Source organism: Sinimarinibacterium arenosum (assembly GCF_005047655.1).
Lineage (GTDB): Bacteria > Pseudomonadota > Gammaproteobacteria > Nevskiales > Nevskiaceae > Solimonas.
Window position 1 is genome coordinate 170,466 of record NZ_SUKF01000003.1, and the last position, 56,418, is coordinate 226,883.

Here is a 56,418-nt window from a genome sequence, read left to right on the forward strand (position 1 = left end):
CATTACAGATGGGAAAACACCTACTCAGCGACTGAATGTGGGACGCCGCTCAACCGGCTGAATGCCTCCGTCGGTGGGGATGAACCGGGGTCGCGTCCGGTGCGGTGATATATCTGAAGGCGGTTGTCCGCTTCAGCTGCGGTCGGCCGTTCAAGGGCGCGCAAAGCGAGGGCGGCATAGCCGTCTGTTCCTTTGCGTGAAGAGGGATGCAGGCCGGAGGCGGAGTCCCTGACCTGTGGATGACGGAGTGCGGCAGCGATGAACGAGACGGAACTCGCGGATCTGGACCGGACCATTGAAGCGGTCTATGCGGCGGCATTTCACCGTGAATGGGACGATTTCAGGCTGCAGGCGCTCGATGTGATCTGCCGCTGGAGCGGCGCCCTGTCCGCCAGCTGGCTGATGCGCGCCAGCAGCGGATGCTGCGCTCAGTTTGCCTGCTGGCCGCATGAATCCGCTGCGCTACCGATGTCAACCGTTGCGGCCATCCCGCTGAGCCTCGATGCGCGCGAACTCGAACTCGACGCCGATGAACTTGGGCGTGCCAATGGCGTCGACGGCGGGGTTCGGATACTGGCCTTGCGTCTGGCACACCGCGGTTGCGCAATGAACAGTGTGCTGTGTCTGTCGTTCCCGGCAGCACATCGCCCGAGCCGCAGTATGCTGCGGCATGCCTTGGGGCATCTGGTGCAGGCTTCGTCACTGGCATTGGAGCGCCTGGTCCAGCGGGACGACTGGCTACAGACGATGGGACGTTCGTCTCGCGGTTCGGCTGCGCTGATCGACGAAGGTGGAACAGTCCATCTGGCCAGCGAGCGCTTCCGCGCGTTGCTGCGTGACAGTCTTGGTGTCGGTGATTCGGCGGAACTGCCGTTCAGCGTGCCGCAGCAGGTGGTGGCAGCCGGTGGCGGCTATTTCGATATTGGAGAGCTGCATTTCCGGCTGGTTCCGGAGGCCGGCATGTTTCTGTTGCATGCGCGTCGGCCGCATCCGCTGGATGTGCTGTCGCCGCGCGAACAGGAAATTGCGCGTGCGCTGGCCAACGGCAAGACCTTCAAGAGCGTTGCGCGGGAATGTGATATCGCAATCAGTACCGTCGCCAATCACGCGTCACGGATCTATCGCAAGCTTGGAATCTTCCGGCGTGAGGAATTGGTGGGGTTACTGCGCAGTTCGGTGATTCCGCAGGCCAACGCTGCCTGACGCCCCGCACGCTGCGCGTGCGGGCGGGTTCCATCGCTGGCGGGCATGGCCGACAATGGCGGCTCCGTGACGCTGTGTTGGAGCGGTTGCACGCCTGGACAGGCGTTGCGACGCTTGCCGCACTGCGTCGGCCACACGCCACGACCCGATAGAGCCACGCGAACTCCGCATGAATACCGTACCCACTGCGTCCTTGCCGCCCGTTCAGGATCTGGATTTCGGGATCACCTGCATCGATACCCTGCAGGAGCGCCCCGGACTGGCCTGCTGCTATCTGATCCAGCGTGAGCAGGACTTCGCGCTGATCGAATGCGGTACCGCACATGGGGTGCCGCGCCTGCTGGAACTGCTGCAGCAGCGTGGCATCGCACGCGAACGCGTGCGCTACGTGATTCCGACCCATGTCCATCTTGACCACGCTGGCGGCGCCGGCCTGCTGATGCAGGAACTCCCCGCGGCTCAGCTGGTTGCCCATCCGCGTGGCGCGCGTCATCTGATCGATCCGGCCAAGCTGATCGCCGGTGCGACCGCGGTCTACGGCGCCGATGCGGTGCGCCAGATGTATGGCGAAATCCTGCCGGTGGAGGAGTCACGTGTGATCGTGGCTGACGACGACCACGTGATCCCTCTGGGATCGGGGGAGTTGCGTTTCATCGATTCCCCCGGACATGCCCGCCATCATTTCTGTGTCTGGGATGCCGTGTCGCGCGGGTTCTTCACCGGGGATACTTTCGGGTTGTCCTATCGGGAGTTCGATGGGCCGCAAGGGCCGTTTCTGATGCCGACAACGACGCCGGTGCAGTTCGAGCCGGATGCCTGGATGAAGACCCTGGATCGGCTGTTGTCCTTCAGCCCGGAACGGATGTTTCTGACGCACTATGGCTGCGTCGAAAATGTGCCGCAGCTGGCAGAGGGTCTGCGTGCCGGGTTGCAGCGCTATCAGACGATGGCGCAGCAAAGCGCACAGGCATCAGACCGCCACGCGGTCCTGTTCGAGGCCTTGATGGGCGATGCCATCAAACAACTCGCCGCGATGCATGCCCCGGTCGACGTAGCGAAGGCGCGTGAGCTGCTGCACTTCGATATCGAGCTGAACGCACAGGGGCTCGAGTTCTGGCTCGATCACGCCGCCTGATGCGCCTAGCTTCGCAGTGCCGTCGACGGCACTGCGCTGCGTGACGTTTGTCCTTACTGCGGCTGCCAGATCAGCGTCACGTCCTGGTGGCCGTCGGCACGCACGCTGACATTGCGCGTCAGCTCGACCCCGCCATACGAACGCGCCGTGATGGCGTAGGTTCCGGTTGGCAGTCGCAGGAACAGCATCGGTCCGGCATTTGAGACACAGAGCACCTGGTTGCTCTCGGCGTCGCGCACGGTGACCGTGACCATTGCGGTGTACGCATCCTTGCCGTCGAGGTGCTCGGCAAATGTCAGAGTCAGCGGAAAGCCGGACTTGATGGCGCGCATGGCCTCGGACTGCGGAGCGCCGATGCCGCCGCTGACGAAGCTGATCGATCCGGCCTGCTGCTCCGGAGGCGGCGTCTTGCCGAGGGCGGTGTAATCGATGGCGATGCAATCGGCGGCAGAGGCAGGGGGCGCTGGTTCCTGAGCGCCCACAGCGCAGGCGAACGAAAGCAGGCCCAGGCTAAGGGCCGCCTTAATGGTGGATTGCATTCGTGTGTTCATGGTTCACACCTCACGTCCATGTCAGGGGTAACCTGACTCTACGACCTGTACCGGATTCGTCGTTTGATCCAGGTCAGTCGTGAACGGCGCACAAAAAAGCGGCCGCTTCGGGCGGCCGCAGATCTTGCTGCTTGGGTTCTTGGCGGCTTGCGCAGTGAGGTTCTGACGCAGACCAGATGCTGACTGTTTTGGGGCGGCCAGCTCAGCGCGGCAGGCCGTGCAGACCCCAGGGTGGATTGGCGTTGATGACGCGGCCCAGCTGACAGTCGGCGACAAACTCGGCAAAGGCCTGGTCAGGGTTGCTGGCTGAAATTGTGTAGACCCCGGGCGGCACATTGGTCCACAGGATGCCGCCGTCTTCGGAGGTGCTGGTCACCGAGGCGTCCGGGACCACATTTTCGTTGAAGTAGATGGCGTCAGGCAGCGCAGGGTCGCCGGAGGCCGTGGTGCCGGGCACCCCATGCGGGTTGTAGGTCCGGAACTGCTCAAACGGCATGCCCACCACTTCCGGCACGCTGGCCGTGGTGACAATGACGCAGCCGAGCAGATCCGGAGCGATGTGTCCCATCGTTGTCAGCAGCAGCGCCAGCTGCGCGTACGTCTGCAGGTCGGGCGTCTGAAAATTCACGTTCTCCAGATCGGCGTCGACGGTAAAGGTTTGCAGATAGATCGTGCGATAGCCGTCGGCAACGATATAGGGCGTCACCGTGCTGCCGGCCGGCACGTCAATCGCATAGGCTCCTGCATCGTCTGTCGTTGCGCTGAGGTCGGGGAACTCGACCAGATTGATCGTCGCGCCGACGATGCGGCACTGCGTCTGCTCGGGCTCGGCGGCGCACTGGTTGAAGGTGTAGGCCGTGCCGGTCAGCCGCGCGGTGCTGGGGTCGCCATCCGCGTCCGGGGTTCCCGTGCCGCCGCTGCCGCTATTGCATGCGGCGAGCAGCAGCGTGGCGAAAATGGACAGTGCCAATACATCTGGACGACGGGAGCGATGTTGCATGTGTGGTCTGTGGTTCGGACTTGTTGTGGGTGCGCCGAGGATCAGACGCCGTTCTGTGCGATTTCGCCTGGCGCCAGCAGCGGCAGAGCGACCGTCCCGGTCAGGTTCAGCGCCGGCACCAGCAGATCGCGTGACCAGGTCACCGGATACTGCGCATGGAAACCGTAGATCAGCAGCGCCAGTTCATCGCCCTCGGCCAGACGTTCGGCGATGCCGTTCATTTCGAGGGTATGCACACCAAAGCCACGTACCGGGGTGATCTGGTCGTCGATGACGTCCCAGCGCTCGGTGCCCGCTTTGCGATGGCCGATGGCGAAATACAGGATCGGATCGCAACCCAGCGACAGCGGTGCGGTCGCGCAGGTGGCCATCTCGGCGCCGCTGAGGCCTTGCATGTCGATGGCGAGGGTCGGTACGCCTGCAATCACTGCGCCGCCCGCCGGCACCGTCATCAACGTCTGGTTCGCCAGCAACTGTTCGCGAAATGCGTTGCCGAGGACCGAACCGATGATGCTGAGCGCGCCGGACAGCTGCGGCGTGCTGGCGTCGATCTCGAACGCCGTACCACCGCGTTTGACCTGATTGACGGCTACCGCATCGCCTTCGCCGAGGCTGAGGCAGACCCTGGAACCGGACTTCAGGACGGCGTCGACCGCACCGGCCTGATTCTGCAGTTTCTCCTGGAACCAGGCGTGGGTGACTTCGTCGAGGTCAAGGCTGCCGCAGCTGCGCGAGCCGCCTGCATCCTGGAAGTTGGGCACAGTCACTGCGGCAAAGAACGGGTCCAGGGCGTCTTCGGCGCCCGGAATCGAGGTCAGGCTCACCGGCAGAATGTGGCCGGTCTGATGGGTGAGCAGACGCACGTCGCCGCCGAGTGCCTTCAGACATTCATAGTTGCCGAGGCCGTCGTTGAAGTTGAACAGCGTGTCGCGGAAGCCCTGCGTGACCAGCACGTCGGCTGCCGGCGGCGGGACCGGTGCGACCAGGAAGGTATCCGGCGTCGCGACCAGGAAATTCTGCGGGCCGGGCTGCTGGCCGTCACAGAAGTAGGCGACGCTGTGGTACTTGAAGGCGTTGAAGCCGGCGTCAGGGAACTGATTGGTCAGTGCGCCCTGGATCAGCGTTTCCAGCACCAGTGCGTCCTGGCGTGGGCCCGGACGCTGCAGATAACCCTGCAGCGGGGTCGGGTCGAGGCCCGTTAGCGCATCCAGCACAACCGTCGGGCTTTCGCCGCCGGCGCTCAGCGCCACCGCGTAGCCGGACTTGATGACGTTGTGCGAATCCAGCGAGTAGGTCAGATCGTGCGGCGTGATGTCCGGTGCCAGCACGCGCAGGCGATGCTTGGGATCGGCCATGTACAGCAGCATCTGGTACATGCCGCCGTAGGAACCGCCATAGGAGCCGACGACCATTTCGTTATTGTCGCGACGGCGCAGACCTTCGAGATTCTCGGCCCAGTCCAGCACGGCGATCAGGTTCTGGCCTTCGTAGTCCGGGTCCATCACCCGAACCGTCCCGCCGGATTCACCGAAGCCGCGCTCGTCGATCGAGATGACGTAGTAGCCTTCATCGAGCAGGCGCTGTGCAAAGCCGCTGGCTTCGGTCATGCGCGTGCCGCCGTAGCCGTGGCTTTGCAGTACCAGAGGATAGGTCTTGCCGACTTCCAGCTGGGTCGGCTCGAACACTTCGAACACGACGCTGTCACCGGTCACCGGGGAGGTGATTTCCTGGCGGTAATGGGTGCCGGCTCGGGATTCGGCGACGGCGACCAATGGGGGTTTGCCGCTGCCGGAGGAAGAGCCGCCGGAGGGCGCGGTGCCTGAGGTGGAGCTGCCGCAGGCGCAAACGGTCATGGCTGCCGCAAGGCAGAGTGCTGGACGCAACATGAACTTCTCCTCCAGATATCGGCACTATGGGTGTGCCGTGATTGGCCAAGATTACGCTTTTGTGACCTTTGATGAGAATAGTAAAGCCGACCCTCCGACGACCGCTGATTCTTGCTGTATGCGCAGTTTCCGTCGTCGTTCTGAGCGGATGCAGCAACCTGAGCTATTACGCGCAGCTGGCAAGCGGCCAGCTGGCGCTGTTGCGTGCCCGCGAGCCGATCACGCGGGTACTGGGCGACGCCGACGCCGACCCCGCGCTCAAGCAGCGCCTGCAACGGGTCAGTGCGGCGCGGCAGTGGGCCGTGCAGCACCTGGATCTGCCGGACAACGGCAGCTACACCAGTTACGCCGATCTGCAGCGACCCTATGTGGTCTGGAACGTGTTCGCCACGCCGGAGTTTTCGCTCGAGCCCGTCGAACACTGCTTTCCAATCAGTGGATGTCTGGCCTATCAGGGCTATTACGCGCAGGCTGACGCCGAGGCACGTGCCGCCGAACTCGCTGCGCGGGGCGCCGACGTCTACGTCGGCGGCGTGCCAGCGTATTCGACGCTCGGCTGGTTCGACGATCCGGTCACCAGCACGATGATGCGATGGAACGACGCCGCGCTGATCGGGACGCTGTTCCACGAGCTGGCGCACCAGAAGCTGTACGTGCAGGACGACACCCGCTTCAACGAGTCCTTCGCCGAATTCGTCGAGGATCAGGGGCTGCGCGAATACCTGTCCGCGCATCCGGACACCGATGCACCCGCGGCGGACAGCCGCCATCGCTCACAGCAATTCGCCGAATTGATCGTGCACACCCGCGAGAAGCTCGAGGCGTTGTACGCCAGCGGCGTCGGTGAAAACGTCATGCGTGTGCGCAAGGCAGAGCTGTTTGCGCAGCTCCGCACGGACTATGCGCAGCTGCGCGATGATGAATGGGGTGGCGACACTCGCTACGACGCCTGGTTCGCCGACGGCGCGCTGAACAATGCCAAGCTGCTGCCTTTCGGTCTGTATGACGAGGATCTGCCGGCATTCGCGGCGCTGTTCGAGGAGGCGGGTCGTGATTGGCCGCGTTTCTTTGCGGCTGCGGAGTCCCTCTCACGTGCGCCGGAGCAGGAGCGGCAGCAGCAGTTGCAGGCGCTACGTGTGCGCACAGCGTTTAATCGGTGATCAGCGGTCGCGTTTCACCATGCTGCAGGACCCAGAAGCGTTCATGCGGAATGCCGGCCGCGTCCAATGCGCGACGCAGGCGATGCGGCGGTTCGTCCAGCGGTTCTTCGGTCAGGCGGAACGTGCCCCAGTGCATCGCCACCGACTGGCGGCTGCCGATGTCCTGATGGATTTTCACCGCCTCGTCGGGATTGACGTGCATCGCGTGCATGAACCAGCGTGGCTCGTAGGCGCCGATCGGCAGCAGCGCCAGATCAATCGGTGCGAAGCGCGCGCCGATATCGGCGAAATCCGCCGAGTAGCCGGTATCGCCGGCGAACAGCACCCGCCGCGGCACTGGGGTTGCTGCGGACTCGACGACGAAGCCACACCACAGGGTCTTGTTGCGATCGTTGGCGCTGCGGCCTGAAAAGTGTTGCGCGGGGACGGCATGCACGCGCAGGCCGCAGACGTCCGCCGACTGCCACCAGTCCAGCTCGATCACGCGCTCGATGCGCCGGCGGCGCAGCCAAGCCTTGAGGCCCAGAGGTACGACGAACTGAAGTTTCGGATGATGTCGTGCCAGCGCGATCACGCTGGCTTCGTCCAGGTGGTCGTAGTGATCGTGTGAGATCAGCGCTATATCCAGCGACGGCAGTTCGTCGACCTTCAGTGCCGGCGGGGTGTAGCGCAACGGGCCGGCAAACTGGGTCGGCGAAGCCCGACGACTGAAGTGCGGATCGGTGATCAGATTGAGACCGGCCAGCTGCAGCAGGAAGCTCGAATGACCGATCCAGGTCAGCTGATCCTGAGTTCGATTGGTGCGCAGCTGCTCAACCGCGGGGCGATGCAGCGGAAACTGCACCTTGCGGTAAGGCTTGAGCAGGAACGACGGCAGCCAGCGTAGTGCGTCGAAACCGCCATGGCCGTCGCTGGAGTGATTGTTGCGAAAGCCGCGTGCCGTGTGATGCCGCGGCGGAGCCGAGTCAGCCATGCGCATGATCGAAAGCATGAAATATCGCCCAAGCATACTCCGCAGCGGATGCGTGGCGGCGATGCCCATGTAACGTTCAGTATTGTCATCGGCTCGGCACGCGATTTGCTCAGAAATATTGTCCTGTAACTGGACGCGCACAGGGGGTGCACGGTGCCGCTGTTCTATTTCGATCCGGTGACTGGCAGCAATCGCCTGAAGCGCCGCTACACCTGGGGGTTGAGCGGATTTGCGCTCGGCGTCGGGGTCGGTGTGCTGCTGACAATGGTCGTCGTCTAGGCGGGTCCGGACTCAGCCGTCGAAGGTGTAGCCGACGCCATAGATCGAGCGGATCGGTTCGCACTCGGGGCAGATCGCCTGCAGCTTGCGTCGCAGGTTCTTGACGTGACTGTCGACCGTGCGGTCGGTGACCACACGGTGATCGGCGTAGAGCTGGTCCAGCAGCTGGGCTCGCGAGTAGACCCGTCCACGCGTGGTAGCGAGCGTTTTCAGCAGACGGAACTCGACCGGTGTCAGGTCCAGTGCTTCGCCGTTGTAACTGGCGCGATGCTGTGATTCATCGATGTGCAGGCCGCTGCTGGCGGCAACGTCGTCGCGTTGTGTACGGCGCAGGATTGCACGCACGCGCGCGACGACTTCGCGCGGGCTGTACGGCTTGCAGATGTAGTCGTCGGCGCCCAGCTCCAGCCCCAGCAGGCGGTCGATCTCCTCGACGCGTGCGGTCACCATGATGATCGGCACGTCGGTGAAGCCACGCAGTTCACGGCAGATATCCAGGCCGTCGCGCCCGGGCAGTGCCAGATCGAGCAGAATCAGCTGCGGCGGGTCGCGCCGCACCGTGGCGACCACGTCCAGACCGTCGCTGAGCCATTGCACCTCGAAGCCGGCGCCAATCAGGTAGTCGCGCAACACTGTGGCGAGCCGCGACTCGTCCTCGACGATCAGCACGCGTGCGGTGGTGGCAACGCCGGCCATGGTCATGTCGGTGCTTCCAGTGGCAGCCGCAGCGAAATCCACAGGCCGCCCAAGGGAGACGGTCGGGCGTCGATCGTGCCGCCATGGGCTTCGGTGATGTTGCGGCAGATTGCCAGCCCCAGGCCGGCGCCGCTACGGTCACGCGTGCGCGCATCGTTGACCCGATAGAAGCGTTCGAACAGCCGCGGCAGCAATGCTTCCGGCACGCCGGGCGTGGAGTCCTGAAAATCAATCTGGGCAATACCGTCCTGGCTGTGGCAGCTGATGCGCAGGCGGCCGCCTTCGGCGGTGTGGCGTGCCGAATTCTCCAGCAGATTGCTTAACAGCTGACGCAGTCGACCGTGATCTCCGCGTACGACTGGTGCCGGGGTCGGTATTGCGGCGTCGATCAGAATGCGCTTCTCCGCATAGCGTTCCTCGAAGCGACGCAACATCTCCTGTAAAAGTGCTCCGAGATCGACGGGACCCATGCGATAGGTCAGCGCGCCGGCATCGGATAAAGACAGTTCGTAGAGGTCGTCGACCAGTTTGTTCAGGGTCTCGACGCCGAGTTGCAGACCGTGGACCGCGTCGGCGTTGAGTGGGCGTACGCCGTCTTCGAGCGCTTCGAGTTCCGCGCGCAGCACAGCCAGCGGCGTGCGCAGCTCGTGCGAGATATCGGCCATGAATCCGCGTCGCATCCGTTCGTTGCGGTCCAGTGCGTGCGCGAGGCGATTGAAATCTTCGGCCAGACTGCCGATCTCGTCGCTGGAAGTGATTTCAACGCGGTTGGCATAGTCGCCGCCAGCGAGCTGATGTGTCGCCGCAGCCAGGCGCTTGATCGGCGACAGCATTGTATGCGCAAGAAGAATGGCGACACCGGCAGCCAGCAACACTGCCAGTCCGATGATGACCCAGGTTGCGGTCAGCTGCTGCTGCTGAAAGCGCAGGTCAGCTGCACCGGTCACATGCTGAATCGGAATCAGTGCAAGCCAGCCGACCGCTCGACCGTCGACCACAACGGCACGATGCAATGCGTCGTTGTCGACCTCTGTATTGCCAACGACCCATCGATGCTGCTCGTCGAGTAGCGCCAGACGCAGGCCGAAGCCGGTCAGGTCCGAGTTGGGAAAGACCAGCGGGCGCGTGCCAGAGGACGGATCGCTCGTGGATTCGGGTGCGGCCGGTCGCAGCAGATGGAACCAGGCGCGCGGATTGTCGCGAATGAACTCCCAGTTGCCGTGCTCGTGGTAGGCCGCTGCAAGCGCAGGCAGCAGACCCTCCATGCGCTCGACGCCCTGATCATTCAGGTACCCCAGGAATCCGCGCGAGAAATTGAAACGCGCCGCTGCACCCACCGCGATGGCGATCAGCACGCTGGTCGCGACGATGGTGACGAACAACTTGGCGGTAATGCCGAATCTCATGCAGTCAGCGGCGGGTGGACGAAGGCGGCAGGCTATTTGGCGGCGAATCGTCGGCGCTGACAAGGTGTCGCGACACGAATCCACAGTTTCTTCAAAATCGCTCCACATTCATGGCGCAGTCTGGATTGCACCTACACAGGATCCGGACGGGCGGTTCATGAAAGACAGCGTTTCCCAGATGAACACCGCGGGTCTACGTCGCCGCCGTCGCTGGCTATGGGACGTACTCGCGATCGTCGTGATTGCCATCGTGGCAGGCTGGGTCTGGAACGGTCTGCGGCCGGCACCTGAATCGCAGCAAAATACCGTCACCGTCGAGCGCGGGGATATAGAAAAGACCGTGACTGCGGTCGGTGCGCTGCAGCCCAAGGAATACGTCGACGTCGGGACTCAGGTGTCCGGGCAGCTGCAGAAAGTACATGTCGACATTGGTGACCGTGTGACCAAGGGCGATCTGATCGCCGAGATCGACCCGACGCGTTACGAGTCGACTGTGCGTAACGATCGCGCGAGCCTGCAGAGTCTGCGCGCGCAGCTGCTGCAGAAGCAGGCCGAGCGGGAACTGGCGCAGCAGCAGCTGGAACGCAATCAACGCATGTTGGCCGAGCGCGCGGTCAGTCAGGACACCGTTGACCAGTCGCGCGCGACGGCCAAGGTGGCCAAGGCGGCGGTGGCCGCGCTGCAGGCGCAGATCGCAGCAGCAGAAGCCACGCTGGAGGGCAATCTGGCCAATCTCGGCTACACCAAGATCTACGCGCCGATGGACGGGACCGTGGTGTCTCAGACCAGCCTGGAAGGGCAGACCGTCAACGCCACGCAGTCGGCGCCGGTGATCGTGCAAGTGGCGAATCTCGATGTGATGACAGTATGGGCGCAGGTCGCCGAAGCCGATGTCAACAAGATCAAGCCGGAGATGGCAGCGTATTTCACGACCCTGGGCAATTCCGGGCGGCGCTGGCGCGGCACGGTGCGGCAAGTACAGCCGACACCGGAGACCGAGAACAACGTCGTTCTGTACAACGTCTTGATCGACGTCGACAACGCAGAACAGCTGTTGCTGCCGTCGATGACAGTGCAGGTGTTTTTCGTGCTCGGGCAAGCCCATGACGTGCCGCTGGTGGCGCTCAGTGCGCTGACGGCCGATCCGTCCGCGGGTCCCGACATGTTTCGCGCGACGGTGCTGACCGAGCAGGGGGTGGTGCCGCGACAGGTCCAGGTCGGTGTGACCAACCGCGCCACGGCGCAGGTCGTGTCGGGGCTGGAGGTAGGCGATCGGGTCGTGGTCGACACGTCCGTGGCGACGTCCGCTGAGTCCGCTGCGGGTCAGCGCAACGGCACGCGCCGGCCGATGATGCCGCACCTGTGAGCGATCGAGCGATGACCGCTACTCCCAGTGCACACGATCAGCCGCTGATCAGTCTGCGCAATGTCAGCAAGGTCTATCCGAACGGAGAGACCGAGGTGCGCGCGCTGGATCATGTCAACCTCGAGATCCGTGCGGGCGAATTCGTGTCGATCATCGGGCAGTCCGGTTCGGGTAAGTCGACCCTGATGAACATCATCGGCTGTCTCGACCGGCCCAGTCATGGGCACTACTGCGTGCGCGGCGCCGATGTCGCGCAGCTTGCGCCCGACGACCTTGCGGCAATGCGCAGGGACACTTTCGGTTTCGTGTTCCAGCGCTACAACCTGTTGGCATCGGTCAGCGCTGCCGAGAACGTCGAGCTGCCCGCGATTTACGCCGGGCGCGGCAAGCGCGAACGGCTCGAGCGGGCGAAGCAGCTGCTGGCACAGCTGGGGCTGGGCGATCGCAGCGAACACAAGCCCAATCAGTTGTCCGGCGGACAGCAGCAACGCGTGTCGATCGCGCGCGCGCTGATGAATGGCGCCGAGGTGATCCTGGCGGATGAACCCACCGGCGCGCTCGACAGCCGCAGTGGTGCAGAGGTACTCGAGTTGCTGTCGGCACTGCATGCCGAAGGCCATACGATCATCCTGATCACGCACGATCCCGCGGTTGCCGCGCATGCGCGGCGCACGATCCAGCTCAAGGACGGGCAGGTGATCGAGGACACCGGCTCGGTGGCAGCAGGCGTGGATGCGGTCTATCACGCCCCCGGCGGCGCCCGACATCCGCACTGGCTGCCGGATCTGGCCGAGGCGGTGAAAATGGCGTTGCGCTCTCTGCGTGCCAATCTTTTTCGCAGTGCGCTGACGCTGCTCGGCGTCGTCATCGGCGTTGCTGCGGTGGTGACGATGCTGGCGATCGGCAACGGCAGCAAGCAGGACATCCTGCAACGCATCCAGGCCATGGGCAGCAATCTGCTGCTAGTGCGTCCCGGCGCGCCCGGGCAGCGCCCCAGCGGCGATCTGGCAACGCTGGTGCCGGAAGACGCGACAGCCGTGGTGGATCTGGACAATGTGGCCTACGTCTCGCCGGAGCGCCGCAGCAGCGCGACCTTGCGCTACGGCAGCGTTGACTATCGCACCACGGTCTACGGTGTCTGGCCCGGTTATCAGCACACCCAGGACTGGAAGCTGGCCACGGGCAGCTTCATCAATCAGGACGACGTCGACGGCTACGCTGCCGTTACTGTGCTGGGCAAAACGGTTGCAGGCAATCTGTTTCCCGATGGCAGTAATCCGGTCGGACGCTATGTGCTGGTGGGCAATGTCCCCTTCGAGGTGATTGGCGTGCTGCAGCCCAAGGGGGCGAACGCCTTCGGGTCGGATATGGACGACGTTGCCCTGGTGCCGTTGTCCACGGGATTCATCCGCCTGTTCGGCAAGCGCTATCTGAGTTCGTTGAACGTCAAGATCGAATCCGCCGCACAGGCGGATACCACGCAGGCCGCAATCGAGCGGCTACTGCTGCAACGTCATGGCACCGAGGATTTCCAGGTGCGCAGCACGACCTCGCTGATGGAGACGGTCGAGTCCACGCAGAACACCTTGACCGTGATGCTGGGCGCGGTCGCGGCGATTTCACTGCTGGTCGGCGGTATCGGTGTGATGAATATCATGCTGGTCAACGTCACCGAGCGCACACGCGAGATCGGGCTGCGCATGGCCACTGGCGCCCGGCGCAGCAGCATTCTGCTGCAGTTCAATACCGAAGCGCTGGTGGTCTGCGGTATCGGCGGCGTCGCAGGGGTGGCGCTGGGCTTCGCCTCCGGTGCGGTGATCAAGGCATTCGGCACCAGCGTCGCGTTTACGGCGCTGCCAGCGGTCCTGGCTTTCAGTTCGGCTTTCGCCACGGGTCTGATCTTCGGGTACCTGCCGGCACGCAAGGCTGCACACATGGACCCGGTTGTGGCTCTGTCGTCCGAATGAGGCGTTCATTGATGAAACGAACACGATTGACTGCACCGCTGATGTTCGGGCTGTTGCCCTGGCTGGCGGCGTGCAGCCTGACGCCCAGCTATCAGATGCCCGATGCGAAACTACCGTCGTACTGGGAGACTGTGAAGGAGGGCACGGCTCAGGTCGCGGACACGCGGTGGTGGCTGAGTTATCACAGCGACGAGCTGGATCAGCTGATGCAGCAGGCGCTTGCGGCCAATCATGATCTGGCCGCTGCGGTCAGCCGCATCGAGCAGGCGCGGGCTTCGCTGCGCAGCGCGCGTTCGGTGCTGTTGCCCAGTGCCGGCCTCAGCGCCTCGGCCTCCCATGACAGACGCCGCGCCGATGACGTCACGACGACGTCCGAAGACAGCCAGGCCGGCGTGTCGATTGCCTATGAACTGGATCTGTGGGGCGCCAACCGTGCCGCGGCCGCGGCGGCCGATGCGACGCTCGCGGCCAGTCGTTACAGCCGCGACTCGGTCGCGCTGGTCCTGCAGGCGGAAGTCGCCAGCACCTATTTTCAGCTGCTGTCGCTGCGCGATCGACTGGTCATCGCGCAGCGCAATCTCGATGCCGCGCAGGAGCTGATGCGGCTGGTGCAGGTGCGCTTCGACAACGGTGCCGCGACGGCGCTGGACGTAGCGCAGCAGCGCACGACACTGCTCGGAATCCAGGCGCAGATTCCCAGTCTGCAGCAGAGCGTGAATGAAACCCGCCACGCGCTGGCGGTGCTGCTGGGTCAAGTGCCGCAGGGCTTCGATGTTGTCGGTGCATCGCTGGCCGAGCTGAACTTGCCGACGATCGATCCGGGCCAGCCGTCGGCACTGCTGTTGCGGCGTCCAGATATCCGCATGGCCGAGGCGCAGCTGATGGCCGCCAATGCCGACATCGGCGCCGCACGCGCGGCGCTACTGCCGAGTCTGGATCTGTCGGCGTCGGCCACGGCAACCGGCCTGATCAGCGGCGGTTCCGCCACGGTGGCGTCGCTGGCGGCGTCACTGGCGCAGACGATCTTCAGCGGCGGACGCCTGCGCGCACAGGTTGCGCTGACCGAGGCGACGCGGCAGACGCTGGCCGAAACCTATGCTCAGACCGTGCTGACCGGCCTGCAGGAAGTCGAAGACAGCCTGTCGCTGCTGGATACCAGCCTCGAGCGCACCGACCTGTTGGCACAGACGGCGGAGCAGGCGCGCGAGGCCTACCGGCTGGCGCGTGTGCGCTATGACGCCGGTGCGATCGATCTGCTGACCCTGCTGGACAGTCAGCGCACCCAGCTCAGCGCAGAGGACACCCTGGTGCAGGCGCAGCTGACGCAGATCAACGCCACGGCGCAGCTGGTCAAGGCGCTCGGCGGCGGGTGGTCGGACGCCGTCAGCGGGTAGCCGACGCCGCCTGGGGTTTTACTTGGATCCGCCCAAGCTACGGTATCCTTCGCGCGTTTTTCGCGATGGATACCCCGATGCAGCTGCATAACACCCTGACTGGCCGCAAGGAAGCATTCGTCCCGCTCGATCCGCAGCGGGTGACGATGTACGTCTGCGGTCCGACCGTCTACAGCTACGCGCATATCGGCAACGCGCGACCCGCGGTGGTGTTCGACGTGCTGGCGCGCGTGCTGCGGCGGCGGTATCCGCAGGTGGTCTATGTCCGCAACATCACCGACATCGACGACAAGATCAACGCTGCTGCGGTGAAGGAAGGAGTCGAGATTGGCGTGATTGCGCAGCGTTACGAGAAGATCTATCTCGAGGACATGGCGGCGCTGGGCGTGCAGCCCACCGACTTCGCGCCGCGCGTGACCGAACATCTGCCGACGATCATTGCGATGATCCAGCGGCTGATCGACAGCGGGCACGCCTACGAGGCCAAGGGCCACGTGATGTTTCACACGCTGAGCTTTGACGGCTACGGCAAGCTGTCCAAGCGTGACGAGCAGGCGCTGATGGCGGGCGCGCGCGTCGAAGTTGCGCCGTACAAGAAGCACGCCGGCGATTTCGTGCTGTGGAAACCGTCGACCGACGAGCAACCGGGCTGGGATTCGCCCTGGGGCCGCGGCCGGCCGGGCTGGCATATCGAGTGCTCGGCGATGGCCGAGGCGCTGCTTGGCGAGACCATCGACATCCATGGCGGCGGGATCGATCTGGTGTTCCCGCATCACGAAAACGAGATTGCGCAATCGACGTGCTCTCACGGCGGCAAGACCTTTGCGCGCTACTGGCTGCACAACGGCTTTCTCAACGTCGACAGCCAGAAGATGTCGAAGTCGGTCGGCAATGTGTTGCTGGTGCATGAGCTGCTGAAGTCGCTGCCGGGCGAAGCCATGCGTCTGGTGCTGCTGACCGGCCATTACCGCCAGCCGATCGACTGGACCGATGAAGTCATCGGTGAGGCGCGCAAGAAGCTCGACCGGCTCTACGGCGCGCTGCGGGATCTGGGCGACGTTGCGCCTGCGGCCGGGGTCACCGCGCCGGAAGCCTTCATCTCCGCGCTGGAGGACGATCTGAATACGCCGATGGCGCTGGCTGAACTGTTCGAGCTGGCGCGCCGGGCCAACAAGGCGGACGATGCGGCCGAGAAGGCGCAGCTGAAGGCGCAGATGCTTGATGCCGGTCTGCTGCTGGGCCTGCTGCAGCAGGCGCCGGAGGACTGGTTCAGCTGGAGCCCGGCCGTTGACGGTGAGCGCCCCGGCGCGGAAGAGATCGAGGCCCTGCTGGCACAACGCGCCGACGCTCGCGCCAACAAGCAGTGGGCCGAATCCGACCGCATCCGCGACGAACTGAAGGCGCGCGGCGTCCTGGTCGAGGACTCGAAGGACGGTCAGCGCTGGCGGTATCTCTGACGGTCGTGCGTGAGTGTCGGTCAAGTGCTGCCGAGCGCCGATTGCCGTGTATTTGTTATAAATTCTGGAAAATCAATATATTGAGATATTAACCTCAAGTGTTGAATGATGTATTGTGACTTCGTCGGCTCTACGGTCAGACGTCCTTGAGTCCGGCGCCGGCTTGCTTCAGCAGGCTGGCGAGGCGGCCGGCCCAGTTCTTCTGGCCGGCGACATCGGTGATCAGATCCTGGCGAATGGACAGGCCGACGTGTGGCAGCCCGCGCGATTCCGCATGCTGCGACAGCGTGTAGTCGTTGGTGTCGTCCATGGACTGCGGTTCGTTGATGCCGACCTGCAGGCGTTCATCGCGCTTGAGCAGCTGTTGCAGTGCGTGCCCCAGGCGGGCGTCACGGTCGAACATCAGGCTGATGTCCCACGGCCGCTCGTCGCCGCGAAAGCTCGGTGCAAAGCTGCGTAGTGCAATCAGGCGGGTCGGGCGGCGTGCACGCAGGCGCTGATCGATCAGCTTGCGCAGCGTGTCGTGGAACGGCGTGAAGACCCCAGCGATGCGCTCGGCGACGGCTTCGGGGTCCAACTCCAGGTTGCCGTCGATCTCACCCCACTCGGTACGGCAGTTGATGGAGTCCGCAGCGTCCAGCGGACGGTTGCAGTCAATCACCAGACGTGAATAGTTGGCTTCGATCAGCGGCGCTTCGAGACGGTCGGATAGCAGCCGCGCTACGCTGACCGCGCCGATGTCCCAGGCCAATGGACCGTCAAGCTGGGTGTCCTTCAGTCCGAGGGTGCCCAGTGAGGCGGGCAGTCGTGGGCTGGCGTATTCGCAGACCAGCAGGAATTCCGAGCCGCCGTTCGCGTTGTACAGCGTGGAGGCTTCCGTTTCATCGGATTCGAACAGCGGTTTGAGGATGGCGTTCATGGCGTCGGCTTTTCCGGAGTCGAAGGGGTTGCGACAACGGTGCGATCGGTGGCCGGAGTGCGGCGCTGAACCTCGACGCTTTCGTTGATATTCGCGGGAATCGACCATTCGCTGAGGTCGATATTCATCTGCTTGAGGCCTTCGACGATGCGCTTCAGCAACGGACGGCTGCCTTTGGTGGCGATACCGCAGCCGCTGCGGGCCAGCAAGGTTTCGAAGTGATCGGTGAACGTGCTGCGGTCGCGCTGCGCGTTGCCGCTGGAGACGCGTGCGCGGGCCCAGTTCTGCGTCATGTTGAACTCCTGCGAGGAGGCCGCAAACGCACCGGCGGAGAGCCTGACGACGACGAAGTCGCCGTAACGGGCAGTGCCACCACCGCCGCTGAAAACGCTGAGCAACAGGGTCTTGGGTTGATTCATGAGCGCGCCTCGGGGCGATTGCTGGACTGCTGGCAACGGCGGCCAGGTTGCAATGCTGGAGGCGTCTGCAGGGTCGGCGGATTGCAGTAAGACCGCGGCCCGCGCACAGTATGCGCCCAAATCTCCGGGCGCGTCGGTTCAGTCGTCCTGTTCGGCGGCCTCGCGTCCGCGCTGGCGTGCCTCGGCTTCGCGCCGGGCTTCGGCAATCTGCTCCAGCACTGCTTCGACATCCGCCGAGCCCGGATCCGGCGTGAATTCTCCGGTCAACGGCGTTTCGGGCGTGAGCTGGGCGGTCTCGTACAGCGCCCAGATCTCGCGGGCGTACTGGGTTGCGAGCAGCTCGGGTGCGACGCGACCAAACGTTTCCCGCATGTTGTCGACATCACGCTGCAGCATGCGAAAGGCGTTGTTGTTGCTCGCCGCATCGACCGCCTGCGGCAGGTCGATCACCACCGGGCCGTTGGTGTCGACCAGCACATTGAATTCGGACAGATCGCCGTGAATCAGGCCGGCGCAGAGCATGCGCACGATCTGTTCGATCATGAACCGGTGCCACTCGCGGGCCTGTTCCGGTGTCATTTCGACTTCGTTCAGACGCGGCGCCGGGTTGCCGTCGGCGTCACAGACCAGTTCCATCAACAGCACGCCGTCGAACACACCCAGAGGCTGCGGTACGCGCACGCCGGCAGCTGCTAGGCGATACAGCGCATCGATCTCGGCGTTCTTCCATTCGCTTTCCTGCAGCTTGCGTCCGCGTCGGCTGCGGCCGCCCATTGCACGCTCGTCGCGACTGCCGCGGCGCTTGCGGCCTTCCTGGTACTGCGCGAGCTTGTGAAAGCCACGATGCTCGGCGTCCTTGTAGACCTTGGCGCAGCGCAGCTCGCCGTGACATTCGACAACGAAGACCGCGGCTTCCTTGCCGCTCTTGAGCGGGCGCACGACATCGTCAACCACGCCGTTGTCGACCAGCGGCTGCAGACCCTTGGGGACTTTCATCGGAAGTCTTCGATGCGAAACAGCTGCAGCGTTGGCAGGGCCGGGTCGCCGGAATAAGCGCGCCAGAACGACGGGGTCAGCATGAGAGGCTCGGCGCTCGGCGCGTCAGAATCGGGCGCGCAGTGTAGTGGCAATTCCATGATTCAGGCGCGTGTCAGCGCGGCAGGCCCCGCCAGGTGTTCGAATTCGAGGCTCCCAGTGCACGCTTCTCGCGACTCCCGCATGCGCCATCGAGCGCACTGTCTGCGGATCTGCGAGGTGTGCTCGAGATGTCGCCCGGGTCGCGACTGTACGCGTGTCACCTGACGGAAGCCGTTCGCGAGCTGGCTCCGGTTCAGACGGCATTACAGCGCTATGGTCGCGGTCACTCGTTCATCCTGCGGTGCGTGTCAGTTCGCGTGTCTACTCGTTTGTCAGCCGTCTGCTGCATCAGACGTTGTCGCGGGCCGGGATTCCGGCTGTCGCTGCGGACGTGGCTGCTGCTGTGGATTGGTCTCTGCGTTGCCCCTGCAGCAGCAGCGGCTTCGGTGCCAATCCTGGCGGACGAATGGGAGCCGGTCGTGGAGCAGGCGTCGCCGCTCGACGTCGCTGCCGATGGCAGCTATCAGACCTTTGATCCCACACGGATTCATCAGATTGAGCGCAATCCGAATGGACGCTGGGTTCGTCTGCGACTGGCCGAGGGTCGCTGGCCGGCCGTGCCGCTGCTGCTGGTTGTCGAGCGCACGGTGTTCGGTACGGCCGCTTTGTGGCTGCCGGGTAACGCCGTGCCGGTGACGGCGGGGATCGCCGATTCGCAGCAGGTGGGGCTGTCCGGTATCGGGGCGCCGGTTTTCGAGCTGCCGCAAAACCTCGCGGCGGATGCGAGCCTGTATCTCAATTTCTATCCACACCCGACGCATGCGCCCGGTGTACGTCTGTCGGTCGAGCCGCTGGCGGACTATCTGCGCCGCAATGCGGTATGGGTCGCCGGGACCAGCGCCTGCCTTGCGGCGATGGCGATGATGATGGCAACGGCGCTGGTGTTCCTGGTCATCCTGCGTGATCGTGCGTATCTGTTCTATGCCGTGTATCTATCCTGCTTCATCGTGCTGCAAACGATTACCAGCGGCTACCTGTTCACGGTGCTGCACTGGCATTCTTGGGCTGCGGTGGTTGGGATTGTCGGCAAGCTGGTCACGGTCCTGAGCGTCATCAGCGCTTGTCTGTTCCTGCTCGCATTCACGCGCATGCGGGAATTTGCGCCGAAGTTGCAGCGGGTGGTGCTGGGATATGTGGTGTTGTTTGGCCTGGTCCTGGGCCTCGGGATGCTTCCGGTCGAGAGTCTGATGCATTTGGCGCGGGTTGCACTGAATCCATTACTGGCTTTCGGTGCGCTGCTGCTACCAACCGCTGCGCTGATCGCCTGGCGAAGTGGCTCACGGTACGGCGGCTATTTTCTGCTCGGCTGGGTTCCGCTGATGGCGGTGACCTTTGCCGGTTCAATGCAGACCACCGGATCGTTCGCGGACTGGGCCTGGCTTGACGACGCTCTGTTTCCCGCGGGAGCGTTCGAGGGATTGGTGCTCGCAATTGGACTGGCCGATCGCGCCCTGGCGCAGAGGCGTCTGTTCAGGGAGGCCGAGCAGTTGTCGATGGTCGATCCGTTAACCGGACTGATCAACCGACGCGCCTGGGAAGCCCAGTTCCAGCCGCTGGTGGCGCGTGCAGGTCACACCGGGCAGCGGGTTTATGTTCTGTTTGCCGACCTGGACCACTTCAAGTCGTTGAACGATCACTTCGGTCATCGTACTGGGGATCAGGCACTGATCGATGTCGCATCAGTCATGCGCAGAATCGTGCCGCCGCCTGGGCTGGTCTGTCGCTATGGCGGCGAAGAGTTTGTGGCTGCATTGGTCGTGGACCATGGTTCGGTGGCGCGGACGATTGCGGAAACCCTGAGAGCTGCAGTGGCTTCGTTGTCGATTCCGGTCGATGCGGCAGGTCATACACTGACGCTGAGTATCGGACTGGCAAGACACCTTCGCAGCAACGTCTCGGAGGAGACGGTCGAGCGTGCGGACAACGCCATGTACCGGGCGAAGGCTGAAGGGCGAAACCGGGTGATGGAGATGTCCGGCGTCTAGGCGGTCGGAACATTGCCGGAGGTGCCACCGCGAGGTCCGAGTCGATGTTCTAGACTGACCCGGCTCACGTCCGTGCCGTTGAAACTCTCCATGCGTCAATCGCCGATCACTTACCTGCTGCTGGCCGTCAATATCGGTGTGTTCGGCCTGCAGACCCAGGTCGCAGACGGTCTGATCGAGCGCTTCGCGTTGTGGCCGCTGGGCGCGGGCTTCGAGTTCTGGCAGGTCTTCACCAGCGCCTTTCTGCACGGGAGTCCGTTGCACCTGGGCGCAAACATGCTGGGCGTATGGATGTTCGGGCGCGATATCGAGCGCACGATCGGGTCGATGCGATTCGGCTGGTTGTATCTGATCAGCGTTCTGGCCGCGGCCGTCACCCAGCTGATCGCTGCCGGTTTCGGTCCGCCGGTTCCAACAGTCGGTGCTTCGGGCGGTCTGTTCGGTCTGCTGGCGGCATACGCGATGCTGTTTCCGCGACGGCGTGTGATGTTGCTGTTTCCGCCGATCCCGATGCCGGCTCCGGTGTTCGTGGTGCTGTATGCCTCTTTTGAGTTGTATGCAGGAATCACCGGGACCCAGGCGGGCGTCGCGCACTTTGCGCATCTGGGCGGACTCGTCGGCGGATTCACGCTGCTGCGACGCTGGGGCCTGCGCCGCAGGTGGCGGAACTGATCCATCTCAACGCGGCCGCGTGCCACTCGTGATTTCCTGCAATAAAGTGCGACGCCATCGATTCCCGCCATTCAACGACTTCTGATCCAAACGGCACAACGAGACCATGAGCGAATTTCCCGCGGACATCTATACCGAGCCGACCGACATCGACGTCGACACCCTGCGCAATCTCGGCCCCTTGACCGGCATGGCCGGTGTCTGGGAGGGCCTGCGCGGTCTTGATGTGAAACCCAAGGCCGAGGGGCCAAAGAAGCAGGCCTATGTCGAGCGCATCGAGCTGCAGCCGATCGATCCGGCCACCAACGGCCCGCAGCTGCTGTATGGCCTGCGGTATCACACGCATGTGGTCAAGCCGGGGCAGGTCAAGACCTATCACGATCAGGTCGGCTACTGGCTGTGGGAGCCGGCGACCGGCGCGATCATCCACACGCTGACGATTCCGCGCGGTCAGGTTGTCATGGCTGGCGGACATGCCGCGGCTGATGCCAAGCAGTTCGAGGTGTCGGCGACGCAGGATTCGATCAACTACGGCATCCGTTCGGCGCCGTTTCTGGAGCACGCGTTCCGCACCGTCGAATTCCGTATCAAGGTCACGATCAACAACGACGGTACCTGGTCGTACGAGGAAGACACCGTGATGCTGATCAAGGGCACGACCGAGCCGTTTCACCACACGGATCGCAACACCCTCAGCCGTATCGCCGAGCCGACGCCGAATCCGCTGGCGCGCAAGGAGCCGGGCTTGCACGACTGAGGTGCCGTAGTCGGTGCGTCGGGAACTACAACCTGGCTGCTCGCAGGCGCAGTGCGTTGGCGATCACCGACACCGACGAGAAGCTCATCGCGGCACTGGCAATCATCGGTGACAGCAGCAGACCGAAGACCGGGTACAGCACGCCCGCGGCCAGTGGCACCCCGAGCGCGTTGTAGATGAATGCGAAGAACAGGTTCTGGCGGATGTTGCGCATCGTCCGCCGCGACAGCTGTACCGCGCGGGCGATGCCGCGGAGATCGCCCTTCACCAGCGTGACGCCGGCGGACTCCATGGCGACGTCAGTACCGGTGCCCATGGCGATGCCGACCTGCGCCTGCGCCAGGGCCGGTGCATCGTTGACGCCGTCGCCGGCCATCGCCACCACACGACCTTCGGCCTGCAGCTGCTTCACGACCGCGGCCTTGTCCTGCGGCAGGACATCGGCAATGACATCGTCGAGTCCCAGCGTGACGCCGACGGCCTGGGCCGTGCGCGCGTTGTCGCCGGTCAGCATGATCACGCGGATGCCGGCGGACTTCAGCGTCTGCAGTGCCTCGGCCGTGGTTGGCTTGATCGCGTCGGCGACGATCAGCAGACCTGCCAGCGTGTCGTCAATGACGACATGGATCGCGGTGGCGCCCTGCGCACGCTCGGCATCCGCGGCGTCATTCAGCGCCGTCGCGTCCAGCGACAGTGACTCGAGCATGCGCTGATTGCCGATCTTCACGCTGCGACCGTCGACCTGACCCCAGACACCGCTGCCGGGATCGGAGCCGAATCCGCTGACTGCGGGGAGCGCGATGTCACGTGCACGCGCACCGTCCACGATCGCCCGTGCCAGCGGATGTTCGCTGCTGCTTTCGACCGCAGCCGCCAGTGTCAGTACGGTGGTTTCGTCAAAGCTGGCGCAGGTCACGACGCGGGTCAGCGAAGGCTTGCCCTCGGTCAGGGTGCCGGTCTTGTCGACGACGAGGGTGTCGACCTTCTCCAGCGTTTCGAGTGCCGCGGCATCGCGGATCAGCACGCCTTCACGCGCGCCGCGACCGACACCGACCATGATCGACATCGGCGTCGCCAGGCCCAGTGCGCAGGGGCAGGCGATGATCAGCACCGACACCGCGACGACCAGTGCATGCGCCAGTGCCGGCGGAGGGCCGACCAGCGCCCACACCGCGGCGGCGATGATGGCGCTGGCGACCACGGCCGGCACAAACCACGCCGATACGCTGTCTGCCAGCCGCTGGATCGGCGCCCGCGAGCGCTGCGCCTCGGCCACCATGTGCACGATCTGCGACAGCAGGGTTTCGGCGCCGACGTGTTCGGCCTGCATCAGCAGGCTGCCGGTGCCGTTGACGGTGCCGGCGTTGAGTGTTGCGTCCTGCTGCTTGCGCACCGGAGCGGGCTCGCCGCTGAGCATCGACTCGTCGACGTGACTGCTGCCGTCGATGACGATGCCGTCGACCGGGATCTTTTCGCCGGGACGCACGCGCAAGCGGTCGCCGACCTGCACCTGATCGACGTCAACATCGCTTTCGTTGCCGTCGGCGTCGACACGATGCGCGATGCGCGGAGCCAGTTGCAGCAGCGCCTGGATCGCGCTGGATGTCTGTGCGCGGGCGCGCAGCTCCAGCACCTGACCCAGCAACACCAGGGTGATGATGACTGCGGAGGATTCGAAGTACAGCGGCGCGTTGCCGTGTTCCAGGAGGGAGGCCGGCAGCCATTGCGGCAGCAGCAGGCCGAACAGGCTGAAGCCGTAGGCGGCGCCGGTGCCCAGTGCAATCAGCGTGAACATGTTCGGGCTGCGATGCCGCACCGACTGCCAGCCGCGGACAAAGAACGGCCAGCCGGCCCACAGCACCACCGGCGTCGACAGCAGCATCTGGGCCCAGCCATTCCAGGCGCCGTGCAGCGGCAGACCCAGCATCGGGCCCATGGCCAGCAGCAGCGTCAGCAGCGACAGCGGCACCCCGATCCAGAACCGGCGCTGCATGTCGCGCAGTTCGCTGTCGTCATGCGCCGTGCCGGGGTCCCTCGGTTCCAGTGCCATGCCGCACTTGGGGCAGCTGCCCGGATGGTCCTGTTGGATCTCCGGATGCATCGGACAGGTCCACAGGCCGGAGGCGCTGGTGGTCGCCGGCGCCGTGTGGTGCGGCGTGGCGCCGTGATGAGCGCAGCAGCTGTGTTCGGCTTTTTCGGCTGCCGCGGGGGTGTGATGCATGCCGGCGCCGCAACGGTGTTCCGCAGGCTGCTTGCCGTGGTCGTGCTCGCTCATGGGGTCGCTCCGTCGTTCAGTGCGGACAGGATCGGGCAGGCCTCGCTGTCGCCATGGCCCGGGCAGGCGTCGACCAGCTGGCGCAGCCCGTCGCGCATGCGCTGGAGCTCGCGCAGTTTGGTCTCGATCTGCTCCAGGCGTTCGACCGCGAGCTGGCGCACGTCCTGGGCATCGGCACGCTGGTCCGACAGGGTCAGCAGGCCGGCAATCTCTTCCAGAGTGAAGCCCAGTGCCTTGGCGCGACGGATGAAGCGCAGGCGCTCGACGGCCTGTGCCGGGTATTCGCGGTAGCCCGACGCGCGTCGGGGTGGTTCCGGAATCAGGCCGGCGCGCTCGTAGTAGCGCACGGTGTCGATACCGACGCCGGCACGCTCGGCGAGCTGACTGACACGCAGACTGGACATGGCAAAACTCCGCGACGGTTTGAACAGGGCCCATGCTAAACCCTGGAGTCTGGTCCAGAGTCAAGGCCTGTTCTGCATTGCGGCGAGTGAAGCTGCGGGGCGGCCTAGCGCTGGACCGCGCGGTGACGCGGACAGTCGATCAGATGGTCGTTGACCACGCCCATTGCCTGAAGATAGGCATAGACGATAGTGCTGCCGACGAATTTGAAGCCGCGCTTGAGCAGATCCTTGCTGATGCGGTCGGACAGCTCGGTGCGTGCCGGCACTTCGCGCAGTTCGCGGAAGCGATTGATCACCGGTGTGCCGTCGACAAAACCCCACAAGTAGGCGTCGAAGCTGCCGAACTCCTGCTGCACCCTGAGGAAGGCCTGGGCATTGCCGCGCGCCGACCAGATCTTCAGGCGATTGCGCACGATGCCGGGATCGAGCATCAGCTTCTCCAACCGGGCATCGGTAAAGCGCGCGAGCTTGACCGGGTCGAAGTCGGCGAATGCACGGCGATAGCTATCCCGGCGCTCGAGGATCGTGCGCCACGACAGGCCGGCCTGCGCGCCCTCGAGAATCAGGAACTCGAACAGCACGCGGTCATCGTGCTGCGGCACACCCCACTCATCGTCGTGATAGGCGCGGTACTCGGGGGTGGACGTCGACCACGGGCAGCGTTCGAGTTTTGCCATGCCCCGTGCTTCAGCGCTGGCTTGCGAACTGAATGCGCTGGCCGATCGGCGGCAGCTTGACCTCACCGTTCTCGTAGACCAGTTCGCCGTTGACCCAGGTGCCGGTGATGCTGGCGCCGAAGGTCCGGCCTTCCAGCGGGGACCAGCCGCACTTGTAGAGAATGTTGGACTGGTCGACCGTGGTGCTGCCGTGCGGATCGACCAGCACCAGATCGGCCCAGTAGCCTTCCCGGACATACCCGCGGTCGATGACGCCGAAGCGCTCCGCGGTCGCGTGACAGGCTTTCTGCACCACGGTGCGCATGTTCAGCTCGCCGCGTTTGACCAGATCGATCAGCATCAGCAGCGAATGCTGCACCAGCGGCAGGCCGGACGGTGCCTTGAAGTAGCTGTTGGCCTTTTCCTCCGCGGTGTGCGGCGCATGATCCGTGGCGATGATGTCGATGCGGTCTTCCATCACCGCGTGAATCAGCGCGCGACGATCCTCTTCGGTCTTGATCGCCGGATTGCATTTGATCAGGTGACCGAGCGCGGCGTAATCGGCATCGCTCATCGCCAGGTGATGCACGCAGGCTTCGACGGTGATCTTCTTGCCCTTCATCGGGCCGGGCTCGAACAGCGCCAGCTCGCGCGCGGTGGTCAGGTGCAGTACGTGCAGGTCGGCGTTGTGCTTCTTCGCCAGGCCGACGGCCAGCTGGCTGGAGGCGTAGCACGCCGCAGCCGAGCGGATGTTCGGATGCTCCCATGCCGGCACGTCCTCGCCGTACTTGGCACGCGCATCGGCTTCCAGCGCCTGGATCATCGGCGTGTCCTCGCAGTGCGTGACCACCATCAGCGGCGAGCGCGCGAAGATGCCTTCGAGGATATGCGGATCGTCGACCAGCATGTTGCCGGTGGACGCGCCCATGAACACCTTGACCGCGCAGGCCTCGTTCGGCTGCAGTGCAGCGATCTCTTCGAGATTGTCGTTGGCGGCACCGAAGTAGAACGCGTAGTTGGCAAAGCTGTGGCCTTCGGCCAGCGTGTACTTGTCCGCCAACAGTTCGCGTGTGGTGATCGTCGGCTTGTTGTTGGGCATGTCGAAATAGCTGGTCACGCCGCCGGCCACCGCCGCGCGCGATTCGCTGAACAGATTGCCCTTGTGGGTCAGGCCCGGTTCGCGGAAATGCACCTGGTCGTCCATCAGGCCCGGCAGCAGCCATTGCCCCTTGGCGTCGTACACCGGGGTGCCGGCGGGCGCGCTGATCTGCGGCGCAATGCGCTCGATGCGACCGTTGCGAATCAGTACGTCGGCCGGGGTTTCGTGACCTTCATTGATGATGTGGGCGTTGGTAATCAGCATGGCACGCCTCCTGTTGTTGTCATTGACTGGCATGGTAGTCCATTTATTGCGGTCGTTTGTTCCCGACAATTTGTTGTGTCGTGCGGTCAGGCCGTCCCGCCAAGGGGTTCGGCGCTATGATCGTGCGATTGACGCCAGCCAGCGGGGGAGCCAGCGATGGGCGAGCAAACGCATTACCGTGCGTGCAATCTGTGCGAAGCAATCTGCGGTCTGGAGATCAAGGTCCGCGACGGCGTGATCGTGTCGATCCGCGGCGACGAGGCCGACCCGCTGTCGCGCGGACACATCTGCCCCAAGGCGGTGGCGCTGCAGGATCTGCAGGATGATCCGGACCGTTTGCGCCGGCCGCAGAAGCGCATTGGCGAGCGATGGGTCGAACTGAGCTGGGACCAGGCGCTGGACGAGGTGGCGGATCGGCTGGCCGAAATCCACCAGCGTGACGGTGCCAATGCGATCGCCGCCTACCTGGGCAATCCCAGCGTGCACAACTGGGGCAACATGACCCACAGCAGCGCGTTCCTGGGGCCGCTGAAGACGCGCAGTCGCTATTCGGCCACCTCGGTCGACCAGCTGCCGCACCAGCTGATCGCATACTGGCTGTACGGGCACCAGCTGATGGTGTCGGTGCCGGATATCGATCGCAGTGCCTACATCCTGATGCTCGGCGCCAACCCGATGGCGTCCAACGGCAGCCTGTGGACCGTGCCGGACTTCCGCAAACGTCTGAAGGCGATGCAGGCGCGCGGCGGCAAACTGGTGCTGATCGATCCGCGTCGCACCGAGACCGCCGAGGTTTCCGACGAACATCACTTCATCCGCCCCGGCGCCGACGCGGCCCTGCTGCTGGCGCTGCTGAACACGATTCTGTCCGAGGGCCTGGGCGATCCGGGCCGGCTGGCGGCATTCACCGATGGACTCGATCAGGTTGCCGAATGCGTGCGACCGTTCACGCCGGAACGCGCGGCGGCCGTGTCCGGCGTCGATGCCGAGACGATCCGGCGCATCGCGCGCGAGTTCGCCGCGGCGCCCGCCGCCGCAGCCTATGGCCGCATGGGGGTGTCGACGCAGGCACACGGCACCTTGTGTCAGTGGGCGCTGGCGCTGCTGAACATTGTTACCGGCAATCTGGATCGCGAGGGCGGCATGATGTTTCCGCATCCGGCGATGGATCTGGTGCAGGGCGCGGGCTCGAAACCGGGCCACTACGGCGCCTGGCGCTCACGCGTACGGGGCCTTCCGGAATTCGGCGGCGAGCTGCCGGTTTCAGCGCTGGCCGAGGAGATCCTCACGCCCGGTGAAGGGCAGCACAAGGCACTGATCACGATCGCCGGCAACCCGGTGCTGTCGACGCCGAACGGGCGTCAGCTGGAACAGGCGCTGGCGTCGCTGGAGCTGATGGTCAGCGTCGATTTCTATCGCAACGAGACCTCGCGTTTCGCGCACTACATCCTGCCGCCGACCGCTGCGCTGGAACACGATCATTACGACATCATCTTTCACCACTTCGCGTTGCGGAACACCGCGCGCTACAACCCGGCGATCCTGCCCAAGCCGGCCGGTGCGCTGCACGACTGGGAGATCTTCGCCGGCCTCGGCCGGCGCCTGCGCGAGCGTCTGCGTCCGGACGCCCGGCGCCCGCTGCTGCAGCGGGTGCAGGGACGGATCAGGGATGAGCTCATGTCGCGGATGCCGCCGCATCGCATGCTCGACTTCAGCTTGCGCCGCGGGGTCTACGGCAAGAAGTCACCCCAGCAGCTGACGCTGCGCAAGCTCAAGGCGGCGCCGCACGGGATCGATCTCGGGCCGCTGCAGCAGGAGCTGCCGGCGCGCCTGTTCACGCGCAACCACCGCATTGCCTGTCTGAATGAAGAGCTGCGCGGCGAGCTGCAGCGCTTCGATCAGGTGCTGAGCGAACAGCAGGCGCAGGCGCCGGTGGACGGCGAGCTGTGGCTGATCGGGCGGCGCCATGTGCGCAGCAACAACTCCTGGATGCACAACAGTCAGCGCCTGGTCAAAGGCAAGGCGCGCGATCAGCTGTTCATGCATCCCGACGATCTGGCCGCGCGCGGTCTGGATGACGGCCAGCAGGTCGAACTGCGCTCGCGCGTCGGCAGCGTGACGGTGACGGTGCAGTCGACCGTGGACATCATGCGCGGCGTGGTTTCGCTGCCGCACGGCTGGGGGCACACGCGTTCGGGTGTGGCGCAGCGTGTCGCGCGCAAGCATGCCGGGCAGAGTGCCAACGACCTGACCGACGAGCGCCTGCTGGACCGGCTGTCCGGCAATGCCGCGCTCAACGGCGTACCGGTGACGGTGATCGCGGCGGAGGTGGCGGCAGCCGACGCGGCGTAATCCTGAAGGCGGAGCGCGTGCTCAGCTCGAATGCCGGCGCAGGAAGTCGATCACCGCCTGATTGAAGGCGTCGTTGCGATCACCGGCCACCATGTGGCCAGCTCCGGCGATGGCGACGGTTTCCGCGGCGGGGATCAGGTTGCGGAATTCGTCGACCCCGGCATCGCTGACGACATCGCTGAGCGAGCCGCGCACCAGTAGCGACGGCACGCGGACATTGCGTGCAGCCGTGCGCATGCGTTCCTCGAAGGCTTCGAGATAGGCGACATGTTCCTCGGCGGTGTCGGCGACCATTTTCGGATCCCAGTGCCAGTACAGGCGGCCGTCGTCGCCGTGGCGCAGATTCTTCATCAGCCCACTCGGATCTTTCGGCCGCGGGCGCGACGGGTTGTAGGCCGCCACGGCATCCGCTGCGGCGTCGAGGTCGGCAAAGCCGTCCGGATTGGCGCGCATGAAGGCGCGGATCTTGGCGACACCGGCGCGCTCGATGCGCGGTGCGACGTCAACCAGGACCAGCGAGGTGGCCATCGCAGTATCCGATTCTCCGAGGGCCACCAGAGAGGTGATTCCGCCCATCGACGCGCCGACCAGCGCCGGTGGGCGTGACAGTGTCGCGATCACGGCCCTGAGGTCGGCGACCAGCGCGTCGGTGCTGTAGTCCCCCTCGGCGGACCAGTCGCTCTGGCCGTGACCACGGGCGTCGTAGGCGATCACATGATGGCCGGCATCGACCAGCTCGCCAAAGGCGCGTGACCAGGCGTGACGGGTCTGTCCACCGCCGTGCAGCAGGATTACGGGAGGATTCCCGGGCGTGCCGCCGATGTCGGCAGCCAGCTGAATGCCGGATGCTCCGGTGATGCGGTGTGGGCTGATGGTCATGCCGGTTTTGTTCAGGATGGGTTTGATTGCGGGATCCTAAGCGCCGGGCGTGCGGCAGACCGCGCCGGGCAGACCCGTGAGCCCCAGCGCGGCGCGCAGCGAGCGCGTGGCCTGTGCGCGCAGTGCCGGGTCACAGCGATAGGTCGCGACCCAGCTCAGCAAGGCATTGATCTCCAGCGGCTGCGTCGATGCCAGCGCACAGGCCTGATCGAGTGCCGCGGCGTCGTCCCAGTCCAGGTACTGCACCAGCGCGTCAGTCACTGCGGAGGGCAGCGCCTTCATCGGTGCAGTGCTGCCAGCTGCCGATCGTGCCAGCGCGCCAGCGTCAGCATGGCCGTGGACGAGCCGATCAACGCGAAAAGCATGTCTTCCTGGGTGTCCCAGGGATCGCCCTGGGTACCGAGAAAGTCGACTGCGCCATCGCCGAAACCCAGCGCCGTCCACCACTCGATCAGTTCGTAGACGGCGCTGATCGCCATGGCGATACAGACGCACAGAAACGCAAGCATGCGACGCCCGTGTACGTAACGGCCGCGCAGCAGAATTTCGCGTGCCGCGAGGGCGGGAACGAACCCTTGCATGAAGTGGCCGAGCTTGTCGTACGGGTTGCGGCTCAGTTCGAAAGTCTGCTGCACCCAGTCACCCAGCGGCACTCTGGCGTAGGTATAGGCGCCGCCGAGGATCAGCACCAGCGCGTGCGCGGTAATCAGTACGTACAGCATGGTGGTCAGGCGGTAGCTGTGGCGGGTCCAGGCCAGCAGCGGCAACACGATCAGGACCGGCAGCACCTCCAGTACCCAGGTGCCACGGTCATAGGGTGCGTATCCCGAGACGCACAGCGCCAGCACGACGATGGCGGCCAGCAGCCACAGCAGGCCTGGGGTTTGCGATGACGGTGCAGGATTGTGCATCGGATCAGCCCTTGAGCCAGGCGAGCACGGCGTCTTCCTCGCCTTTGGCGAAGCCGACCCGAAGCGCGCCGTCACGGTCGAACACCGGGCGTTTGACGATCGATGGATGCGCCACGATCAGCGCGCTTGCGCGGGCCGTGTCGAGATCGGTCTTGTCGGCGTCGGGCAGCGCGCGCCAGCTGGTGCCACGGCGGTTCAGCACCGTGTCCGCGCCGAGCTGCTGCAGCCAGTGCTGCGCCAACGCAGGCTCAAGGCCGTCGCGCCGAAAATCATGGAAGCGATACTGAATATTTCCTGCGTCCAGGCGCTGACGCGCGCGCTTGACGGTGTCGCAGTTCGGGATGCCGTACAGAGTGATCATTGATTCGTTGCGCAGATGAGAAGCGCAACGATAGCAGAGCGCCGGCCGGGTTCCGTTCTCGCGCCAGCGCGCGGCAGATATCAGGCGCCGGCCAGGAACAGCTGGATCAGCGGCGCGGCCAGCACGAAGAAGGCGATGATCTGCAGCAGAAAGAAGCTGAAGCGCAGGCTGGTGCTGAAATTGGTTTCGGGCAGCACGACGTGAATCAGCGACTGCGTGATGCGTGCGGGCAAGATGGCGACTGCGGCGATGTCGAGGACATGACCGTGCAGTCCGCTTTGATTCAGCGCAAACACGATCGCACCGAACACCGGAAGATTCTCCACGCAGTTGGCGTGGGCCCGCATTGCGCGCCGATACCAGTCGGCGCCCTCGATGCGGTCGGCGCGAAAATGGCGGATCGCGATGCGTCCGCTGAGGATGTGGGACCAGCGATACACGCCGACGGTCAGCAACAGCAACAGCAGGGTCCACAGGGCGAAGCCGAATACGCTCCAGACAGGTACGCTCATGGTCCACTCACGCTCGGGGTCAGGGCCGCTATGCTGCCTGCGACGGCGGGGCGAAAATTGCTCGTGGCGCCGGGCTTGTTGTCCATGCAGCCGGAAATGGGAGGGAAGCGGTGGACGCCTTGTCCGCGTTGTTGGGTCTGATTCGGTTGCAGGGGGCGGTGTTTTTGTCCGGTGAGTTCACCGCGCCATGGTCGGTGGTGACGCCGGAGGGTGCTGACGCCTGCCGGATGCTGATGCCCACGGCCGAGCATCTGATCCTGTTTCATCTAGTCGTCGAAGGCCGTTGCGAAGTCATCATCGCGGATGCACCGCCGCAACGGGTGCAGGCCTATCAGGCCGTAATTTTGCCACGCGGAACGCCCCATCGACTGGCGAGCCAGGCGGCGCTGGCCGGTCGCCGCATCAGTGAGCTGATGCAGGCCGAGGCCTGCGGTGATCGGCTTCATGTCGTGCGTCATGGCGGCGGTGGCGAAGCCTGCCGGATCCAATGCGGCTTTCTGTCCTGCGATCCGCGCATGGCGGCGCCCCTGCTGGACTCACTGCCGGATTTGCTGGTGGTGTCGCTGGACGCTGACGGCGGTCTGCCATGGCTCGCGCCGATGCTCGAATACGCGGTCAGTGATGCAGCCAGCCCCCGCCCGGGAGCCGGCGCGGTCCTGGCCAGACTGTCGGAGCTGATGTTCGTCGAGGCGGTGCGGCGTCATCTGGAGTCGCTGCCGCCGGATCGTAGCGGCTGGCTGGCTGGCCTGCGTGACCGCGTGCTGGCGCGGGCACTGACGGTGCTGCATCAGGACCCAGGCCGTGACTGGACCGTAGCAATGCTGGCCACTGAGGTCGGCGCATCCCGCAGTGTGATCAATCAGCGCTTTGCGGATTTTCTCGGCCGTGCGCCGATGGATTACCTGACGCAGTGGCGCATGCAGGTCGCCGCGCAGCGGCTGAGGGATTCACGCGACAGCGTCGCGCAGATTGCCGACGCGGTTGGCTATCGCTCGGTTGCCGCATTCAGTCGTGCGTTCAAGCGCGCCTTCGACACACCGCCGGCACGCTGGCGGCGAGGATAAGCCGGGAGCCGGGTTAGCATGCACGCTCTTGGCCGTCATCAGGCCAGTTGGGGGAGAGCGTCATGATCGTGGTTCATCATCTGGAGAATTCGCGCTCGCAGCGCGTGCTGTGGTTGCTGGAGGAGTTGGGCGTCGACTATCGCATTCAGCGCTATGCGCGCGATCCGGTGACCAAGCTGGCGCCAGCGGCCCTGAAGAAGGTACACCCGCTGGGCAAGTCTCCGGTGATTACCGATGGCGAGCGTACGGTCGCCGAGTCCGGCGCGATCATCGAGTATCTGGCCGAACGCTATGGCGATGGGGCGCTGCTGCCTGCAGCCGGATCCGACGAGGCACTGCGCTGCCGGTACTGGATGCACTACGCGGAAGGCACGCTGATGCCGTTGTTCGTGATGTCACTGATCTTCGGCCGGGTCGAACGTGCGCCATGGCCGGTGCGTCCGATTGCCAAGGCGATATCGGCGCAGGTGCGCAAGGCCTATCTCGGGCCGAATCTGCAGACGAACCTTGAATTCGTCGAGCAGGAACTGGCGCGCAGTTCATGGTTTGCCGGCGAATCCCTGAGCATTGCCGACATCCAGATGAGCTTTCCGATGGAGGCGGCCAGTCTGAATGGCGGTACCCCTCGGCCGCGGTCACAGGCCTATGTTGAGCGCATCCGCGCACGTCCGGCCTATCAGCGGGCGCTGGAAAAAGGCGGTCCCTTCGATTTGCTGAGCTGAGCGCGTGCCCATGGGGCTGTAAAAAACGATCTATTGATATCCCGATTAATGATGAAAAAGGCATAGGCATGCGGGGTGCAGCTCGCTAGCATCTGCGCCCTGATTGCAGCGGACGCAGTGGTGTGGCGCCTGCATCAGTTCAGCGTATGACCAGGATCGGGGGTTGAGATGAGCGGATGGGTGATTGAATCGGTCGCGGGTGGCGCGATGATCGGACTCGCCAGCGCCTTGCTGCTGCTCGGTAGCGGGCAGATCGCCGGGATCAGCGGAGTGGCGGCGACGCTGACGCGCGGTGACGCCGGTGCCGGTGCCTGGCGCCTGTTGTTCATCGCCGGCCTGGTGTCGGCACCGCTGCTGTACGTAGCGGCGACCGGGCGCGGAGTCGGAGGCGCGATCGAGCTGCCGTTGCCGCTGATCATCGGCGCCGGTGCGCTGGTGGGTTTCGGCACCCGCAGTGCGTCAGGCTGCACCAGTGGCCATGGCGTCTGTGGGCTGGGGAATCTGTCTGCGCGCTCGCTGGTTGCGGTTGCGCTGTTCATGTCCACCGCGGCACTGACGGTGTTTGTTTCCCGTCATCTGATTGGAGCCTGAGATGACATCGGTTTTCAGAACCTCGACGTTCAAAGCGGTCATTCCGCTGCTGTCCGGGCTGCTGTTTGGAGCGGGGCTGATCGTGTCTGGCATGACTGACCCGCAACGCGTGATCGGCTTTCTCGATGTCGCGGGTCACTGGAATCCCGCACTGGCGCTGGTCATGGGTGGCGCGGTGCTGGTGACGCTGCCGGCATTTGCCTGGGCCCGTCGCGGCGGCCGCACTGTGTTTGGCGACGCGCTGAGCCTGCCCGAGCGCCGCACCATCACACGGCCGCTGATCACCGGCAGCATCCTGTTTGGGATCGGCTGGGGCCTCAGCGGCGTGTGCCCTGGTCCGGGATTGCTGCTGGCGGCCGGCGCCGGCCGGGACGCCCTGTTGTTCGCGGCCAGCATGCTCGCCGGAATGTTCATCAGCGACCTGCAGCGCGGACTCAAGCGCAGTGACCGCGCCGAACCCGTGCCCGCCGTTGGGGAGTGCGGTTGATGCGGTCCAGCTGACGGCGCGTCACGCATGGATGAACTGGCGGTCGCAAACGGACAGCACCTGATCGTCGCGTTGATGACGGGTGGCGGCGGGCTGATCCTGTTCTGGACCGACCGGCGCAGCGCGCCCAGTCGGGCGCTGGCCTTGGGACTGGTGCTGATCGGAGTGCGCCTGCTGCTCAATGCCGACCAGCAGGGCGCCGAGCTTCCCCTTTGGCGGGTCGTGCTGCTGGCGCGCCTGGTCGAGTCCGCCGCAATCATCACCGGCATCGAGTGGGCGCGCCGAATCGGCCTGACCGCCACTGACGCGCTGCGCCGCACGGTGCACTGGTTGTTTCGTGTCGCGCAGTTGCTCGTTCTCGTTTTTGCGCTGATGCAGGTTGGGTATCTGCTGTTGGCACCGGAGGCGGCAACCTCCGATATCGAAGGGCCGATCCGGGTGCGGGGCTACGAGTGGGCGCTGTTTGCGCCGGTTCTCGGCAGTGCCGCATTGCTGGCAGGCATCGCAATCGTGATCCTGCTGATCACGCGTACCGATCCGGTGGAATCTGTGCGGCTGCGTGCATTGCTGTTTGCATCCCCGCTGCTGCTGGCGGCGTTGGTTATCCGCGAAAGCTGGGTTCCGCTGGTGCTGTCAGCGGGACTGCTGGTGTTCCTTGCCGGCACGATCCGGTACCTGATCCTGCAATCGCAGCGCGCGCAATCCTTGAGTGAGTTTCTGTCCCCCGAGGTGGCTCGGCTGGTCAAACTGCGCGGTACCGATGTCGCGCTGCGCCGGGAGAAGCGGCGGATCAGCGCGGTGGTGTGCGACCTGCGCGGTTTTACCGCGTACGCAGACCGTCAGGATTCGGATACTGTGGTTGGCCTGCTGGAGCGGTACTACGCGGTGGTCGGTGACGTTGCGGCTGCGCATGGGGGCATGGTCAAGGACCACGCTGGCGATGGGGTGCTGATTCTGGTCGGTGCGCCGGTGCCGCATCGGCGCCATGCACGGCGGGCACTGCGCCTCGCGCGTGAACTCAGCGAACGCGTCACCGCGCTGCTCGACGGGCAGACCGACGCGCTCGGGGTCGGGATCGGGGTGGCCAGCGGCGAAGTCACCGTCAGGGCGATCCAAGGCGGCGGGCGGCTGGAATACGTGGCCGTGGGCAGCGCGGTGAATCTTGCCGCGCGTCTGTGTCAGCGCGCCGGATCCGGCGAGGTCCTGGTCGACGCCGTCACCCTCGAGGAAGTGGAGCGATACGACGAGCGCCCCTGTTTGCAGCGGTTGCCGGATGAGCCGGTCAAGGGGTTCGAAACGACCGTGATCGTGCACCGGCTGCTGCCGGACAGTGCCGAAATCGCGACGATCCGATAGGCGGAGCGCGTCAGCCGAAGACAGGGGCGGATTGGCGTTGTTGCGCCGGCTGCCCCCTGTAATCATGACTTCATGAATCCGGTACGCAGTCGGTTTGTGGGCGCATTGGCGCTGCTCGCGGGTCTGGGGCTGAGCACGTTCGCCTATCGCCAGGTGCAATTGGTTGAACAGGAGACGGCGAACCGCAAGTTCGACGCGCGTACTGCTGCGGTGACCGATTTCATTGGCGAGCGCTTTTTCGACTACGAACAACTGCTCAGAGCCGGCGTCGCGCTGTTCAATACCGACAGCGCCGTGAGCCGTGCAGACTGGAATCGTTTCGTCAGTACCCTGCAGGTCACCGAGCGCTATCCCGGCACCCAGGGCCTTGGTTATGCGCGCTGGTTGCGGCCCGAGCAGGTCGGCGATCTGGTCGCACAGGTTCGTGCGGAGGGTTATCCCGAGTTTGAACTGCATCCTGCCGGATCGCGCGATCACTACGGCGTCATTGTCTATCTGGAACCGTTTGATCTGCGCAATCGTCGCGCTTTCGGATATGACATGTTTTCGCAGTCGGTGCGACGCGAGGCAATGCAGCGCGCAATCGATACCGGCGACGCTTCGTTAACCGGTCGCGTGACCCTGGTCCAGGAGACTGAGGTTGATCAGCAGGCCGGCACCCTGCTGTATCTGCCGGTTTATGCGGGAGGAGGTGTGCCCGCCACGCAGGAAGAACGTCGCCAGAGCATTATCGGATTCGTGTACAGCCCGCTTCGCATGAACGATCTGATCAGCGGCGTACTTGGCCACAGTTTCGATGATCTGAAACTGCGCATCGTGGATTCCGCGGAATCCGGCGATGCCGATCTGCTGTTCCGCTCGCCGAATCTGACGCCGAGTGATCTGTCGCCGTCGACGCCGCGCTGGACACGGACGCTGAAAATTGGCGGACACCATTGGAAAGTGGAAGCGTTTCCGGCGCAACCGCTGGTCACCGGCTGGTCGCGCGCCCTGTTGATTCTGCTTGGTGGTGCACTGATCAGTCTGCTGGTGGCGATCCTGCTGTGGTCGGCGACCGGTGCCCGCGACCGAGCGGTGGCGCTGGCGCGTTCGATGACGCAGGCGCTTAGGCGTACTCAGGAGCGTCAGCAGGCCGTGCTCGACAGTGCGGTTGACGCGATTCTTACGGTCAACGCTCGAATGCAGATCAGCTCGGCCAATCATGCGATGGCGCGAATGTTCGGCCGTACCGTTGATGATTTGCGGGATACCGAAATCACGCGACTGTTGCCGGAATTTCCGACGTTGATGGATGACGTACAAAGTCCGCAGACGGCGCAGCAGTCCTCTCCGGTCCGACGCGAGACGCTCGGGCGTCGCGCCAATGATCAGGAATTTCCAGCGGAGGTCACGATCAGCCCGCTGTCGGGCGAGGTCGATGCCGAGGGTGGTGCGGTTGTCGTTACGATTCGCGATCTGACCCTGATCCGTCAGGCACAGGCCGCGCTGGCTGCCGCGCACTCGCTGCGCGAGTCGATTCTCAGTCATGCGCCATTTGCGGTGATCGCCGTGGATACCGATCTGAGGGTGGCCGAAATCAATCCCGCTGCGGAAGCACTGTTGTGGTACCGCAAGGATGAACTGGTCGGTCGCGGAAATCTGGGCTGGATTCTCGGAACCGACTCTGCCGACGATGGAAAAACCCAATCCGTGATCGACAACGTCCTGAGTCCGGTGCGGCGCGGGCAGGTCGATGAGCGGGAGTGGAGCTACCAGCGCAAGGACGGCAGTCGGGTGCTGGTCAATCAGGTCGTCACCGCACTGCGCGATGAGGTTGGCGCGGTCACCGGCTTTCTGGTCATTGCCTACGACATCACCGAACGCAAGCGTACCGAAGACTACATCCGGCATCTGGCGCACCACGATGCACTGACCGAGCTGCCGAACCGGGCGTTGTGCACTGACCGTCTGGAAGTTGCGATGGCGCAGGCACGCCGCACTGCGCAGAAGGTCGGTGTGCTGATGATCGATCTGGATCACTTCAAGCGCATCAATGATTCGCTGGGACATCACGTCGGCGACGAGTTGCTGATCCAGGTGACTTCGCGTCTGCGTCATAGCGTGCGCGAGGGCGATACCGTCGCGCGCATGGGCGGTGACGAGTTTGTTGTCGTGCTGCCGGGGATTTCCGATCAGGAAGACGCGCTGCGCGTCGCCCGGACCCTGGTCGACGTGTTGCCGCAGCCGATCAGCGTTGGGGCGCACGAACTGCATGTCACACCCAGCGTCGGCGTCTGCCTGTATCCCGATGATGGTGCCGACACGATCACGCTTCTGAAGAACGCGGATACCGCGATGTATCACGCCAAGGAGCATGGGCGAAATCGCTACAGCCTGTTCTCGCAGGACATGCTGCGCGCCAGCGAGAGCAAGATGGCGATGGAGAGTGCGCTGCGCCGGGCGATTGCGCGCAAGCGTCTGTTGCTGCATTACCAGCCTCTGGTATCGCTGGGCGACGGCGAAGTCACCGGGATGGAAGCGCTGCTGCGCTGGCCCGATGACAAGGGGGGCTTCATTCCCCCCGATGTGTTCATCCCGATTGCCGAGGAAACCGGTCTGATCAATCAGATGGCAGACGGGTTGCTCGGACAGGCCTGCGCCGATGCGATGCTGTTGTCACAGCAGCTTGCGCGTCCACTGGGCATCGCCGTCAACATTTCGCCCAAGCAGTTTCACAATGCGCGTCTGATCGACGTGGTGCGTTCGGCGTTGCAGAACAGCGGTCTGCCGCCGCAGTTGCTGACGCTGGAAGTGACCGAGCGCATGCTGATCGGCGACCCGGCCGATGCCGCAGAAGTTCTGCGCGGTTTGCGACACCTGGGGGTCGGTGTTGCCATCGACGATTTTGGAACGGGCTATTCCAGTCTTGCGTACATTTCGCAATTTCCGATCAGCAAGCTGAAGATCGATCGCTCCTTCATTCGTGATCTCGGTGAAGATACCGCTGACACCGCCGTGATCAACGCGATCATCGCGATGGGGCGTTCAATGCACCTGCAAGTGATCGCCGAAGGCGTGGAGACCGCAGCGCAACGCGACTATCTGCGTGCGCGCGGGTGCCATGAGGTGCAGGGCTTCATGTTCAGTCCCGGTGTGCCGGTCGCTGAATTCGCCCAGGTGGTTACGCGCATCGAGCGTTCCAACCCACAGCCCGCTGTGGCGCAGCCGGCCATCGTTCAATTCTGAATAAGGCTGGGGCCGCTGCGCAGTGACGCTGCGGCTCCCAGCCGTGACTTCTGGTGGATGCAGCTCAGTCGCTGTCCTTGCGATGAACGGCGGCGAACAGGGTCGGCAGCACCAGCAGGCTCAACAAGGTGGCCGAAAGGATGCCGCCGATCACGACAGTAGCCAGCGGACGCTGGACTTCGGCACCGGTGCCGGTGTTCAGCGCCATTGGCAGAAAGCCCAGCGACGCGACCAGTCCGATCATCAGAATCGGTCGCAGTCGCGTCAGCGAACCTTCAGTCACTGCATCGATCAGCGCGCTGTTCTGGGACAGCAGTTCGCGGAACATCGACACCAGCACGACGCCGCTGAGGACTGCCACGCCGGATAGCGTGATGAAGCCGACGCCGGCGGAGATCGACAGCGGAATGTCGCGCAACCACAGCGCCAGGATGCCCCCGGTCAAGGCCAGCGGTACGCCTGAGAACACCAGCAAGGCATCCTTGACCGAGGCGAACGTCAGGTAAAGCAGGCCGAAGATCATCAGCAGCGCGATCGGCACCACGATGGTCAGGCGTTGCGCCGCCGAAGTCAGCTGTTCGAAGGTGCCGCCCCAGGTCATGTAGTAGGCCGGCGGCAAGACCACGGCGCTGGCGACGCGGGTCTGCGCCTCGCCGACGAAGCCGCCGAGGTCGCGACCACGCACATTGGCCGTCACCACGATGCGGCGCTTGCCGTTCTCGCGCGAAATCTGGTTCGGCCCCAGGGTGCGTTCGACCCGCGCGACTTCGGACAGCGGTATGTAGCCGCCGCTGCCGTTCAGCAACAACGGCAGACGTGCCAGTGCGGACGGATCAGTGCGTTGCGATTCGGGCAGGCGCACGACGACGTCGTAGCGCGCGTCGCCTTCGAAGATCTGCCCGGCTGGCTGGCCGCCAATGGCAACCGCCACCAGATCCTGAACCTCGGCAACGTTGACTCCATAGCGCGCCAGACGTTCGCGATCAGGCTCGACCGCGAGCATCGGCAGGCCGCTGGCCTGTTCGACCTTGACATCGGCAGCCCCGGGGACTGCAGTGATTTCAGCAGCGACGCGTCGCGCAACACGTTCCAGCGTGTCCAGATCATCGCCGAAGATCTTGATCGCCAGATCGGCGCGGACGCCCGAGATCAGCTCGTTGAAACGCATCTGGATCGGTTGGGTGAAACCGTAGGACGCGCCCGGCACCGCATCGACCGTGGCGGCCAGTTCCTCGATCAGCTGGGCTTTCGGCTTGGCCGGATCCGGCCATTCATGACGCGGCTTGATCATCACGAAGGTATCGGTCTCACCGGGAGACATCGGGTCAGTTGCCGCCTCGTTGGTGCCGGTGCGCGCGAACACTCTGGCGACTTCAGGCACGTTCATCAGCGCAGCGTTGACCCGGACCTGTTCGGTCACGGCCTGCTCAATGCCCACGCCCGGCACGCGGGTGGGCTGGATGATCAGATCGCCTTCATCGAGGTTGGGGATGAACTCGGTGCCCAGTCGCGTGGCCATCACCCCGCAGATCAGCACCAGCACGACCGCGCCGGTCAGGATCGGGGTCGGCCGGCGCAGCGACCAGGCCAGCGCCGGCGCGTAGATGCGCTTGGCGGAATGGACGATCAGGTTTTCCTTTTCAGAAATCGGACCGCGCAGCAGGATCGCGATCAGCGCGGGCACCATCGTCACCGACAGGAACAGCGCGGCAAGCAGTGCCATCACCACGGTCAGCGCCATCGGATGGAACATCTTTCCTTCGACACCGGTCAGCGCGAAGATCGGCAGGTTGACCAGCACGACCACCAGCACGCTCACCAAGCTGGGTCTGAACACTTCAGCTGTTGCCTCGTGCACGATCGACAGCCGATGGGCCAGCGACAACGGGCTGCTGACGCGATGCTGCTCGGCGCCCAGACGCAGGATGCAGTTCTCGACGATGATCACCGAACCGTCGACGATCAGGCCGAAGTCGAGCGCGCCCAGACTCATCAGATTACCGCTGACATTGGCGCCAACCATGCCGGTGAAAGTCATCAGCAACGACACCGGAATCACCAGCGCGGTCAGCAGCGCTGCGCGCAGATTGCCCAGCATCAGGAACAGCACGACAACGACCAAGACCGCGCCTTCGATCAGGTTCTTCTGAACCGTGCCGACAGTCTTTTCGACCAAATCGGTACGGTTGTAAACCGTCAGCGCGCGTACGCCCTCGGGCAACTGCTGGCGAATCTCGTCGAGCTTCTCCGCAACACGGCGCGAGACAATGCGGCTGTTTTCTCCGATCAGCATGAATGCGGTCGACAGCACCGTTTCCTCGGTGCCCAGCTGGGCGGCGCCGGTGCGCAGGGGGCCGCCAATTTTTACCTCGCCAACGTCGGCGATGCGCACCGGGGTGCCGTCAACGGTTGCGATGACGACGTTGCGAATGTCGTCAATGCTGCGCAGTTCTCCGGTCGTGCGCACCAGCAGTTGTTCGCCATTGCGCTCGATGTAGCCGGCGCCGCGGCTGGCGTTGTTTTCCTCCAGCGCCATCACCACGTCGTCGAGCTTGAGCCGGTGCGCCAGCAGCATCGTCGGGTCGGGCAGTACGTGATACTGCTTGACCACGCCGCCGATCGAGTCGACTTCAGTAACGCCGGCGGTCTGACGCAACTGCGGACGGATGATCCAGTCCTGGATACTGCGCAATGCGGTTGCGTCATAGGGACTGCCGTCGGCCTGGCGCGCATCGGCGTCAGCCGTCAGTGCGTACATGAAAATCTCGCCGAGTCCGGTCGCCACCGGGCCCAGAGTCGGTTCGATTCCGCCCGGCAGGCTGCCGCGCACTTCCTGCAGGCGCTGGTTGACCTGCTGTCGCGCAAAGTAAAGATCGGTACCGTCGGCGAAGACTGCCGTGACCTGCGACAGGCCGTACTTTGAAATCGAGCGGGTCTGACTGAGCCCAGGCAGGCCGCCCAGCGCGGTCTCGATCGGGAAAGTCACACGGCGTTCGGTTTCGAGCGGCGAATATCCGGGTGCACGTGTGGCAATCATCACCTGGACGTTGGTGATGTCGGGTACCGCGTCTACCGGCAGACGCTGATAGGCCAGTACGCCGATGATGCACAGGCCAAGCGTCATCGCCATCATCAGCCAGCGACGGGTGACGGCGAGGTGGAGGAGTCGTGTGATCATCGGCTCATTCCTCTTCGCGCGTCAGCAGCTCGGACTTGAGCATGAAGGTGTTGCCGCGAGCGACACGGGTTCCGGCCACGATTCCCTCGAGAATCTCGACATTCGCCGAGTCCGCGGCACCGAGACGGACTTGCTGTGGCGTCAATCCGTCCGGCGTTTCGACAAAGACGCTGGGTTTGCCGTCGATCGACTGGACTGCGTCGGCGGGGACCGCCAATGCCGCGCTGTGTTGCCGGATCTCGATCCGAGCCTTCACGAACTGACCCGGCAGCCAGTGGCGATCGACGTTGTCCAGTGGTGCACGCACGCTGACGCCGCGGTTGCTGCTGTCGGCTTCGGCGCCGACGTACGTCAGTTTCGACCGGATTGGCGCATCCGCTGCGCTGCTTTGCATGACCTCAACGGCCTGACCGAGCGCAACCTGGCCTGCTTGGCTGGCGAATACGGTCAACGCGGCGTTGACCTGGCTCAGATCGGCCACCACGGCCAGCACCGCATCGCTGACTGATTCTCCGGTGCCGGCGTGGAGCTCCAGCACGATGCCGTCGATGGGGGACGTCAGCCGGTAGGTTCGCAGGCTGTCACTGGACTCGATCGTCAGCAGCGCGTCCCCGGCTTTGACGGCGTCTCCCTGTCGCACGTCCACGCTGCGCACGATGCCCGGGTAACGCGCGGACAGCTGGCGCTTGCGGTTGCGTGGAAGGGTGATCTCGCCGTAGACCTCAAGCGTCTCGGAGAGGGTTGCGGGCCCCGCAGTGGCTATCGTGATGCGGTTGCCGGCGTAATCGGCCGGAGCGATGCGGATCACTTCCGCTGCCGTTGGCGCGGTTGCCGTGGTGTCGACTGATGGCGCCTCCGTCGGCTTTGCGGAACAGGCGCTCAAGCTCAGTGCCAGCAGTGCCAGCGGCAGCGCAGTCGAAATCCGATTCATCAGGCGCGGGGTGGTGAATGCTGTGGCGATGGATGGGTTCATGTTCGGCGTCCTAGGGTGCGGGCGACGCGGCGGTCGCATCGTCGGGGGGCGCAAGCGCGGTCATGCGCTCGATCGCAGCCAGAAAGCGGTGATAGTCGGCGGCATTGGTGACACGCTCGCGTTCAAGTTCCAGCGCGGTCGTGCGGGCGTCGAGAACATCGAGTTGCGAGTAGCGGCCTTCGTTGTATCCACGCAGAGTCGCCTTCAGCGCTGCGTCAGCGCGCGGGATCAGGGTCTGGCCCAGGGTTTCGACCAGGGTGCGCGCGTGCCGGAGTTCCTGTGTCAGGTCGTACAGGGCCGCCTTGGCATGGATCAACGCGCCACGCTGCTGCACCTCCACAAGGTCACGCTGCGCGGCGGCGGCGGCGATGCGTCCCTGGTTGCGGTCGGACCATGGCAGCGGAAACAGCAGCGTGGCGACGAGGCCCACATCGTTGCTGCGCTCAAAGCGCCGCACTCCGGTACTGAGGACCGGGTTGCCGCTGGCCTGCGCGCGTGCCAGCGCCAGCTCTGACTCGCGCAGGCGGCGTTCGATGTCGTAGCGTGCGTAGTCCGGGCTGCTACTCAACTGCGCGAGCAGTTGTTCTGGCTCCGGCAGCGATGGAAGTTCCAGCAGATTGGCTTCGGCCTGACTGAACTCCGCGCTATCTGCGCCCCACTGTGCGGCAAGCCAGCGCCGCTGGGTCAGCAGCAGATGTTCGTAGTGCTCGACTTCCAGCAAGGCACGCTCACGCCCGATTGCAGCGCGTTGACGTTCGAGGTCGCTGGCGGCACCGGCGCGCACGCGGCGGTCGGCCATGGCGTAGACCGATTCGGCGATGTCTGCGCTGTGCTGGGCCAGTTGCAGTTGCTGCTGCGATTCAACCACGTCGATGAAGCGGCGCGCCGTATCGGCGGCCACATCCAGGCGTGCCAGCGTGTAGTCAGTGTCGATGCGAACGATGCCGTCGCGCGCTACGGCAACCCGTGCGCGACGTTTTTCGCTGCCTTCCAGCGCAAGCGCAAGACGCAGCGTAGCTTCCATGGAATCTGCGGCTTTGTAGTCACCGGAGCCGGCGAAATTCTCGACATCAATGCCAATCTCGGGGTTGGGCTTCAGGCCTGCCTGCAGCGTCAGCGCTTCGGCCGCACTCCGTTGCGGTGCAAAGGCGTCAAGTGCGGGGTTGCTGTTCAGCGCGGCTTGCAGAGCTGCGCGCATCGTCAAGGCAGCGCCAGGCTGGGGCGTCGTGGCGGCCTGGGCGAAGCCGGCTGCTGTCGCGGCAACCAGCATGACCAACAGAGACAGAGCGACCTTGCGAGGTCGTGATCTCGGATACATGGGAATCCCTCATCTGGGCCACCCGCGCGAATGGCAGCGCGGCGGCACACGGACATCAGACGCGCGAATCGACCGGGTTGTGTCGGCTCAGCGTCAGCAAGCGTTCCGCGATTTGCGGAACCGGGAGGGAACCATCAGAGTGGCGGCGCGCGCAGCGGTGGACGCAGAACGCTGCGGTGTAGACGCCGGACGTGGGTCTGCCGCGGTTGCAGTCCGGCAAATCGCACATAGAACTGCGGTATTGCCAGGTCCGTCGCCGTTTCTGTCAGAAAGGCGATGGGTTTGCGTGGTGTGTCGCGGGGTGTGCGCAGATCGGGCTTTCCAGCCTCATCGCCGACGACTGCAGTGTCCACATCCTGATCGTTGGCCAGATGCGGTACGGACGCATTCGCCAGATAGACCAGGGGTACCGGATGGTCGGCGCTGAGCGGATCGGCCAGATGGGTGTGCCAGTGCAGGTCGACCGTACGGGTGAGCACCAGCATGCCGGCGATCATCGCCAGCAACAGACTGCTCCATCGTATGCGCCTTACCTTTTTATTCATTAGATTCCCAATGATGCATCCTTTGATGTCAACAAAAGATAAAAAGGATCTCAGCAGATTTCGTGCCGACCTTAACCGGAAGCCGATGTCTCGGAATCTGCCGCCTGACGTTGCTGGCGCGCGAGCTGGTCGATTTCCTTCTGATGCTCGGCGACCGCCGCACGGAGTTGCTGCAGGTTCTCGCGCAGCATGTCCGCCACCAGCTCGTCGGTGCGCGGGTCCTTGAGCACCTCTTCGATCACGCGCATTGCGGCATCGATGACCGACTGCACGATGTCGTCGTAGAACGGCAGCCGCGCCAATCGCCCGGTCTGGCGGTCCTGTTTCAATTTTTCGACGATGGTCGAGCGCAGCTGCACCTGGTTGTCGGCCAGCGCGCGCGAGATGTTTTCGGTGTAGCGCCCCTTGGCCAGTACGCCTTCGACCTGGTCCAGCACTGCAATGGTGACGGCACCGCTGATTGCCTTGACGATGGTGTCGCGGAATTTGTTGACCAGCAGATAGGTAAAGTCCTCGCCGAAGGCGCGGTCAGCGGCCAAGCCGAAGCGCGACAGCAGGACCACGATGCGCAGGATGCGGAACAGGCGGAAGCCGCGGATCGCAGGATGCGACACCGGGATCATGCCGAGGATCTCGTACCAGTTGCGGATCAGGAAGCTGCGCTGCCAGCCGGCGGCGCGCCAGCGCCAGGTGAACTCAGCGGCGAAGATGGCGCAGATGATGTAGTCGGCAATGATGATGTCGCGCCGTTCGATCGCGGTGACCGGGCCCCAGGTCTCATAGGCCAGCAGTCCGATCGAGACGAATGCCAGCACCAGCATGATCCAGTCGATCGTGCGGATGCGCTCCAGGGCGAGGAAAAAGCGTCGGATGTCCATGACGCCCAAGCTTAGCCGGGCCGGACGGGATGCGCGCGGCGTCGCTGTTGCAGTCGAAGCGGAATCAGACCGCGGTGTTGCCGCTGCGCACCGGTGGCAGTGCAGCGAATTCAGCCTCCGTGAACAGACGCGATCGGGTCAGGAAGCGCTTTCCGGTGCCGTTCTCCAGCGAAAACATGCCGCCGCGTCCGTCCACGACATCGATGATCAGCTGCGTGTGTTTCCAGTACTCGAACTGGGACGGGCTGATGAAGAAGCGGGCCCCGGCGATTTCGCCGAGCAGGATGTCCTGGTCACCCACAATGAAGTCGGCGACCGGATAACACATCGGCGACGAGCCGTCGCAGCAGCCGCCGGACTGGTGGAACAGCACTTCGCCGTGGCGGTCGCGCAGATGTGCAATCAGCTGATCGGCCATGGGTGTGGAGAGGACACGTGATGGGAAGGCGTTCATCGGAAACTCCTCGGACCTGGTGTGAAACCTCCGGCCTCGCGCGGAGCCGCAAGGCCGGAGTCGGGTCAGCTGGCGATCAGAGGCTGACGTTCAACGCTGCAACGATCCGGTCTTCGAAGTTCTTGCCGAATTCGTGTGCATCGGTGTCGTAATAGCGCAGGTCCAGCATCACATGTTCGACTGCGGCGTAGCTGATGCCAAAGTTCCAGGTAGCGAAGTCTGTGCCGGCGCTGATGCTCTGCTGGCCGTAGGCGCCACCGAGGGACCATTTCGGATTGATCGCATACTTGGCATTGAGTTCGGCGTAGGTGCCGCTGTCGTCGCTGCCGAAATAGTCGGTGGTGTACAGCACTGCAGCGCCGAGCGAGACGGCATTGAAGCTGCGGCCCGCAGCGAGCTTGTACTCGATCGTGTCGATGTCCACGCCATCGGGCTGATTGCGATAGCCGTAGCGGACCACGCCGATATCCAGCTGCCATGCCCCGAGCGCCGGACGCCAGCCGCCGTAGATGTCGTACTCCAGATCGATGTCATTGCCGAAGTCCACGTTCTCGGCGCCGGCGCCGGCGTAGAACGCACCACTGCTCAGATTGACCGAGGCGAATACGAAGGGATCACCGTTGGTCTGGCTGACACCGCGAAAAACGTAATCGGTTGCCGCCCCGACGGTGTAGGACAGGCTGGTTTCTGCCAGCGCTGCGGGCGCTGTTCCGAGCAGTGCAGTCAGCAGCAGGCTGCGGCTCAGCGCGAGTGATGTGCGGTGTGTCTTGTTCATACTGGATCCCCTGTTGTGGTGCAGCGAATGCGGCGCCGTTGGCGACGGCCGCGACCAAGCCCGCCCGCTGTCGCGGACGCGGCGTTGTAGGTTGAAAGGGCCCTTCGCCCTGCCTCCAGGCGTGGGCCGAACCTCCAAGAAGAGGCGGCGTCAGCGCATTGCGCTGAGCGCCGCCAGCGGGAGGAGACTCTTGGGTGCTAGAAGAAGCCGAGCTTGGTCGGGCTGTAGCTGACCAGCATGTTCTTGGTCTGCTGATAGTGGTCAAGCATCATGCGGTGAGTCTCGCGGCCGATACCGGACTGCTTGTAGCCACCGAAGGCGGCGTGGGCCGGGTAGGCGTGATAGCAGTTGGTCCATACGCGGCCGGCCTGGATCGCGCGGCCAAAGCGGTAGCAGGTGTTGGCGTCGCGGCTCCAGACGCCGGCGCCCAGTCCATAGAGCGTGTCGTTTGCAATCTGCAGCGCCTCGTCCTCATCCTTGAACGTGGTGACCGATACCACTGGTCCGAAGATTTCTTCCTGGAAGATGCGCATCTTGTTGTGGCCGCGGAACACCGTTGGCTTGACGTAGTAGCCACCGGCGAGGTCGCCTCCCAGTGCATTGCGTTCGCCGCCGGTAAGTACTTGCGCACCTTCCTGCTTGCCGATGTCGATGTACGACAGGATCTTTTCCATCTGCTCGCTGGACGCCTGTGCGCCGATCATCGTCGCCGGATCCAGCGGACTGCCCTGGACGATCGCCTCGACACGCTTGAGCGCGCGTTCCATGAACGTGTCGTAGATCGACTCGTGGATCAGTGCGCGGCTGGGGCAGGTGCAGACCTCGCCCTGGTTCAGCGCGAACATCACGAAACCTTCGATGGCCTTGTCGAAGAAGTCGTCGTCCTCGGCGCAGACATCCTTGAAGAAGATGTTCGGCGACTTGCCGCCCAGCTCCAGCGTCACCGGAATCAGGTTCTGGCTGGCGTACTGCATGATCAGGCGGCCGGTCGTGGTCTCGCCGGTGAACGCAATCTTGGCGATGCGGTTGCTGGACGCCAGCGGCTTTCCGGCTTCGAGGCCGAAGCCGTTGACGATGTTCAGCGTGCCCGGCGGCAGCAGGTCACCGACCAGCTCGGCCAGCACCAGCAGGCTGGCCGGCGTCTGTTCGGCCGGCTTGATCACCACGCAATTGCCGGCGGCCAGCGCCGGCGCCAGCTTCCATGCCGCCATCAGGATCGGGAAGTTCCACGGAATGATCTGGCCCACGACGCCCAGCGGTTCATGGAACTGGTAGGCAACCGTATCGTGGTCGATCTGGCCGATTGAGCCTTCCTGTGCGCGGATGCAGCCGGCGAAGTAGCGGAAGTGATCGATCGCCAGAGGAATGTCAGCCGCGGTGGTTTCGCGGATCGGCTTGCCGTTGTCCCAGGTTTCGGCCAGCGCCAGCGTCGCCAGGTTGGCCTCCATGCGGTCGGCGATGCGGTTCAGGATGTTGGCGCGTTCGGCGACGCTGGTACGGCCCCAGCTGTCCTTGGCGGCGTGCGCGGCGTCCAGGGCGAGCTCGATGTCGTCCTTGTCGGACCGTGCAATCTGACAAACGACTTTGCCATTGATCGGCGAGACATTGTCGAAGTACTGGCCGTTGACCGGGTCGACCCATTTGCCGCCGATGTAGTTTCCATAGCGGCTGGCGAATGGAGACTGCGTCGACAGTGTGACGGTTTCGGGTTTGTTCATTGAGGACTCCTCCTGATTTGAGGCCGTTGTTCGGCCGGGTATGCATGGAGTCCTGGGCGCAGCGCCCGTGCCAACTTTTCCGCAGTTGTTCCGGAAAGTTTCAGGATACTGATTTGTAAGGAATTAGTTGAATGTTGGAGGCGTCCTCCGAAGGTCGTGCTTGCCAGTCGGGCCGCGAGTTGTACAGTGGGGAAACAGTGCGTGGGACAAGTGTCGCAATTTGCGACAGTCCCGGAGGACGACACGATGCCTATAGAAAACGATCATCGCAGTGTGCTGGCGGCGCGCCGCCGCTTCTTCGAGGACGGCCGCGCGCCGCGGGGGCTGGTGCCCGATGCGATTCTGCGTTCGTGGATCCGCTGTGCCGGACTGGGGCTGGAAGCGGCGCAGGGGCCGCAGGTCGAGATGCTGAATGCGCGCGAGCTGCGCGAAGCCAGCGAACGCCACGAACGCCTGCGCCGGCTCTGCCGGCCGGAACTGGAACTGCTGCATGCCGATGCGCGCGATACCGGCAGCGTCGTGATCCTGACCGACGCCAACGGTCTGGTGCTCGATACCGTCGGCGATACCGAGTTTGCCGGTCGCGCCGCACAGGTCGCGCTGCGTCCGGGGGTGGCCTGGGGCGAGGCCATGACCGGCACCAATGCGATCGGCACGGCGCTGGTCGAGCGGCGGCCGATCGAAGTGCGCGGCGCGGAGCACTACTTTGTGCCGCACCGGATTCTGAGCTGTTACGCGGCACCGATTCTCGATCCGCGGGGGCAGGTGGCCGGCGCGCTGGACCTGTCCGGGCATGCCGCGATCGCGCATATGCATGCGCTGGGCATGGTGCGCCTGGCGGTGGATCAGATCGAGCGACGTCTGTTCGACGGCGCGTTCCGGGACTGCGACGTCGTGCGCGTGCATCGCGATCCGGCACTGCTCGGCACGGCGCGTGAAGGCATTCTGGTCTTCGACGACTATCGCCTGATCGCCGCGAACCGCCATGGCCTGGCGTTGTTCGGGCTGGATTGGGAGGATCTGGGCAAGACTCGCTACACCGAGTTGTTCTCGACCACGATGAGCGCACTGCGTGATGGCGCCGATCTGCGTGGGCTGCGCGGTCAGCCGATGCATGGGCACATCGACGTCGAGCGCTCATCGCGGCCGCGTGCGGTGATGCCGGCAACCCCAGCGGCGACGCCGGACGCGCTGCCGGTGCTGCTGGATGCCGGGCAGAAGCGTCGGTTGCAGCGTGCGGCGCGCATGCTCGATGCGAATCTGCCGGTGCTGCTGCAGGGCGAGACGGGAGCCGGCAAGGAGGTGTTTGCACGGCGTCTGCACGCCGCCAGTGCGCGTTCCGGCGGCCCCTTCGTTGCCGTCAACTGCGCGGCGCTGCCGGAAGGTTTGATCGAGGCTGAACTGTTCGGCTACGAAGACGGCGCGTTTACCGGAGCGCGCAAGCACGGTGCCGCGGGACTGCTGCGGCAAGCCGACGGCGGCGTACTGTTCCTCGACGAAATCGGCGACATGCCGCTGTCGTTGCAGTCACGCTTGCTGCGCGTATTGCAGGAACGCGAGGTCACGCCGCTGGGTGGCGGCAAGCCGGTGGCCGTGAACTTTGCTCTGGTCTGTGCAACGCATCAGGCCCTGGACGCCGCGGTGGCGGAAGGGCGGTTTCGTGCCGATCTCTACTACCGCATCGCGCAGTACAGCGTACTGCTGCCGCCGCTGCGCGATCACGTCGATCTGCACGCGCTGATTGCCGAGCTGTGGAGCACGCTGGGCGCAGCGCAGGCTTTGCCGGTCGACGTGCTGTCGCGGCTGGCGGCGCATGTCTGGCCGGGCAACTATCGTGAGCTGCTGGCTGTGCTGCGCACTCTGCGCGTGCTGGCGGAGGATGGCGTCGAGCTGAACATCGACGATCTGCCGCCGCAGTTTCGGACACAGCGTACGCCGCGTGTTGTGGTGGGCGCTGGTGACGCCGCGATGGATCTGCAGCAGCTGACCGATGCCGCGATGCAGGATGCCTTGGAGTCCTGCAAGGGCAATGTGTCGGCGGCAGCGCGGCGCCTTGGCGTCAGCCGCAGCACGCTGTATCGCCGCGTACTGGCGAGCGCTGCAGACTGACGGCTACAGCAACGCGTCCTCCAGCTCGTCGAGGCTGGTGGCAATGTAGTCGAGCATGCGCTGCACTCTCGGCACCGCCCGGCGGCAGGCGATCAGACCGAAATCCACGGCGTCGCCGCGGCTGATGATGGTGATATTCAGCGCCATCGTGTCGACCACCAGCGATGCCGGATACATGCCGTCCAGGCGGCAGCCTTGCCAGTACATCGGCTCGCGCGGTCCGGGAACATGCGAAATCACCAGATTGGCGATGAAATGCTTGGGGTCCAAGCGTGACAACCACATCAGGGCGCCAGGCAGCAGTTGGGCGACGCTGAATGCCTGCAGCTGGGCCGGCGACATTTCGCGAAAGCGCGCCTTGTTGTAGTCCATGCAGCCCTTGATCAGTAGCAGGCGCTCCACCGGGTCGCTCAGGTGCGTCGCCAGATTGGCCAGCGCGAAGGCAATTTCGTTGCCGCTGTCGCCATCGTCGCGTCGTACCGAGACTGGCACAATGGAAACCAGGGGCTCGTCCGGCAGTGCGTCGAGGTCCGTCAGGTAGCGCCGCAGCGCTCCGGCGCATAGCGCGAGAATCACGTCGTTGAGCGTTCCGTGGACGGCATCGGCAACCGCGCGTATGCGGTCGGTCGGATACGACTGCGCGGCAAAGCGGCGTGACGCCGTGACCATTTGGTTGAGGATGCAGCGTGGGGCCTGCACGCTGGTTGCCAGATATGGGTTATGCGCGCGGTAGTCGTGCCAAGTGTGCTGCAACTGTTTGACGAAGGTCGGTGTTGCGCGCACGCCGTTGCGTGCAAGGCTCGCGATCAGCCCCACAGGTCCCAGCGCAGCCGGTGCCGGCACCGCCAGCGTGGTTCCGGACCGCCGTGACGGAATCTCCCATGGCGCAGCCATCCGCATCGAACTTTCGCGATCGTTCGACATCGACTTCATGAACAACCGCAACGCAGCGATGCCATCGACCACTGCGTGATGGATCTTGAAGTAGAGCGCAATGCGGCCGTCTTCGAGACCTTCGACCAGATACATGCGCCACAGCGGATAGGCGCGATCCAGATGCGCGCTGTGGACGCGCGATACCATTGCCAGCAATTCGCGGATGCGGCCGGGCTTGGGCAGCGCCAGATGCACAAAGTGCTGGCCCAGATCGAACTCGCGCTCGGAGTCCCAGAAGCGAAAGCCGAAGCGGGTGTTGGGATGGCGGTCGAAGGGCGGCACCACGCCGGTCGATTCGCGCAGATGCGCGGCGATCTGGGCGGCAAAATCCGGAGGAGCGCCTTCAGGGGGTTCAAACAGGACCAGACCGCCCACATGCAGGGGCATGTGCCGTTGTTCGACCAGCAGGAACGCAGCGTCAATCGGGGACAGTCGCAGCATCCGTCATCTCTCCTCAATCTTTCTTGTTTTGGCTCGGCGCCAAACTGCCCCAGATCACCCGGTGAGGTCGTTGACCTTCATCATGTCAATGGCTGCCCGACGGTCAGGGCAGCTTGTCGTTGAGGCGTGAGTCCACGGGGGCGGCAATCGGTGCGCGCTGATAGATCTCGGGTTTCTGCAGCATCTGGCTCGCGATGAACATCATCTTGATGTTGTCCAGCATCTGTTGCAGTTCTGTTGCCCGCTGTTCTTCGTCGGCGCACTCGCCGATGCACGGCAGGCGTTCCCGGTAGCGGCCGGCGTTCGAGTCCAGCGGCGACTGCTGGCCTTCAACGATGATGGGGTCGAGTTGCTGTGATGCTTCGGTGGTGTCGTCGGCGGCGTACGCCGGAAGCCCCGCCGCGAGCACCAGCAGGACCAGCGGGCGAATGCTTTGATGGAACAGGCGCATGAGGGTCTCCGGTCAAGAAATGCCTTGTCTGCCGAGCTTAGCGCATCGCAGCGTCTGAATTGCCGCCGGCCTTTAGGACGAGCAGCTGACGCTCAGGTGAGCTGCTTCGGGCGGGGGCTCCGCAGCATGGCTTTCGTACTGTGGATGTTCGTCATAAGGATTTCGCAGCAGCGTCAACAGGCGTTCGATTTCACTGGCATCGCCACGCTGCGCGGCTTCGATCGCGGCCTGGGCAAGATGATTGCGCAGGACAAATTTCGGGTTGACGGCGTTCATGCGCGCTCTGCGGGCGGCATCGTCGCCATCCTCCATTCGCAGACGCTGCCGATAGTCTTTCAGCCAGCCCTCCAGGGCAGCGCTGTCGTGCACGATGTCTGCCAGCTCGGTCGCACTTTCATCGTTGGCATTGACCGTCGCAAGCGCGCGGAAGCTGCGGGTGAAATCGCTGCGGCCGCGATGCAGAATCGAGACAAAGCGGTTGATCAGGGTCGGGTCGTCGCCGTGCGGTTCGCGGAGCCCCACTTTGCGGCGCCAGGCCGCGGTCATCGCCTCGGAATAGGCAGCCGGATAGCCGTCGACTAGCGCCTGGCCTATTTCCACCGCCTGATCGGGTGAGTCCGACAGCAGCGGCAGGCAGGCTTGAACCAGACGTGAGCAGTTCCAATGCCCCACGGTCGGCTGCTGGTCGTAGGCGTAGCGCCCGCCGGCATCGGTGTGATTGCAGATGTGTTTGGCGTTGAAGCCGTCGATGAAGCCGAACGGCCCGTAGTCCAGGGTCAGGCCGAGGATCGACATGTTGTCGGTATTCATCACGCCGTGGCAGAACCCCAGGGACTGCCATTGTGCGATCAACTGGGCGGTGCGCCGGATCACTTCGCGCAGCCAGCGTTCGTAACGGTCCGGCCGCCCGGAAAGCTCGGGAAAGTGGGCGTCGATGACGTGGTCGGCAAGCTCTCGCAACGCCTCGTGCTGATCGCGGTAGTAGAACACCTCAAAGTGACCAAAGCGGACATGGCTGGGGGCCACGCGGCAGATCACTGCCGCGGTTTCCAGTGTTTCACGCCGTACCGGATCATCGGCCGCGATCAGGCTCAACGCGCGTGTCGTCGGTACGCCCAGATGATGCAAGGCTTCGCCGCACAGATACTCGCGCACACTGGAGCGCAGCACCGCGCGACCATCACCGAAGCGCGAGAACGGGGTCTTGCCGGCACCCTTGAGCTGGAGGTCCCAGCACTGCCCATCGGGCGCACGCAGTTGGCCCAGCAGGATCGCGCGACCGTCGCCGAGCTGAGGCACCCAGCCGCCGAACTGGTGGCCGGCGTACAGCATCGCGCGCGGATCACCGCCCGGCAGCGGGCGGTTGCCCGCCAGGATTTCGGTGAATTCCGGGCGCTCTGCCTCTGCCGGATCGATGCCGAGCTGGGCCAGCAGCGAGCGGTTGAGGTGCAGCAGGCGCGGAGCGGTGACGGGGGCGGGCTCGACGCGTGCTGAGAACACATCGCCCAGCCGGGCATAGGCGTTGTCCAGGGGTAGCGCGTCGATGCGGTATCCGCGCATCGCGTTGTCGGCAGTGTCTGAGGGCAGGGGCATACGGGCACTCTAACAAGTAGACTTTCGGCATGTGTGATACCCAAGTGCTGGTCACCGACGAGGCGGTCTGGTTCGCAAAGAATTCGGACCGGGAGCCGTCCGAGCCGCAGCCAGTGCTGCGGTATTCGGCGGTGCACGATGACCGACAGAAGTTGGTGCGCGTTTCGCACATCGAGATCGAGCAGGTGCCAGACCGCCTGGCGACGATCCTGTCGCAGCCGGTGTGGTGCTGGGGCGCGGAAATGGGCGTCAATGAAGCCGGGGTGGCGATCGGCAACGAGGCAATATTTTCGAAGCGTGCCAGTCTGCACCCAGGTCTATTGGGCATGGATCTGGTGCGCCTTGGGCTGGAGCGTGCGGCCACGGCCGACGCCGCGATTGAAGTCATGACCACGCTGCTGGAACGCTACGGGCAGGGGGGGGCGGCCGGCTACAAGGACCAGAGCTTCTGCTACGACAGCAGCTTCATCGTGGCGGATGCCGCTGGGGCCTGGGTGCTGGAAACTGCCGGCCGCAGCTGGGTTGCTCGGCGGGTGCGCGGGCATGCGGCAATTTCCAATGCACTGAGTATCGGTGCCGATTACGAACGCTGCTCGGCGGATCTCTCGGCGGGCCGAGCGGATTTTGCCGCGCAATTCGATACGCGGCTGATGCCGTGGTTCGCCCGCTCGTCCAGCCGCCGCAGGCTGTCAATGCAGTGTCTGAGCGCGCAGGAGTCGCCCAGCATGGCGCGTTTTGCGCGACATCTGCGGACACATCGCCACGCGGACCGGACCCTCGAGCACGGGAGCAATGCCGATCTATGCATGCACTCGGCCGGGCTGGTGCGACGGCATCAGACGACGGGTTCGCTGATCGCGAAGCTCGGTGCCAAAGGCGCTCAGCAATGGCTGACCGGTACCTCGGCGCCGTGTCTGTCGATCTTCCGGCCGGTGACGTTCGACGGTGAATGGTCCGTACTGACGGACCCTGATCGCAGAATCGAGGCGCCACTGTGGCGACGGCATGAATGGTTGCATCGCTGGGCGCTGGGCGACCTCCGCTTGCGCGAGCGTCTGCAGGTTACGCGGGATGAGGTCGAGGCGCGGATGTTTGTGGCCAGTGCCGATGGTTCATCCGCCGGACTGCAGCAGGCGGATCGTCTGGCGGCCGCATGGCACAAGGTGTTGTGGGAATCGCTTTCGACGCTGCCGGCACCAAAGTTATCGCGGCATTGGCGCCGGATTGCGGCGCGCGATGGCATCGATCCGACGCGCGCGGCGGGGGCTGCTACTAAACTATTGGCTGAACCAACGATCAGGGAGCGCGGCGCGTGAATATGAATTTTTCGGGCATGGGCCTGTGGGGATTTCTGGTCCTGGTCGCCGATATCTGGGCGATCGTCAGCACCGTGCAGAGCTCGGCTACGACCGGCAAAAAAGTGCTCTGGATTTTGCTGATCGCGTTTCTGCCGGTGCTGGGTTTCGTGCTGTGGCTTTTTCTGGGGCCACGCGGGCGCTGACGCTGCGCCAGGGCTTGATCCTTGCTGA

General features: G+C 64.4%; 50 protein-coding genes. 21 read left to right on the top strand and 29 right to left on the bottom strand.

Features of this window, described 5'->3' with window-relative positions; genetic code table 11:
* The first annotated feature begins 258 nt into the window (after window positions 1-258).
* Window positions 259-1,203 (top strand): helix-turn-helix transcriptional regulator, encoded by a 945-nt coding sequence (locus E4T66_RS07145; RefSeq protein WP_136848229.1) that lies wholly within the window; start codon window positions 259-261, stop codon window positions 1,201-1,203.
* A 169-nt stretch (window positions 1,204-1,372) separates the two neighbouring features.
* Window positions 1,373-2,338 (top strand): MBL fold metallo-hydrolase, encoded by a 966-nt coding sequence (locus E4T66_RS07150; RefSeq protein WP_136848230.1) that lies wholly within the window; start codon window positions 1,373-1,375, stop codon window positions 2,336-2,338.
* A 53-nt stretch (window positions 2,339-2,391) separates the two neighbouring features.
* Here the strand turns inward: E4T66_RS07150 and E4T66_RS07155 are convergent, their stop codons facing one another.
* The 3 genes from E4T66_RS07155 to E4T66_RS07165 form a co-directional block, all read right to left on the bottom strand.
* The gene (locus E4T66_RS07155) at window positions 2,392-2,889 is read right to left on the bottom strand and encodes a hypothetical protein (protein ID WP_136848231.1); all 498 of its coding nucleotides are present in this window, start codon (window positions 2,887-2,889) and stop codon (window positions 2,392-2,394) included.
* 202 nt (window positions 2,890-3,091) lie between these two features.
* Window positions 3,092-3,889: a carboxypeptidase regulatory-like domain-containing protein gene (locus tag E4T66_RS07160; protein WP_136848232.1), complete on the bottom strand. Its 798-nt coding sequence runs from the start codon at window positions 3,887-3,889 to the stop codon at window positions 3,092-3,094.
* 41 nt (window positions 3,890-3,930) lie between these two features.
* Entirely contained in the window at window positions 3,931-5,775 is a 1,845-nt protein-coding gene (locus E4T66_RS07165) for a CocE/NonD family hydrolase (RefSeq protein ID WP_248679505.1), read from the bottom strand.
* 71 nt (window positions 5,776-5,846) lie between these two features.
* Between E4T66_RS07165 and E4T66_RS07170 the strand changes: the two genes are divergently transcribed.
* The gene (locus tag E4T66_RS07170) at window positions 5,847-6,935 is read left to right on the top strand and encodes an aminopeptidase (RefSeq protein ID WP_136848233.1); all 1,089 of its coding nucleotides are present in this window, start codon (window positions 5,847-5,849) and stop codon (window positions 6,933-6,935) included.
* Here the strand turns inward: E4T66_RS07170 and E4T66_RS07175 are convergent.
* Window positions 6,925-7,908 (bottom strand): MBL fold metallo-hydrolase, encoded by a 984-nt coding sequence (locus tag E4T66_RS07175; RefSeq protein WP_169577526.1) that lies wholly within the window; start codon window positions 7,906-7,908, stop codon window positions 6,925-6,927. The genes E4T66_RS07170 and E4T66_RS07175 overlap by 11 nt on opposite strands.
* Window positions 7,909-8,061: 153 nt before the next feature.
* Between E4T66_RS07175 and E4T66_RS21780 the strand changes: the two genes are divergently transcribed.
* The gene (locus tag E4T66_RS21780; RefSeq protein WP_282706988.1) at window positions 8,062-8,187 is read left to right on the top strand and encodes a hypothetical protein; all 126 of its coding nucleotides are present in this window, start codon (window positions 8,062-8,064) and stop codon (window positions 8,185-8,187) included.
* 12 nt (window positions 8,188-8,199) lie between these two features.
* Here the strand turns inward: E4T66_RS21780 and E4T66_RS07180 are convergent, their stop codons facing one another.
* Window positions 8,200-8,883: a response regulator gene (locus E4T66_RS07180; protein ID WP_136848679.1), complete on the bottom strand. Its 684-nt coding sequence runs from the start codon at window positions 8,881-8,883 to the stop codon at window positions 8,200-8,202.
* A 2-nt stretch (window positions 8,884-8,885) separates the two neighbouring features.
* Window positions 8,886-10,289, bottom strand: a complete 1,404-nt coding sequence (baeS, locus tag E4T66_RS07185) for a sensor histidine kinase efflux regulator BaeS (protein WP_136848235.1) — start codon at window positions 10,287-10,289, stop codon at window positions 8,886-8,888.
* A 157-nt stretch (window positions 10,290-10,446) separates the two neighbouring features.
* On the opposite strand from baeS, the gene E4T66_RS07190 reads away from it, so the two are divergent.
* The 4 genes from E4T66_RS07190 to cysS all read left to right on the top strand — a co-directional run bounded on the left by E4T66_RS07190 (window position 10,447) and on the right by cysS (window position 16,473).
* On the top strand, window positions 10,447-11,655 hold the full coding sequence (locus tag E4T66_RS07190; RefSeq protein ID WP_169577527.1) for an efflux RND transporter periplasmic adaptor subunit: 1,209 nt from the start codon (window positions 10,447-10,449) through the stop codon (window positions 11,653-11,655).
* An 11-nt stretch (window positions 11,656-11,666) separates the two neighbouring features.
* Window positions 11,667-13,622: a MacB family efflux pump subunit gene (locus E4T66_RS07195; protein ID WP_136848237.1), complete on the top strand. Its 1,956-nt coding sequence runs from the start codon at window positions 11,667-11,669 to the stop codon at window positions 13,620-13,622.
* 11 nt (window positions 13,623-13,633) lie between these two features.
* Window positions 13,634-15,016: an efflux transporter outer membrane subunit gene (locus E4T66_RS07200; protein WP_169577528.1), complete on the top strand. Its 1,383-nt coding sequence runs from the start codon at window positions 13,634-13,636 to the stop codon at window positions 15,014-15,016.
* Between the two features lie 65 nt (window positions 15,017-15,081).
* A complete protein-coding gene (cysS, locus tag E4T66_RS07205; protein ID WP_169577529.1) occupies window positions 15,082-16,473 on the top strand; it encodes a cysteine--tRNA ligase in 1,392 nt (463 codons plus the stop codon).
* Window positions 16,474-16,609: 136 nt separating this feature from the next.
* On the opposite strand, the gene E4T66_RS07210 is transcribed toward cysS, so the two are convergent.
* The 3 genes from E4T66_RS07210 to E4T66_RS07220 all read right to left on the bottom strand — a co-directional run bounded on the left by E4T66_RS07210 (window position 16,610) and on the right by E4T66_RS07220 (window position 18,807).
* Window positions 16,610-17,392, bottom strand: a complete 783-nt coding sequence (locus E4T66_RS07210; RefSeq protein ID WP_169577530.1) for an N-formylglutamate amidohydrolase — start codon at window positions 17,390-17,392, stop codon at window positions 16,610-16,612.
* Entirely contained in the window at window positions 17,389-17,811 is a 423-nt protein-coding gene (locus E4T66_RS07215) for a hypothetical protein (protein ID WP_136848241.1), read from the bottom strand. Before E4T66_RS07215 ends, E4T66_RS07210 begins: the two co-directional genes overlap by 4 nt.
* Before the next feature lie 138 nt (window positions 17,812-17,949).
* Entirely contained in the window at window positions 17,950-18,807 is an 858-nt protein-coding gene (locus E4T66_RS07220) for a PA4780 family RIO1-like protein kinase (RefSeq protein ID WP_136848242.1), read from the bottom strand.
* A gap of 527 nt (window positions 18,808-19,334) precedes the next feature.
* On the opposite strand from E4T66_RS07220, the gene E4T66_RS07225 reads away from it, so the two are divergent.
* From E4T66_RS07225 to E4T66_RS07235, 3 genes are all read left to right on the top strand, one after another.
* Complete coding sequence (locus E4T66_RS07225) at window positions 19,335-20,933, top strand: GGDEF domain-containing protein (protein ID WP_169577531.1); 1,599 nt, start codon at window positions 19,335-19,337, stop codon at window positions 20,931-20,933.
* A 90-nt stretch (window positions 20,934-21,023) separates the two neighbouring features.
* A complete protein-coding gene (locus tag E4T66_RS07230; RefSeq protein WP_136848244.1) occupies window positions 21,024-21,605 on the top strand; it encodes a rhomboid family intramembrane serine protease in 582 nt (193 codons plus the stop codon).
* Between the two features lie 106 nt (window positions 21,606-21,711).
* Window positions 21,712-22,362, top strand: coding sequence for an FABP family protein (locus E4T66_RS07235; protein ID WP_136848245.1), 651 nt, complete (start codon window positions 21,712-21,714; stop codon window positions 22,360-22,362).
* Between the two features lie 25 nt (window positions 22,363-22,387).
* On the opposite strand, the gene E4T66_RS07240 is transcribed toward E4T66_RS07235, so the two are convergent.
* The 4 genes from E4T66_RS07240 to E4T66_RS07255 form a co-directional block, all read right to left on the bottom strand.
* The gene (locus E4T66_RS07240) at window positions 22,388-24,463 is read right to left on the bottom strand and encodes a copper-transporting P-type ATPase (protein ID WP_367396752.1); all 2,076 of its coding nucleotides are present in this window, start codon (window positions 24,461-24,463) and stop codon (window positions 22,388-22,390) included.
* A 170-nt stretch (window positions 24,464-24,633) separates the two neighbouring features.
* Window positions 24,634-25,041, bottom strand: a complete 408-nt coding sequence (locus E4T66_RS07245; RefSeq protein WP_136848247.1) for a heavy metal-responsive transcriptional regulator — start codon at window positions 25,039-25,041, stop codon at window positions 24,634-24,636.
* Between the two features lie 104 nt (window positions 25,042-25,145).
* Window positions 25,146-25,718 carry a DNA-3-methyladenine glycosylase I gene (locus tag E4T66_RS07250; protein ID WP_136848248.1) on the bottom strand — a complete coding sequence of 191 codons (573 nt, stop codon included), beginning with the start codon at window positions 25,716-25,718 and terminating at the stop codon, window positions 25,146-25,148.
* Window positions 25,719-25,728: 10 nt separating this feature from the next.
* Window positions 25,729-27,060 (bottom strand): dihydroorotase, encoded by a 1,332-nt coding sequence (locus E4T66_RS07255; protein ID WP_136848249.1) that lies wholly within the window; start codon window positions 27,058-27,060, stop codon window positions 25,729-25,731.
* A gap of 156 nt (window positions 27,061-27,216) precedes the next feature.
* Between E4T66_RS07255 and E4T66_RS07260 the strand changes: the two genes are divergently transcribed.
* Window positions 27,217-29,412, top strand: coding sequence for a molybdopterin oxidoreductase family protein (locus tag E4T66_RS07260; protein WP_136848250.1), 2,196 nt, complete (start codon window positions 27,217-27,219; stop codon window positions 29,410-29,412).
* 21 nt (window positions 29,413-29,433) lie between these two features.
* Here E4T66_RS07260 and E4T66_RS07265 read toward each other — a convergent pair whose 3' ends face one another.
* The 5 genes from E4T66_RS07265 to E4T66_RS07285 all read right to left on the bottom strand — a co-directional run bounded on the left by E4T66_RS07265 (window position 29,434) and on the right by E4T66_RS07285 (window position 32,075).
* On the bottom strand, window positions 29,434-30,291 hold the full coding sequence (locus E4T66_RS07265; RefSeq protein WP_136848251.1) for an alpha/beta fold hydrolase: 858 nt from the start codon (window positions 30,289-30,291) through the stop codon (window positions 29,434-29,436).
* A 36-nt stretch (window positions 30,292-30,327) separates the two neighbouring features.
* Window positions 30,328-30,573 (bottom strand): hypothetical protein, encoded by a 246-nt coding sequence (locus tag E4T66_RS07270; protein ID WP_136848252.1) that lies wholly within the window; start codon window positions 30,571-30,573, stop codon window positions 30,328-30,330.
* A complete protein-coding gene (locus E4T66_RS07275; protein ID WP_136848253.1) occupies window positions 30,570-31,202 on the bottom strand; it encodes a DUF2238 domain-containing protein in 633 nt (210 codons plus the stop codon). The genes E4T66_RS07270 and E4T66_RS07275 overlap by 4 nt, the downstream gene beginning before the upstream one ends.
* Window positions 31,203-31,206: 4 nt before the next feature.
* Window positions 31,207-31,563, bottom strand: a complete 357-nt coding sequence (locus E4T66_RS07280; protein ID WP_136848254.1) for an arsenate reductase — start codon at window positions 31,561-31,563, stop codon at window positions 31,207-31,209.
* A gap of 80 nt (window positions 31,564-31,643) precedes the next feature.
* The gene (locus tag E4T66_RS07285; RefSeq protein ID WP_136848255.1) at window positions 31,644-32,075 is read right to left on the bottom strand and encodes an MAPEG family protein; all 432 of its coding nucleotides are present in this window, start codon (window positions 32,073-32,075) and stop codon (window positions 31,644-31,646) included.
* 110 nt (window positions 32,076-32,185) lie between these two features.
* Between E4T66_RS07285 and E4T66_RS07290 the strand changes: the two genes are divergently transcribed.
* From E4T66_RS07290 to E4T66_RS07315, 6 genes are all read left to right on the top strand, one after another.
* On the top strand, window positions 32,186-33,139 hold the full coding sequence (locus E4T66_RS07290; RefSeq protein WP_136848256.1) for an AraC family transcriptional regulator: 954 nt from the start codon (window positions 32,186-32,188) through the stop codon (window positions 33,137-33,139).
* A 62-nt stretch (window positions 33,140-33,201) separates the two neighbouring features.
* A complete protein-coding gene (locus E4T66_RS07295) occupies window positions 33,202-33,861 on the top strand; it encodes a glutathione S-transferase family protein (RefSeq protein ID WP_136848257.1) in 660 nt (219 codons plus the stop codon).
* 168 nt (window positions 33,862-34,029) lie between these two features.
* Window positions 34,030-34,452 carry a YeeE/YedE family protein gene (locus E4T66_RS07300; protein ID WP_136848258.1) on the top strand — a complete coding sequence of 141 codons (423 nt, stop codon included), beginning with the start codon at window positions 34,030-34,032 and terminating at the stop codon, window positions 34,450-34,452.
* 1 nt (window position 34,453) lies between these two features.
* Window positions 34,454-34,939, top strand: a complete 486-nt coding sequence (locus E4T66_RS07305) for a DUF6691 family protein (RefSeq protein WP_211242811.1) — start codon at window positions 34,454-34,456, stop codon at window positions 34,937-34,939.
* A gap of 27 nt (window positions 34,940-34,966) precedes the next feature.
* Complete coding sequence (locus E4T66_RS07310) at window positions 34,967-36,295, top strand: adenylate/guanylate cyclase domain-containing protein (protein WP_136848259.1); 1,329 nt, start codon at window positions 34,967-34,969, stop codon at window positions 36,293-36,295.
* A 72-nt stretch (window positions 36,296-36,367) separates the two neighbouring features.
* Window positions 36,368-39,520, top strand: a complete 3,153-nt coding sequence (locus E4T66_RS07315; protein WP_136848260.1) for a bifunctional diguanylate cyclase/phosphodiesterase — start codon at window positions 36,368-36,370, stop codon at window positions 39,518-39,520.
* Between the two features lie 64 nt (window positions 39,521-39,584).
* On the opposite strand, the gene E4T66_RS07320 is transcribed toward E4T66_RS07315, so the two are convergent.
* The 8 genes from E4T66_RS07320 to adh form a co-directional block, all read right to left on the bottom strand.
* The gene (locus tag E4T66_RS07320; protein ID WP_136848261.1) at window positions 39,585-42,698 is read right to left on the bottom strand and encodes an efflux RND transporter permease subunit; all 3,114 of its coding nucleotides are present in this window, start codon (window positions 42,696-42,698) and stop codon (window positions 39,585-39,587) included.
* 4 nt (window positions 42,699-42,702) lie between these two features.
* Entirely contained in the window at window positions 42,703-43,671 is a 969-nt protein-coding gene (locus E4T66_RS07325) for an efflux RND transporter periplasmic adaptor subunit (RefSeq protein ID WP_169577532.1), read from the bottom strand.
* Window positions 43,672-43,681: 10 nt separating this feature from the next.
* Complete coding sequence (locus tag E4T66_RS07330; RefSeq protein ID WP_136848263.1) at window positions 43,682-44,989, bottom strand: TolC family protein; 1,308 nt, start codon at window positions 44,987-44,989, stop codon at window positions 43,682-43,684.
* Between the two features lie 134 nt (window positions 44,990-45,123).
* Window positions 45,124-45,534, bottom strand: a complete 411-nt coding sequence (locus E4T66_RS07335; RefSeq protein WP_211242812.1) for a hypothetical protein — start codon at window positions 45,532-45,534, stop codon at window positions 45,124-45,126.
* A 71-nt stretch (window positions 45,535-45,605) separates the two neighbouring features.
* On the bottom strand, window positions 45,606-46,412 hold the full coding sequence (locus E4T66_RS07340; protein ID WP_136848265.1) for an ion transporter: 807 nt from the start codon (window positions 46,410-46,412) through the stop codon (window positions 45,606-45,608).
* Window positions 46,413-46,476: 64 nt separating this feature from the next.
* On the bottom strand, window positions 46,477-46,866 hold the full coding sequence (locus tag E4T66_RS07345) for a DUF779 domain-containing protein (protein WP_136848266.1): 390 nt from the start codon (window positions 46,864-46,866) through the stop codon (window positions 46,477-46,479).
* Between the two features lie 76 nt (window positions 46,867-46,942).
* The gene (locus E4T66_RS07350; protein ID WP_136848267.1) at window positions 46,943-47,641 is read right to left on the bottom strand and encodes a TorF family putative porin; all 699 of its coding nucleotides are present in this window, start codon (window positions 47,639-47,641) and stop codon (window positions 46,943-46,945) included.
* Between the two features lie 197 nt (window positions 47,642-47,838).
* A complete protein-coding gene (gene adh, locus E4T66_RS07355; RefSeq protein ID WP_136848268.1) occupies window positions 47,839-49,359 on the bottom strand; it encodes an aldehyde dehydrogenase in 1,521 nt (506 codons plus the stop codon).
* A gap of 246 nt (window positions 49,360-49,605) precedes the next feature.
* Between adh and E4T66_RS07360 the strand changes: the two genes are divergently transcribed.
* A complete protein-coding gene (locus E4T66_RS07360) occupies window positions 49,606-51,468 on the top strand; it encodes a sigma-54-dependent Fis family transcriptional regulator (RefSeq protein ID WP_136848269.1) in 1,863 nt (620 codons plus the stop codon).
* 3 nt (window positions 51,469-51,471) lie between these two features.
* Here the strand turns inward: E4T66_RS07360 and E4T66_RS07365 are convergent, their stop codons facing one another.
* From E4T66_RS07365 to E4T66_RS07375, 3 genes are all read right to left on the bottom strand, one after another.
* Window positions 51,472-52,845 (bottom strand): WS/DGAT/MGAT family O-acyltransferase, encoded by a 1,374-nt coding sequence (locus tag E4T66_RS07365; RefSeq protein WP_136848270.1) that lies wholly within the window; start codon window positions 52,843-52,845, stop codon window positions 51,472-51,474.
* A 103-nt stretch (window positions 52,846-52,948) separates the two neighbouring features.
* A complete protein-coding gene (locus E4T66_RS07370) occupies window positions 52,949-53,296 on the bottom strand; it encodes a hypothetical protein (protein ID WP_136848271.1) in 348 nt (115 codons plus the stop codon).
* Between the two features lie 72 nt (window positions 53,297-53,368).
* The gene (locus tag E4T66_RS07375; protein ID WP_248679507.1) at window positions 53,369-54,889 is read right to left on the bottom strand and encodes a protein adenylyltransferase SelO; all 1,521 of its coding nucleotides are present in this window, start codon (window positions 54,887-54,889) and stop codon (window positions 53,369-53,371) included.
* 29 nt (window positions 54,890-54,918) lie between these two features.
* Between E4T66_RS07375 and E4T66_RS07380 the strand changes: the two genes are divergently transcribed.
* The gene (locus E4T66_RS07380; RefSeq protein WP_136848272.1) at window positions 54,919-56,205 is read left to right on the top strand and encodes a C69 family dipeptidase; all 1,287 of its coding nucleotides are present in this window, start codon (window positions 54,919-54,921) and stop codon (window positions 56,203-56,205) included.
* 2 nt (window positions 56,206-56,207) lie between these two features.
* Window positions 56,208-56,390 carry a PLD nuclease N-terminal domain-containing protein gene (locus E4T66_RS07385; protein ID WP_136848681.1) on the top strand — a complete coding sequence of 61 codons (183 nt, stop codon included), beginning with the start codon at window positions 56,208-56,210 and terminating at the stop codon, window positions 56,388-56,390.
* Window positions 56,391-56,418 lie beyond the last annotated feature (28 nt).

Excerpts from the sequence above, each read along its gene's own strand:
- E4T66_RS07255 (WP_136848249.1), bottom strand. The coding sequence starts at position 27,060 with ATGCTGATTACCAACGCCCACATCATCAATGAAGGTCACGAAACCCCG.
- E4T66_RS07310 (WP_136848259.1), top strand. The coding sequence starts at position 34,967 with ATGGATGAACTGGCGGTCGCAAACGGACAGCACCTGATCGTCGCGTTG.
- E4T66_RS07305 (WP_211242811.1), top strand. The coding sequence starts at position 34,454 with ATGACATCGGTTTTCAGAACCTCGACGTTCAAAGCGGTCATTCCGCTG.
- E4T66_RS07150 (WP_136848230.1), top strand. The coding sequence starts at position 1,373 with ATGAATACCGTACCCACTGCGTCCTTGCCGCCCGTTCAGGATCTGGAT.
- baeS (WP_136848235.1), bottom strand. The coding sequence starts at position 10,289 with ATGAGATTCGGCATTACCGCCAAGTTGTTCGTCACCATCGTCGCGACC.
- E4T66_RS07380 (WP_136848272.1), top strand. The coding sequence starts at position 54,919 with ATGTGTGATACCCAAGTGCTGGTCACCGACGAGGCGGTCTGGTTCGCA.
- E4T66_RS07155 (WP_136848231.1), bottom strand. The coding sequence starts at position 2,889 with ATGAACACACGAATGCAATCCACCATTAAGGCGGCCCTTAGCCTGGGC.
- E4T66_RS07180 (WP_136848679.1), bottom strand. The coding sequence starts at position 8,883 with ATGGCCGGCGTTGCCACCACCGCACGCGTGCTGATCGTCGAGGACGAG.
- E4T66_RS07280 (WP_136848254.1), bottom strand. The coding sequence starts at position 31,563 with ATGATCACTCTGTACGGCATCCCGAACTGCGACACCGTCAAGCGCGCG.
- E4T66_RS07350 (WP_136848267.1), bottom strand. The coding sequence starts at position 47,641 with ATGAACAAGACACACCGCACATCACTCGCGCTGAGCCGCAGCCTGCTG.
- E4T66_RS07170 (WP_136848233.1), top strand. The coding sequence starts at position 5,847 with ATGAGAATAGTAAAGCCGACCCTCCGACGACCGCTGATTCTTGCTGTA.
- E4T66_RS07300 (WP_136848258.1), top strand. The coding sequence starts at position 34,030 with ATGAGCGGATGGGTGATTGAATCGGTCGCGGGTGGCGCGATGATCGGA.
- E4T66_RS07275 (WP_136848253.1), bottom strand. The coding sequence starts at position 31,202 with ATGCACAATCCTGCACCGTCATCGCAAACCCCAGGCCTGCTGTGGCTG.
- E4T66_RS07360 (WP_136848269.1), top strand. The coding sequence starts at position 49,606 with ATGCCTATAGAAAACGATCATCGCAGTGTGCTGGCGGCGCGCCGCCGC.
- E4T66_RS07325 (WP_169577532.1), bottom strand. The coding sequence starts at position 43,671 with ATGAACCCATCCATCGCCACAGCATTCACCACCCCGCGCCTGATGAAT.
- E4T66_RS07330 (WP_136848263.1), bottom strand. The coding sequence starts at position 44,989 with ATGTATCCGAGATCACGACCTCGCAAGGTCGCTCTGTCTCTGTTGGTC.
- E4T66_RS07195 (WP_136848237.1), top strand. The coding sequence starts at position 11,667 with ATGACCGCTACTCCCAGTGCACACGATCAGCCGCTGATCAGTCTGCGC.
- E4T66_RS07235 (WP_136848245.1), top strand. The coding sequence starts at position 21,712 with ATGAGCGAATTTCCCGCGGACATCTATACCGAGCCGACCGACATCGAC.
- cysS (WP_169577529.1), top strand. The coding sequence starts at position 15,082 with ATGGATACCCCGATGCAGCTGCATAACACCCTGACTGGCCGCAAGGAA.
- E4T66_RS07315 (WP_136848260.1), top strand. The coding sequence starts at position 36,368 with ATGAATCCGGTACGCAGTCGGTTTGTGGGCGCATTGGCGCTGCTCGCG.
- E4T66_RS07230 (WP_136848244.1), top strand. The coding sequence starts at position 21,024 with ATGCGTCAATCGCCGATCACTTACCTGCTGCTGGCCGTCAATATCGGT.
- E4T66_RS07260 (WP_136848250.1), top strand. The coding sequence starts at position 27,217 with ATGGGCGAGCAAACGCATTACCGTGCGTGCAATCTGTGCGAAGCAATC.
- E4T66_RS07270 (WP_136848252.1), bottom strand. The coding sequence starts at position 30,573 with ATGAAGGCGCTGCCCTCCGCAGTGACTGACGCGCTGGTGCAGTACCTG.
- E4T66_RS07385 (WP_136848681.1), top strand. The coding sequence starts at position 56,208 with ATGAATTTTTCGGGCATGGGCCTGTGGGGATTTCTGGTCCTGGTCGCC.
- adh (WP_136848268.1), bottom strand. The coding sequence starts at position 49,359 with ATGAACAAACCCGAAACCGTCACACTGTCGACGCAGTCTCCATTCGCC.
- E4T66_RS07340 (WP_136848265.1), bottom strand. The coding sequence starts at position 46,412 with ATGGACATCCGACGCTTTTTCCTCGCCCTGGAGCGCATCCGCACGATC.
- E4T66_RS07200 (WP_169577528.1), top strand. The coding sequence starts at position 13,634 with ATGAAACGAACACGATTGACTGCACCGCTGATGTTCGGGCTGTTGCCC.
- E4T66_RS07240 (WP_367396752.1), bottom strand. The coding sequence starts at position 24,463 with ATGCATCCGGAGATCCAACAGGACCATCCGGGCAGCTGCCCCAAGTGC.
- E4T66_RS07210 (WP_169577530.1), bottom strand. The coding sequence starts at position 17,392 with ATGAACGCCATCCTCAAACCGCTGTTCGAATCCGATGAAACGGAAGCC.
- E4T66_RS07345 (WP_136848266.1), bottom strand. The coding sequence starts at position 46,866 with ATGAACGCCTTCCCATCACGTGTCCTCTCCACACCCATGGCCGATCAG.
- E4T66_RS07160 (WP_136848232.1), bottom strand. The coding sequence starts at position 3,889 with ATGCAACATCGCTCCCGTCGTCCAGATGTATTGGCACTGTCCATTTTC.
- E4T66_RS07190 (WP_169577527.1), top strand. The coding sequence starts at position 10,447 with ATGAAAGACAGCGTTTCCCAGATGAACACCGCGGGTCTACGTCGCCGC.
- E4T66_RS07370 (WP_136848271.1), bottom strand. The coding sequence starts at position 53,296 with ATGCGCCTGTTCCATCAAAGCATTCGCCCGCTGGTCCTGCTGGTGCTC.
- E4T66_RS07145 (WP_136848229.1), top strand. The coding sequence starts at position 259 with ATGAACGAGACGGAACTCGCGGATCTGGACCGGACCATTGAAGCGGTC.
- E4T66_RS07295 (WP_136848257.1), top strand. The coding sequence starts at position 33,202 with ATGATCGTGGTTCATCATCTGGAGAATTCGCGCTCGCAGCGCGTGCTG.
- E4T66_RS07285 (WP_136848255.1), bottom strand. The coding sequence starts at position 32,075 with ATGAGCGTACCTGTCTGGAGCGTATTCGGCTTCGCCCTGTGGACCCTG.
- E4T66_RS07365 (WP_136848270.1), bottom strand. The coding sequence starts at position 52,845 with ATGCTGCGACTGTCCCCGATTGACGCTGCGTTCCTGCTGGTCGAACAA.
- E4T66_RS07335 (WP_211242812.1), bottom strand. The coding sequence starts at position 45,534 with ATGAATAAAAAGGTAAGGCGCATACGATGGAGCAGTCTGTTGCTGGCG.
- E4T66_RS07245 (WP_136848247.1), bottom strand. The coding sequence starts at position 25,041 with ATGTCCAGTCTGCGTGTCAGTCAGCTCGCCGAGCGTGCCGGCGTCGGT.
- E4T66_RS07220 (WP_136848242.1), bottom strand. The coding sequence starts at position 18,807 with ATGAAAGTCCCCAAGGGTCTGCAGCCGCTGGTCGACAACGGCGTGGTT.
- E4T66_RS07320 (WP_136848261.1), bottom strand. The coding sequence starts at position 42,698 with ATGATCACACGACTCCTCCACCTCGCCGTCACCCGTCGCTGGCTGATG.
- E4T66_RS07175 (WP_169577526.1), bottom strand. The coding sequence starts at position 7,908 with ATGGCTGACTCGGCTCCGCCGCGGCATCACACGGCACGCGGCTTTCGC.
- E4T66_RS07215 (WP_136848241.1), bottom strand. The coding sequence starts at position 17,811 with ATGAATCAACCCAAGACCCTGTTGCTCAGCGTTTTCAGCGGCGGTGGT.
- E4T66_RS07265 (WP_136848251.1), bottom strand. The coding sequence starts at position 30,291 with ATGACCATCAGCCCACACCGCATCACCGGAGCATCCGGCATTCAGCTG.
- E4T66_RS07375 (WP_248679507.1), bottom strand. The coding sequence starts at position 54,889 with ATGCCCCTGCCCTCAGACACTGCCGACAACGCGATGCGCGGATACCGC.
- E4T66_RS07165 (WP_248679505.1), bottom strand. The coding sequence starts at position 5,775 with ATGTTGCGTCCAGCACTCTGCCTTGCGGCAGCCATGACCGTTTGCGCC.
- E4T66_RS07250 (WP_136848248.1), bottom strand. The coding sequence starts at position 25,718 with ATGGCAAAACTCGAACGCTGCCCGTGGTCGACGTCCACCCCCGAGTAC.